This window comes from Microvirga guangxiensis (genome assembly GCF_900102135.1).
Classification (GTDB): domain Bacteria; phylum Pseudomonadota; class Alphaproteobacteria; order Rhizobiales; family Beijerinckiaceae; genus Microvirga; species Microvirga guangxiensis.
This window is the reverse complement of record NZ_FMVJ01000007.1, coordinates 1-56532: the sequence shown is the minus strand read 5'-3', so window position 1 is coordinate 56532 and position 56532 is coordinate 1. Positions and strand designations below refer to the sequence as shown.

The window sequence follows — 56532 nt, the reverse complement described above, 5'->3', positions numbered from 1 at the left end:
ATCGCTCGGCGGCGCCGTGGAGCGCACCATGCAATCCATCGAGCCCTTCATCGTGCAGGCGAAGATCGGAGCGCGACGGTGATGCGCGCGCCGGGCTTCTGGTGGCAGAAACATTCTTCTCTTCTGGCCCACGCTCTGCGCCCTGTCAGCTCGATCTACGGCACCATCGCCGGTCGTCGGATGCGGCAGGCCGGAGAGCGCGCCGCTCTTCCCATCATCTGCATCGGCAATTTCACGGCAGGAGGCGCAGGCAAGACTCCTACGGCACTCGCCGTTGCGGAGATCCTGGACGAGGCCGGCGAGAGCCCCGCCTTTCTGTCGCGCGGCTACGGCGGCACCCTACGCGGTCCCATACAGGTGCAGACGCAGCACAAGGCACTCGAAGTCGGCGATGAGCCCATGCTCCTGGCCGCCATGGCTCCCGCGATCATATCCGTAGACCGCCCGGCTGGCGCGCGTCTGGCCCATGAAATCGGCGCCACTGTGCTGATCATGGACGACGGCCTACAGAATCCGTCCCTCAGGAAAGACTGCGCGATTGCCGTCGTCGATGGAGCAATCGGCATCGGAAACGGATTGCCCCTGCCTGCAGGCCCATTGCGCGCGCCTATGGACGCGCAATGGCCTGCGGTCGATGCTGTTCTCATCATTGGTCAGGGTGAGGCGGGAGAAGCCGTCGCACGGCAGGCAGAACGCTGGGGCAAGCGTATTCTCAAGGGCAGGCTTGCTCCAGACCAGATGCTGACCGAGAAGCTGCAGGGCCAGAGGGTTCTCGCCTTCGCAGGCATCGGACGACCGGAAAAGTTCTTCAACACTTTGCGTGCCTGCGGCGCCATCGTCGAAGAGACACGCGCATTTCCCGATCATCACCCCTACAATCGAAGCGATCTCGATAAGCTCCGCAAGATCGCGGAGGCGCGGGGCCTTCAGGCGGTCACAACGGAAAAAGATTTCGTTCGCATCGCCAGCATGAACGGCCCGGGCGTCTGGGGAGATCTGATGGTTCTGCCCGTCCGTCTTGAACTGGACGACGAGATGGCTTTGCGCAACTTCATTCTGCGCAAGATCAGCGACAGACGCTTGCGGCGTCCTTAGACCGGCGTTTCTATTGATCGACGCCGGAAGGCTTCGCGCCGTTGATGCGCATCATCACTGCCTCCGGCGAGGCATAAGCCTCCTGCAGCTCCACGCTCCAATACTTCAACTCGTCGAGCGGGATCTCCGCGCCCGTGACAGCGCAGCGCACGTAAGCACCGGGTTTGAGGACCCGAAGGTTGCTGTCGAGATATTGCACGACGGCTTCGCCGCCGCTGCGCTCAAGCTTGTTCATCATGCAGGCCAACAGAGTACTGGATGCACCTTATAAGGGTGCAGGCGGCGGCTTTTTCAATGCGAGATCAGAATAATGCGCCCTGCTCTTCCACCACGACGAGCTTGGGCTTTACGGGCTTCGGCCGGGAGCCGATGCGTCCGCCGGTGGCATCGACCTTGCCGTCCGCGAACTCGAGCACGAGCGGCTGGCCGTCGAGCACGGCATCCGCCGAGCGCAGGGGCAGGCCATCCGCATCGCGTACGAGGGCGAAACCGCGCTTGAGCACCGACTTGTAGTTCAGGCTGTCGAAGAGTTTCGACACGGCCTCGAGTCGATCCGCCTTGCGTGCAAGCTGCCCCTTCAACGCCGGAACCAGGCGCTCGGCCACGCGCTGCGTGAGTTCGGTCGATTGCGCAAGGCGCGTGCGCTCCGCGCGCAAAAGCGTCTCGCGGGATACCACGAGACGACGATCGAGCTGCTTCAGCGTCTCTTCACGCAGTGTCACCAAGCGGCACACCGCGTTGTAGGGCCGCGAGCCCACCGCATCGAGCTTGGCGCGCATCCGTGCCACGTTTGCCACCGGCGAGACATGCGCGAGCTGGCGAGCGACCTTGAGCAGGCGCTCCTCATGCCCGCGCGCATTGCGCGCCAGTGCCGGATAGAGCCTCGTCGCAGCAAGATCGAGCCGTTGCCGCTTGGGCGAGAACAATGCCTCCGGCGTCGGCAGCGCACGGGCCGTGGCGCGCAGGTCCGAGCGGCGGCGCTCGATGAGGCGCAGCATCGTCTCCGTATGACGCCGGGAGAGATCGTTGACGCCGGCCATCAACTCGACACGGACCGGCACCACCATCTCGGCAGCGCCCGTCGGCGTCGGCGCGCGCATGTCGGCGGCGTAGTCGATGAGCGTGGTATCGGTTTCGTGTCCCACCGCCGAGACGAGAGGAATGTCGCTCTCGGCGGCCGCGCGCACCACGACCTCTTCGTTGAATCCCCACAGATCCTCGATGGAGCCGCCGCCGCGAGCGACGATGAGCACATCGGGACGGGGTATCTTTCCACCAGGCTGAAGAGCATTGAAGCCCCTGATGGCGGCCGCGACTTCCGCCGCGCTGGTTTCGCCCTGCACGCGCACCGGCCAGACCAGCACGTGGCGGGGGAAGCGGTCCTCAAGCCGGTGAAGGATATCGCGGATCACGGCACCCGTGGGCGAAGTGACGACGCCGACCACGCCCGGCAGGAACGGCAGGCGGCGCTTGCGCTCGGCCGCGAACAGGCCCTCGGCCGTGAGCTTGCGGCGTCGCTCCTCGAGGAGCGCCATGAGCGCGCCGATGCCGGCCGGCTCCAGGCTGTCGACGACGATCTGGTATTTGGACGAACCCGGAAAGGTGGTGATGCGCCCGGTGGCGATGACCTCCATCCCCTCCTCGGGGCGGATCTTGAGTTTGGCGAAGGCCCCCTTCCAGATCACTGCATCGATGCGGGCGTTCTGGTCCTTGATGCAGAAATAGGCATGGCCCGAGGAATGGGGCCCGCGGTAGCCCGACACCTCGCCCCGGAGGCGCACGAAACCGAAGGCATCCTCAAGGGTGCGCTTGAGAGCGCCCGCGAGATCCGAGACCGACCATTCGTGGGCGTTGGAGGGAGCTTTTTCTGCGAACATGAGGAGAACCTAATCGCTCCGCCCCCTCCCTGCCAAGGCCGGAGCGTGGAACCGGAGTGGGCAATCCGCAGCGAAATTTTCTTTGTCCACTGCCTGAACGCCGCAGGAGCCCGAACGCCCCAAGCTAGTCCGCTTCCTGGGCCAGCTTCATCTCCCGCGAGAGCCAGGAGGCAACCCGCCTTTCGGGCGCGGGCAGTTCCGCCGCGCTGACGAGGTAATAGGCAAACCGCACCGGCATGGCAGCGCCTTGGCCGATGCGAACCAGCCTGCCGCTCGCAAGATCATCGGCTGCGAGGATTCGAGGAGCGAGAGCGATGCCGTGCCCTTCCACGGCAGCCTGCAAGGCCAGATGGGCGTAGTTGAAGGCGGCCGCAGAGCGACCGTGCCATGCGAAGCCATGATGAGAGAACCAATCCGCCCATCCGCATCCGCTGCCGTCCCTCTCGGCGACTGTGTCGACGAGCAAGGGAAGCCGGCCCCACTCCCCGGCTCGTTCAGGATCGCCGAAACTGCGAGCCGCTGAATGCGCTGCCAGAAAGCCCGGGCTGCAAACCGGGAATGCCGCCTCCTCGCTCAGGAGCATGCTTTTCAGGCCAGGATAACGCCCGCTGCCGAAACGAAGGCCAAGATCGGCCTCGGTGCCGAGTTCCAGCATTCGGTCATCGACGAGAAGCATGATGGGGACGGAACCGCTTTCCTCGGTCATCCGCTCTAGCCGAGGCAGCAGCCAGCAGGTCGCAAGGGAGTTCGTGACTGTCAGGCGAAGGACGGACTGGTCTCCCTGCCTGTCGTGCTCGAGCTGCTCGAAGCCTCTCTCGAACTCCTCCAAGCCCCGGCTGACGGCACGCGCCAGAATTTCTCCCTGATGCGTCAGAGCGAGAGTGCGGGGCAGCCGGCGGAAGAGAGCCGTATTCAGCTTGGCCTCGAGATTCTGGATTCTCTGGCTCACGGCCCCTTGCGTGAGCCCCAGCTCCGTGGCCGCCATGGTGAAGCTCAGGTTCCTCGCGGCGGCTTCAAAGATACGGAGGCTTTCCAGGGGGATATTACGGCGCATGGGGCGACCCTATTAGGGCCGCTAATGGTTCGCAACGAAATCTAGGTTGAAAGAGCTTCCCTAAAGGAATTTGAAAGAAGGGCGAGCTGATCGGCTCGACCTCGGACGCTCCACAACCTAGGCCTGCATATGTTGAACGGAACCTATAGCTTTTTTGTCCTGATCCTGGCGACGATGGGGATAATGAGCGCCTTCGGCTATTCTCTGGGCCTCAGGCTTCTCCATGCCAAGCAACCGGCGCGGCCTCGCAAGAAGCAGCAGGCGGACCCCTTAGACTGGCGTAGGAAGATTCTTGCCGAGATTTGACAGAGCTCCTTGGACAGCTTCCCTGAAGCCCTATCAGAAACCGTCCTGCGCATTTTCGGGGTAGGCGAAAGTTCCCTGAGCGGCTAAGAGCCCGAACGTTCTCACGAAGGGCTCACAACCATGAATATCCTTCTCATCGGTTCGGGCGGCCGCGAGCATGCCCTGGCGCGCTCCCTGTCAGCCAGCCCCCTCTGCCAGCGCCTTTTCATTGCTCCAGGCAATCCGGGCACGGCGCAGCATGGCACCAATGTGGCCCTGAACGTAGCCGATCATCAGGCCGTGATCGATTTCTGCCGGGTGATGACCATCGGCTTTGTCGTCGTTGGCCCTGAAGCGCCCCTCGTGGCCGGTCTCGTGGACGATCTGACGGCGGCTGGCATCAAGGCCTTCGGCCCCAGCAAGGCCGCTGCCCAGCTCGAAGGCTCGAAGGCCTTCACCAAGGACCTCTGCGCCGAGTTCAATATTCCAACCGCAGCCTACCGGCGCTTTACGGATGCGGAGACTGCAAAGACTTATGTGCGGAATTACGGCGTTCCCATCGTGGTGAAGGCGGACGGCCTTGCCGCCGGCAAGGGTGTCGTGGTCGCCATGTCCTTCGAGGAGGCAGAAGCCGCCATCGACATGATGATCGGCGGCGGGTTGGGCGCCGCCGGAGCCGAAGTCGTGATCGAGGCTTTTCTCGAAGGAGAGGAAGCGAGCTTCTTCGCGTTGTGCGACGGTGCCAATGCAATCCCCTTCGGCACGGCGCAGGACCACAAGCGCGTTTTCGATGGCGACCAGGGCCCCAATACCGGCGGCATGGGCGCTTATTCCCCGGCAGCAATTCTCACACCGCAATTGCAGGCGCGTGTGATGCTCGAGATCATCGAGCCCACGTTGAAGGGAATGGCCGCGCGCGGCACGCCCTACAAGGGCATTCTCTATGCCGGCCTCATGCTCACCAAGGCCGGACCGCAACTGATCGAATACAACGCCCGTCTCGGCGACCCCGAAACGCAGGTGCTGTTGCCGCGCCTGAATTCCGATCTCGTCGAAGCGCTGCTTGCAGCCGCTGAGGGCAAACTGAACAGCGTTTCGCTCAGCTGGTCCGACAAGGCCGCTCTCACTGTCGTCATGGCAGCAAAAGGTTATCCTGGGTCGGTTGAAAAAGGCTCCGAGATCCGCGGCATTGAAAAGGCGGAAGCTCTCGATGACGTTATCGTCTTTCAGGCGGGCACCAAGCAGGATTCCGACAAGATCGTCGCCAATGGTGGACGTGTGCTGAACGTCACTGCGCTCGGCCAATCGATCACGAATGCGCAGGCGAAGGCCTATGAGGCCGTCGCCAGGATCGACTGGCCGGACGGTTTCTGCCGCAGCGATATCGGATGGCGCGCAGTGGAGCGTGAGCGGGGCTGACAAATGCCGCAAATCCCCTAGGTTCAGAAGTACTCTTCCTGCAACCACTAAGCGGCCCCTCCATGAGCAGCGACCTCTTTCCCGGATTCGAAAGCCACTGGATCGATACGGATATCGGGCGCATCTTCGCGCGCTCGAAGGGCGACGGTCCGCCATTGGTGCTGCTGCACGGATTTCCGCAAACCCATGCCATGTGGCACCGCTTGGCACCGACGCTCGCAGAGACGCACAAGGTCGTTTGCATGGATCTGCGAGGCTATGGGTGGTCCACAGCGCCGAAGGGCGATGCCAAGCACGAAACGTATTCGAAACGCGCCATGGGCCAGGACGTCATCCGCGTGATGGAGGCTCTCGGCCACGTGCGCTTTGCGGTGGTAGGCCATGACCGCGGCGCACGCGTAGGCTATCGCCTTGCCCTCGATCATCCAGGCCGCGTCGAGCGCCTTGCCCTGCTCGACATCCTGCCGACCTATCACGTGTGGGAGCAGATGCGCTCAGGCAATATTCCCGAAGCGCATTGGGGGTATCTCTCGCAACCTGCGCCGAAACCGGAAGAGGAAATCGTCCGAGATCCCATTCGCTATTTCGAGGGACTGATGAAAGCCTGGTCTGCAGCAGGCGACCTCGAGGCCTTCGATCCCCGCGCTCTCGAGGCCTACTGGCAGAGCTGCAACGAGCCGACGCGCATCCATGCCTTCTGCGAGGATTACCGGGCTGGAGCAACGCGCGACATCGAAGCCGATGAGGCGGATCTGGCCGCTGGCAAGACGATCCAATGCCCGACTTACCTGATCTGGAGCGACTTCGAATTCGTCAGCGGCCCTGTCGGAGACCGCAAGCAGCCCCTGGAGATCTGGCACAAGAGTTTTGCGCCCAAGGCGCGCGGCACTGGTGTGACCTCAGGCCATTTCGTGGCGGAAGAAAACCCGAGCGCGACGCTGGAAGCCCTGCAAGCATTTCTGGGATAAAGCCATTCGTAGCGCTTTAGCCAATCATCCCTGACTTGCCGCAGCGCGCGGACTGCTCCCTCGCTTCCTGCGCTGCCATTATCTCTTGCGCTCGAGGAAACCCGCACTCAACCGGCACGTTCACAAGTGCAGCCGGGGTTCCTCTTCATGCCTAACTCTCCTTCAGACACGTCATCGGCTCCAGACGACGCTTCCACTGAGAACATTCCTCTCATTGCGGAAGAACTTCACTTGGACAAGCGCATGGTCACGACTGGAAAAGTTCGTGTCCGCACCGTTGTCGATGTCGTGGAAGAATTTGCCAAGGCCTCGCTTGACGAAGAAACCGTCGAGATAACCCGTGTGCCCATCGATCGTGTCGTCGATCGCGCCCCGGACATCCGTACGGAAGCCGACGTGACAATCGTTCCGATCCTCGAAGAAGTCCTCGTGGTGGAGAAACGACTTGTCCTGAAGGAGGAATTGCACATTCGCAAGCGCACCAGCACTGAAGAGGTCGAGCTTCCAGTTCAGCGACGCAAACAACGCGCCGTTGTTGAGCGCGTTCCCGCGGACGAAGCCGAAAAGAGCAGAAAGACCTGAATTCCATCGAATGCCCGGCTGGGGCGGAACGAAGCCGTCAAGCAGCAATTGGTACGGCGTGAGTCTGTTGCCAGACAGTCCTTTCAGAAGCGTGGCAACAGTTTTGTTTCTAGACGAGTGAAACATCTGACGACCGCGCCATCACGTATGGGCGGTTTGGAGATTCAACAATGGCCAAGACTGTGACCTGCCTTTTCGAAAGCGAAGCTCAAGCCTCTTCCATTGTCCGCCAGCTGGAAGAAGCCGGTGTCTCCCAGGGCAGCATCTGCCTCTTCAGCAACACCGGAAGCAACCGCTTCTGGGAAGGAGCAGGCCGCTTTGACGAAAATCGGGACGCCTCGGACAATGATCGGGTCGAGCATTATCTGAGAGACAACGGAGTGCCGAGCGATGACGCCTACGCCTATGCTGAAGGTGTGCGCCGTGGCCATGCACTGGTCGCCGTCCGTTGCGAGGACGATGAAGTCGATCGCGTGGTCGACATTCTGGACAACGACAATGTCCTCGATATCGATGAGCGGCAGGATGCCTGGAGATCTGAAGGCTGGAGCGGATACGGTTCTGGCGTTGCGGATCTCGGCGCCAGCCCCACGACCTCGGCAGGCATGCTAGGCAGAGCCGGTCTGACGGGCGACGGCAGCATGCGCGCACGCGACAGCCTGCAAACCGACAGCGAACTGTCCTCATCGGACCGCATGTATGCCGATGATGACCTGCAGGCCTCTCGTCGGCAGACCGGTGACGAAGTGATCCCGGTCGCAGAGGAAGAGTTGCACGTCGGCAAGCGCGAAGTTGGCCACGGCCGCGTTCGCATTCGGTCTCATGTTGTCGAGCGCCCGGTGCAGGAGCAGGTCACCCTCCGCGAGGAGCATGTCCAAGTCGAGCGCCGCCCGGTCGAAGGCAGCATGCGTGCCGGAACTGTCGGTGACAGCAACGATCTCTTCCGCGAACGCACCATCGAGATGGAGGAGCGCGCCGAAGAGGCTGTGGTCAACAAGGAAGCCCGCGTCGTCGAGGAAGTCGTCGTGCGCAAGGACGTCGACCAGCGGACCGAGACGGTCTCCGATACGGTGCGCAAGACCGAAGTCGAAGTAGATGACGAGCGCAGGACCCCCATCTCCAAAACGGGCACGACCGACACCGAGCGCTAAAATCTCGCCATCTGAGTGCAGCCTGCCCGGAGCGATCTGCTCCGGGCAGCTCATGCAATGTTCTCAACGCTTGCCTTCGAAGAAGTCCTTCAGCAGGGCCGCCGCTTCGCTCTCACGGATGCCGCCATAGACCTCCGGCGCATGGTGGCAGGTGGGCTGATCGAAGAAGCGCACTCCATTGTCCACTGCCCCGCCCTTCGGATCGTGGGCGGCATAATAAACCCGCCTGATGCGGGCAAACGAGATCGCGCCCGCGCACATGGTGCAGGGCTCGAGCGTCACATAGAGGTCGCAGCCGGGGAGCCGCTCGTCGTCCAGCGCCTCGCAGGCGCGGCGGATGGCCAGCATTTCCGCATGGGCAGATGGGTCGCGGAACTCCCGGGGGCGGTTGCCGGCGCTGGCGACGATGCGGCCATCCTTCACGATCACGGCCCCGACCGGCACCTCCCCCCGCGCCGCTGCGGCACGGGCTTCCTCGAAGGCCACGCTCATGGGATCCAGATTGGGATCCACCTTAGCCGGATCGGATGGATTGTGGTCGGCGTTGTTCATGTCACTCGCTTCTGTTCCCTTCCTCTGCTATCAGGCTCCTATGACCGACAGCAACGACGATAATCGCAAGGGCCGTTCCTCGGGACGCTCCGACCGTGGCCGCACCTCCGGTGACCGGCCCTTCCGCAAATCCCGCGAAGGCGGCGAGCGCCCCTTCCGCGCCCGGGGAGATGACGACCGCCCCCGCAAGCCGCGCGCCGCGGGTGACAAGCCTTTCCGCAGCCGGGACAACGATGAGCGTCCCCGCCGCCCCAGGCCCGAGGGTGACAAGCCGTTCCGTGCCCGCCGCGAGGATGGGGACCGCCCCTTCCGTGAGCGTTCCGAACGAGGCGACAAGCCGTTCCGCCCGCGTCGCGAGGACGGTGACAGGCCGTTCCGTGGCCGCGGCGGCGATGAGCGGCCCCGCCGCCTCGACCGTTCCGCCGAGGACCGTTCGCGCGAGGAGCGCCCCGAGGCCGCCGTTGTAACTCCTCAGGAGCCGACGGAGGAGCGCATTGCCAAGGTCATCGCCCGCGCGGGCGTCGCTTCCCGTCGCGATGTGGAGGCGATGATCGCGGAAGGCCGTGTGACCCTCAACGGCAAGGTTCTCGAGAGCCCCGCCATCAACGTGACGGCTGCCGACAGCATTGCGGTGGATGGCGAACCTCTGCCTACCAAGGAGCGTACGCGCCTGTGGCTTTACCACAAGCCGCGCGGTCTCGTGACCACGGCCCGCGATCCGGAAGGCCGCCCGACGGTATTCGAGAACCTGCCCGAGGATCTGCCCCGTGTGGTGGCGGTGGGCCGGCTCGACATCAACACGGAAGGCCTGCTGCTGCTTACCAATGACGGCGGCCTCGCACGCGTGATCGCCCATCCCGATACGGGCTGGCTGCGGCGCTACAAGGTCCGCGCGCATGGCGACATCACGCAGGCCGATCTCGACGGGCTTCGCAACGGCATCACCATCGACGGCATCGAATACGGTCCCGTCGAAGCCCGGCTCGACCGGGTGCAGGGCGACAACGTGTGGATCACGATGGGCCTGCGCGAAGGCAAGAACCGCGAGATCAAGCGCATTCTCGAACATCTCGGCATGCAGGTGAACCGCCTGATCCGCATGTCCTTCGGCCCGTTCCAGCTCGGCGATCTCGAGCAGGGCCTCGCCGAGGAAGTGAAGACGAAGATCCTGAAGGATCAGCTTGGCGCAGCCCTGGCTTCCGAAGCGGGCGTCGACTTCGAGAGCCCCGTGCGCGAGCCCATCGCGCCTTTCGGCTCGTCGAAGAAGGATCGTGACGATCGCGAGGAGCGCCCTGCCCGCTTCAGCCGTGATCGCGATGAGCGTCCGCGCTCGCGCGGCGGCGACGACAAGCCGTTTCGTGCGCGGGGCCAGGAACGTTTCGGCAAGGATCGTTTCGAGCGCGATGAGGAAGAGCCGAAGAAGCGTCCTTCGCGTCTCGACGTGAAGAAGAGCGTGTGGCGCGCAGGTGAAACCGACGAGGATGCTCCGCGCAAGAAAGTTCCGCGTCGTGGTGCAGACCCGCGCGAGGCGCGCGCTGCAACTGCCGAGCGCAAACGCGAGCGCATCGGCGCAATCTCTTCGTCTGAAGGCCGCAAGGTCGTGGTGGAGCGCCTCGTGCGCCAGCCGCAAGAGGAAGAGGCTCCTGCGCCGCGCAGGGGACGTGGCTTCGGCGATGATCGTCCGCGCCGCCGCGACGACCGCGATGCAGCGCCCGCCCGTCGTGGCCGTGAAGGCGGCGAAGGCCGCCCCCGTCGTGACGAAGGCGAGCGTCCGCGCCGCCCGGCAGGCGACCGGCCCTTCCGTTCGCGCGAAGGCGGAGAGGACCGCCCGCGCGCTCGCCAAGGAGATCGTCCCTTCCGCGCTCGCAGCGAGGGGGGCGATGAGCGTCCGCGCCGTGGTCCCCCGCGGGGCGACGGACCTTCGCGCGGCGGGCCGCGTGGTGGCGGCGGTGGCTTCAAGGGAGGCCCCCGCGGTGGATCTAAGGGCGGCTTCAAAGGCGGTTCGAAGGGCGGCTCCAAAGGCGGCCCGCGCGGCCGCCGTTGATGAGGACTAAACGATGAGAATTGTGGGCGGGCGCTGGCGCGGCCGCTCGCTCAAGGGGCCGAACTCGGACGCCATCCGCCCGACATCGGACCGCCTGCGCGAGACGCTCTTCAACATTCTGCAACACGGCTACGACGATCCCATTGAGGGCGCGCGCGTGCTCGACCTGTTCGCCGGGACCGGCGCGCTTGGCCTCGAAGCATTGTCGCGCGGCGCCGCCTTCGCGCTCTTCGTCGACGACGGCGCGCAGGCGCGCGGCATCATCCGCGAGAACGTGGAAGCCCTTGGCGCAGGCGGCGCCACCCGCCTCTTCCGCCGCGACGCCACCAAGATGGGCGAAGCCGCCCCCAACGCCCCCTTCTCCGTCGTGTTCTGCGATCCACCCTACGGCAAGGACCTCGCGCCTAAGGCCCTGCGCTCCTGCGCGGCAGGCGGCTGGCTCACGCCCGATGCGCTCGTGATCGTTGAGGAAGCGCAGGGCGTAGAAGTGACGCTGCCGGAAGGTTTCGAAGAGATCGAGCGGCGGGATTACGGAGAGACGAAGGTGGTGTTCGGGCGCTATAGGGCATAACCATTCGCGGCAAACCTAATTCCTATCAAAGCCGCATTTGCCCCAGCGTCACCCTCCCGCTATACCGCCCTTTCCTGTTCCCTCCTGCATGAAAGGCCCGTCATGAAAGCCGTTCTCTTCGAGCAATTCGGTCAGCCGCCTCGCGTGCAGAACGTGCCGGATCCGACGCCGTCCACGGATGGTGTAGTGATCAAGGTGGAGGCGACGGGATTGTGCCGGAGCGATTGGCACGGATGGATGGGGCATGATCCGGATGTGGTGCTGCCGCATGTGCCGGGACATGAATTGGCAGGCACTGTTCTTGCTACCGGCAAACAAGTCACACGTTGGAAGAAGGGCGACCGAGTCACGGTGCCTTTCGTCGGCGGATGTGGGCATTGCCATGAGTGCAATTCCGGCAATCATCAGGTCTGTGAGCAGCAGTTCCAGCCGGGCTTCACGGCCTGGGGCTCGTTCGCGGAATACGTGGCTGTCGATTACGCGGACACGAATCTCGTCGCGCTCCCTGAGAGCCTCGATTTCGAGACGGCTGCGAGCCTCGGCTGCCGCTTTGTCACGTCGTTCCGCGCCATCGTCGATCAGGGACGCGTGGGGCCTGGAGACTGGGTGGCCGTGCATGGCTGCGGCGGCGTCGGATTGTCGGCCATCATGATTGCTGCATCCATGGGCGCGAATGTTGTCGCCATTGATCTCACGGAGGAGAAGCTGGCCTTCGCCAGGCAGATGGGCGCGGTGGCCACGATCAATGCGCGCGAGGTCGCGGATGTGGTCGAGGCTGTGCGCGAGATCACGAAGGGCGGCGCGCATGTGTCCATCGATGCGCTCGGAAGCCCTGTCACCTGCTTCAATTCGATTGCAAACCTTCGCCGCCGCGGACGTCACGTACAGGTCGGCCTTATGCTCGGCGATCACTCGAGGCCGCAGATCCCGATGGATCGGGTGATCGGATGGGAGCTCGAAATTCTCGGCAGCCACGGCATGCAGGCGTTCCGCTATCAGGCCATGATGAACATGATTGAGACCGGAAAGCTTACGCCCGAGAAGCTCGTCGGCAAGAGGATCAGCCTTGAGGACGCTCCCGCCGCCCTCATGAACATGGACAGTTTCGAGAGCCTCGGCATCAGCGTGATCACGCAATTCTGAAACCATGCCGGCGTGGTTCAGCGAGAGCCGCGCCGGCATGCTCTAGGCTATCGTCTCGGCAGCACGTAGGCGATCACGTAATCGCCCGTCTTCGTGCCAAGCGAGCCATGTCCCCCTGCCACGACGAGCAGATATTGTCTCCCGTCCTCGCCCGTATAGGTCATCGGCGTTGATTGGCCGCCTGCGGGGAGCCGGTCCTCCCATAGCTGCTGGCCATTCGTCACGTCATAGGCGCGCACATAGTAATCTATCGTGCTGGAGAGGAAGGCGACGCCGCCAGCGGTCATGATCGGCCCGCCGAGATTGGGCACGCCGAGAGGCAGGGGCAGTGGAACGGGCGATGCATCGCGTGTCGTGCCGTTCTTGTGCTGCCAGATGGTTTTGCCTGTGGTGAGATCTGCGGCGGCCACATAGCCCCAGGGCGGAGCCTGGCATGGAATGCCGATTGGAGACGTGAAGGCATAGAGCTTCACGGCGAAAGGCGCACCGAAGTTCTCGTTGAGCGCAGGCAGGCTGCCCTCGGGCCGCTCTTCGCCCTGCACATAAAGCGTCTTGTCATCCTGGCGCGGAATGAGCTGGGAGACGAAGGCGAGATAAGTCGGTGTCGTGAATGCGATCTGACGCTGCGGATCGACTGCGATGCTTCCCCAGTTGAAGACACCGAAATTGCCGGGATAGACCAGCGTGCCCTGTAAGGATGGCGGCGTATAGCGCCCCTCATAACGCAACTGCTTGAACATGATGCGGCAGGCGAGCTGATCGAGCAGCGTCGCGCCCCACATGTCGCTCTCTTTCAGTGGCGGGGGATCGTAAGACAGGGCGGAAACCGGCTGTGTCGGCGTTACCCTGTCTCCCGGCGCGGCACCCTGCGGCACAGGCTTTTCGGTGACAGGCAGTACGGGCTGACCGGTGCGCCGGTCGAGCACGTAAATCTCGCCCTGCTTCGTCGGCTGCACGAGCGCGGGAACATCCTGTCCATTGACAGTCAGGTTGATCAGGCTCGGCTGCGAGGGAACGTCGTAATCCCATAGATCATGGTGCACAGTCTGGAAGACCCAGCGCAGCTGCCCCGTTGCAATGTCGAGCGCAACGACGGACGACGAGAAGCGGTCCACGTTCTCGCTGCGGTTGCCACCCCACTGATCGGGCGGCTGATTGCCGAGCGGAATATAAATCATGCCGAGTTCTTCATCGACGCTGGAAATGGACCAGCTGTTCGGCGAGTTCGGCACATAGGTTTCATTCGGCGCAATCGGCGTGGTGACATCGGGCCTTCCGGAATCCCAGTTCCACACGAGCGCACCGGTGTTCACGTCAAAGGCACGGATGACGCCCGATTGCTCACTGGTCGAGACATTGTCGAGCACCGTTCCCCCGACGATGATGAGACCGCGCGCGACGACAGGCGGCGACGTGGAGTAGTAAGCGCCGGGGTTCACGTTCGGCATGTTGCGCCACAGGTTGATCTGTCCTGTGCCGCCGCCGAAATTCGCGCACACGGCACCGTTGTCAGGATTGATGGCGATCAGGCGTCCATCGGCCGTAGGCATGAAGAGTTTCGCGTTGCATTCCGGCACCGTCTGCGCGCTCGATGCGGCGGCCACAGGCAGGTCGGGAACAGGCTGAGCCTGCGCCTCTTGGGGAGCCGTTGGGGTGGCCGGCGCGGTGGCGCCGTTTCCAGGATAATAGGAAACGCCACGGCAGGTCAGATGCTGGAGCGCAAGTTCTCCGCGCACTTTCGGCTCGTAGCGCCAGATCTGCTGTCCGGTGGTGGCATCGAGCGCGATCACATTCTGATAAGGTGTGCAGAGGAAAAGCCGGTTGCCAATCTTCAGCGGCGTGACTTGGAAGGTCGTCTCCACCGGGTCGCTTGGCTTCGATCTGGGAATGTCGCCGGTGCGGTAGGTCCAGGCGACTTCGAGATTGGCTACATTGGCCGGCGTGATCTGGTTCAACGGTGAATAGCGTTGGCCGTAACCTGTTCGCCCATATGCGTGCCATTCATCGGGAGGAACGCCGAGTGCATCGGAGGGAACCTGCGCACGCGCATCGGGTGCGGTGCCCTCGATCGTGCGAGGGTCCGTAAACCAAGACGCAATCGCCACTACGAGCGAGACGCCGAGGATTGAGCTCAAGGGCAACCCTGCACCGCTAAAAGCGGAGATGCGCGGCGGAATGGAGCGCTCGGCGGCATTTTGAGGCCCTGCTCTCAATGCGCGCCTGACCCAGGGCAACAGGAGAAAAAAGCCGATCAGGAACACCAAGCCGCCTCTCGCGCCGAGAGGCCACCAGTCGAGGCCGACCTCCCACAGCGCCCAGATCAGGGTGCTTGCGACGACAATTGCATAGACCCAAAGGGCAGCAGGCTGCGCGGTGACAAGCAAATAGGCTGTTAGCAGGAAGCCCAAGCCTGCGAGGAGATAGTACCAGGAGCCGCCCAAGGTGATCAGCCAAAGGCCGCCCGCTCCCAATGCCAGCCCCAGGAGTGCGATAATAATACCCGTTCCAAGCAGAACAGGGCTCCACGACAACTTGTGCATGACGGTCCTCCGACAGGCCTATCGGGTCTCCGCTAACGCTGGCTCATAGGAATTGTTCACTTGTAGCCAAGCTTATCTTCAAGATCTGAGCCGTCCTCGGACCTGGATTTGGTTCTGCCTCGACACAGCTATGTCCCGTGTGCCAGCCTGCCGTGCAGTGCATTCCCGGAGAACGCCATGGCCTATCAGCCCGCCCCTCATCGTTATGACGAGATGATCTACAACCGCTGTGGACGAAGCGGGTTGAAGCTGCCTGCGATCTCCATGGGGCTTTGGCACAATTTCGGCGAGGATAAATCGGCGGCCACCGCGCGCGAGATCTGCCGCACGGCCTTCGACCTGGGCATCACGCATTTCGATCTCGCCAACAATTACGGCCCTCCTCCCGGCTCGGCGGAAACCTTGTTCGGCGAGATCCTGCGTTCCGAGTTTCATGGACTACGCGATGAACTCGTGATCTCTACCAAGGCGGGCTATCGCATGTGGCCCGGACCTTATGGCGAATGGGGCAGCCGCAAGTATCTTCTGTCGAGCCTCGACCAGAGTCTCAAGCGCATGGGCGTCGATTATGTCGACATCTTCTATTCACATCGCTTCGATCCGGAGACGCCGCTGGAAGAGACCATGATGGCGCTCGATTCCGCCGTGCGTCAGGGCAAGGCGCTGTATGTCGGCCTCTCCTCCTACAACAGCCGTCGCACGCGCGAAGCACTTGCCATTCTGCGCGAGCTCAAGACACCCTGCATCATCCACCAGCCGAGCTATTCCATGCTCAATCGCTGGGTCGAGGAGGATGGCCTGCTGGATACGCTCGACGATCTAGGCTTGGGCTCCATCGTGTTCTCGCCATTGGCGCAGGGCATGCTGACCACGAAGTATCTCAACGGCATTCCCGAAGAGAGCCGTGCAGCTGCCAGCAAGTCTCTCAGAACGAGCTTCCTGAACGACGAGAACCTCTCACGCATCCGCAACCTCAATGCGATCGCGGAGCGGCGCGGGCAGACGCTCGCGCAGATGGCACTGGCCTGGGTGCTGCGCGGCGGGCGCGTGACGTCGGCCCTCATTGGCGCCAGCAGACCCGAGCAGGTCGTGGATTGCGTCGGCGCTCTCAAGAACCTCTCGTTCACCGCAGAGGAACTTGCCGAGATCGACAGTTATGCAATGGAAGGCAACCTGAACATCTGGGCTCAATCGGCAGAACGGGAAGGCCCGTCACGCGGGAAATAGCTCTACAGGCGAGATGCGACGCTGACAGGTATGCCGCGAGCAATCGAGTTGCTCACGGTCGAGGTTTCCTTCGCTTTTCTGATGAGTTCGTCGAGCCTCGCCTCCTTGTCGGCGGATTCGACTGCGATCTCGACTGTGGCGTCTGTCGCGCGAAGGGGATCGCCGTCAAAGGTCACTCTGACGTCCACAGCGACATGGGTCAGCGCGATGCCCATCTCGTGCGCCACATAATAGAGATCGTTGCAGAAGCAGCCGCCGATCGCCAATCCCAGCAACTGGCCGCCGTTGAAGCCGAGCCCCATGCCCCCGGCCTTGCCTTCAGGGCGATCGACGACGACGGAATGGCCACCCGCCCATCCGATGGAAGCCTCCGTGTCCGGTATGCCGCGTAGTCTGATGGCCATCGTCGTCATGAAAAACCTCCCGGGAAGACTACTTATCCTCAGCCATCTTCCCACATCTCTTCTGGATTAGCCGTTCGTAGTACTTGAGCGCATAGTTAACGTAAGGTTAAGACGCGAGTGCGGCGTTAATCATCAGTGGGTCAGGTCCATGAGTTCTTGCGACCAGATTGCCAATCGTAGGCAAGCCAAGCGCTTTCGTACCCAGCATCTGGCCAAGATCGTGCTCGGTCCCGATTCCATGATCTCCTGCAGAATCGAGGATATATCGGCAGGCGGCGCAAGGATCGCTCTAGAACACCAGATGACCGTGCCTGAGAGCTTCGAGCTTTTCATCGCAGCCCACGAGCTGCAGGTCCATCGCGCACATATGTGCTGGCGCCAACAGGGTTCCCTCGGCGTCTCGTTCACCCGTTCAACGGAGAACCCAGGACAAACGCGTGCTCTCCTGAACCGCATCGATCAGGATCGCACTTCGTTTCAGGACGAATATGAAAAATTGCGGGTCGAACTGGAGCGCGATGAGAAGCCGGATTCGCGCATTCTCGTTCTGAAAGGCTCGGCCTGAGGCAGTCGGCTTATCGCCGCCCGAATAGGCGCTCGATGTCGCTGAGCTTCAGCTCCACGTAAGTGGGGCGCCCATGGTTGCATTGACCGGAAAGAGGCGTTGCCTCCATCTCGCGCAGCAGCGCATTCATCTCTTCCGGGCGCATGCGGCGTCCAGCACGGATGGAACCGTGGCAGGACATGCGTGAGAGAACGGCGTCGAGGCGTTCCTCCAGCGGATTGGCGGCACCCTGCCCCCATTCGGCAAGAGCATCGGCCACATCCTGCACGAGCGCCTTGATGCTCCCTCCGGCCAGCGCGGATGGCACTTCGCGCACCAGCAGCGCACCATGACCGAAAGGCTCCACGGCAAGCCCAAGTCCTTCCAGTGTTGAAGCCTCAGCGAGCACGCGGTCCGCATCCACAGGATCGAGATCGACCACCTCGGGGATCAGCAGCAATTGACGAGCGATGCCCGAGGATGCGCGCTCGCGTTTCAGGCGCTCATAGACCAGGCGCTCATGCGCGGCATGCTGATCGACGATGACGATGCCGTCCTGCGTCTGCGCCACGATGTAGGTGCCATGCACTTGCGCACGCGCAGCGCCGAGAGGCGAGGCCTCCATCTCCGGCTCAATCTCGGTCAACGTGGCGCGGCTGTCGGCGGACGGCGCTGCAAGATCATGCAGACTGACCTGTGCTTCGGACAAACCGGATGCATAGCCTTGCGAAGGAGGATCGAGCGGTGCCTGCCAATTGGCGAAACCGCTCGCCGGACGAACGATGGAAGGACGGTGATGTCCGTAAGCGGGACGCGACGGCAGCGCCCCCTGCGGACGCAGGCTCTCCAGTGTGCGCGCGCCCACTGTCGAGGAGGCGCGCATGCCGAAGCGATTGATCGCTTCCTTGATTGCGGCGACTACGAAGCCGCGCACGAAGGCGGGGTCGCGGAAGCGTACTTCGGTCTTTGCCGGATGAACGTTCACGTCCACCGCGCGCGGATCGAGATCGATCATCATCGCCAGAACAGGATGGCGGTCCGAAGCCATCACATCGGCGTAAGCGCCGCGCACCGCACCGAGCAGCAGCTTGTCGCGCACAGGCCTTCCGTTCACCACGAAATGGATCGCCGTAGAGGTGCCGCGATGATAGGTCGGCAAGCTCGCAAAGCCGGTCAGCCGAACGTTCTCGCGCTCGACGCCGATGGACATGGCATTCTCATGAAAGTCGGAGCCGAGCACGCAGGACAGGCGACGCAGGAATCCATGTTTGCCGGGCTCCTCCGGCGGATAGGTGAAGGACGTGATGTGCTCACCCGAGAGGGTGAAGCGCACAGTCGGATGCGCAATGGCGAGGCGTTTGACAATCTCCGCCACGGCCTGCGCCTCGGAGCGGTCGCTCTTCAGGAACTTCAGGCGTGCGGGCGTGGCGGCGAAGAGATCCGTCACTTCCACGCGCGTGCCTTTCGGCGCTGAAGCGGGACGCACGGGATGCTTCACGCCAGCTTCCACCACGATCATGGAGCCCGTCTCGGCATCCTTGATCCGTGTCGTAATGGCAAGGCGCGCCACCGCACCGATGGAGGGCAGCGCCTCGCCCCGAAAGCCCAGAGTATTGATAGAGAACAGATCACCGTCGGGGATTTTGGAGGTGGCATGGCGCTCGACGGCGAGTTCCAAGTCCTCGGGGGTCATCCCCTGTCCATCGTCGACGATGCGGATAAGACGGCGGCCGCCAGCCTCTACAGTGATCTCGACCGAGCCAGCACCTGCATCGATGGCGTTTTCAACCAGCTCCTTCACGGCCGCCGCAGGACGCTCGACAACCTCGCCCGCAGCGATGCGGTCGACGAGGATGGGATCGAGGCGGCGAACGAACATGAGACGCTTCTGGTCTAGGGATTCGGAAGCAAGAAGATAGGGATTGAACGCCGCCGATGCCAGAAGCCGCGACGTTATTCCCCTGCCGATTCGCAAGGTGAGAACATGATGTTCCTGATCATGGCCGGGCATGTCCCGGCCATGCAGGTCTTACGGCGCTGAAGGCCGTGCCCCCCGCAGCAGGCCCGGGGAGGAAGGCGGGGATGTTCTTACCCCTGCGCCAGATATTGCTTGGCGAGGATCTTGCCCTCCTCCACGGCGGGCTGATCGAACGGATCGACGCCGAGCGCGTAGCCGGTCAGGATCGTCTCCAGCATGAAATGCATCAGCAACTCGCCCACGGCGCGCTCGTCGAGCTTTTCGATGTGGATGCGCCGCGTCGGACGGCTGTTCTTGGCCAAGGTATCGGCCGTGGCGCGCCCTTGGGCCGCCACAAGATCGCCGATGCGCTTGCCGCCGAAGCCCGGCTCGCCCGCACGCTTGGAGAGCTTTTCGTCCATCAGCGGGCCCTGTCCGGCCACGCCGGTCGTCATGACGGTAAACAGTTTGTCGTTCGGCCCGGCGAGATAGAGCTGGAGCTGGCTGTGCTGGTCGACCGGACCAATCGCGGCCACAGGCTGGGTGCCGTTGCCGTCCTTGCCGATGCTTTCAGCCCAGAGCTGCACCCACCAGCGGGTGAAGCGCTCAAGACGGTCGGCATAGGCCATGGTGACGGCAATGCCCTTGCCTTCCTTTGCAGCCGCTACATTGAGCGCAGCGCCAAGCGCCGCCGGCGCATCCTTGGCGGCACTGCCATTGCGGAACGGCTCATAGGCTTCAGCCGCGCCCTGGCGGATGGCGGAGACGTCGAGCCCCAGCACGGCAGCGGGCAGCAGCCCCACATTGGTCAGCACGGAATAGCGCCCGCCGATCCCCGTGTGGTGCTCCAAGAAGCGCACGCCCTCGGGTTCCAGAAGATCGCGCAGAGCGTTCTTGCCACCCTCCTTGCGCGGCTCCGACAGGCCGAGGAACATGTCCTTCGGCATGGCTTTCAAGCCCGCCTTCTCGAGGGCGGAGAGCACCGCGATGGTCTGCATCAGAGTCTCGCCTGTGCCGCCGGATTTCGAGATCGCTACGAAACGCGTCGAGGACAGCGGCAGCTTGTGCAGCAGATGATCGAAGGTGATGGGGTCGAGATTGTCGAGGAAGTGAACGCGCGGGCTTTCGGTGAAGCGGCCGACGCCCGGCACAGCATAATCCTTCAGCTGGGCCAGCGTCTGACCGCCCAGGCTCGATCCGCCGGTGCCGAGGAACACCACATCCGTCGCATCCATCCGGAGCCAGGCGGCAGCTTCCTTCACCGCAGCGAGATCGTCGCTCGTACGCGGCATGTGCAGCAGCGGCAGCCGTCCCGAAGCATCATCCTGCGCCAGTCGCTCCATGGCCTTGCCCACAGCCTCGAGGGCCACCTCGAACGCACCTTGCGAAAGACCGCCCTCCCCAATGGTGGTCTCCAGGGCCAGATCGATCGATTGCTGCAGGGCCATGCGGGTACTCCGACTTGTTCTCGTTCAAGAAAGGGAAGCGGAACTTTAGGGCAGAGATAGGGTGGCGGCTAGGGGATGCCGATAAGTGACTGACACTTATCAAAAAATGATAAGAAAAAGGGGGCCTTCGCCCCCTTTCGCCGTTCAAGTCTGAGTTCGCAGGCTCAGAGCCCCGTCGGACGCCCTGCGATCACGGTGAGCATCTTGCCGTCACCGAAGATGCGCTCGGCGGCCTTGCGGATATCAGCCTGCGTAACGGATGCGACCAGGGCATTGCGGCGGCCGATATAGTCGATGCCGAGCCCTTCGAAGGCAATCTGCGCGAGGGTGTGGGCGATCTTGGTCGAGGTGTCGAAGCCAAGCGCATAGGAGCCGGTGAGGTAATCCTTCGCCTTCTGCAGCTCCTCGTCGGAGGGCCCCTCTTCCTTGAGGCGCATCATCTCACTCGCGATCACATCGAGGCATTCCACCACGCGCTCATTCTTGGTGGCGGTGTAACCCCAGGTCATCGAAGCCGCGCGATAGCTTACGAGCGATGTTCCCACGCTGTAGGCCAGGCCGCGCTTCTCGCGCACTTCCTGGAAAAGGCGCGAGGTGAAGGAGCCGCCGCCATAGATGTGGTTGAGCACATAGGCCGGGATGAAGCCGGGGTCGCGCCATGCGATACCCGGCGTGCCGAAGCGGATGACCGATTGCGGCACGTCGAGATCGACGACGATGCGCGAGCCGATCTTCTGCAAACCGGTCGGCTCTATGACGGAGAGCGCCTTCGCTTCGGGAAGCGAGCCGAAAACCTTATCGAGCAGCACCGACAGATTTTCGGAAGAGATCGCGCCGACGACTGCGATTTTCACACGGCCACGCGCGATCATCGCGCGATGCATGGCGATGAGATCGTCGCGCGTGATCGCGGCGACGCTTTCCGGCGTGCCCGAAGTCGGAAGGCCATAAGCATGCCCGGCAAACCCTTCCTCGAAGAAGCGACGCGTGGCCATCACGCCCGGATCGTTCTGCTGATAGCGCAATCCCGCAATGGTCTGCGCACGCACGCGCTCGATGGCATCCTGATCGAAGCGCGGCTCGACGAGCGCCAGGCGTAGCAGGTCGAAGGCCTCATCCGCATGCTTGACGAGCGTCTTCAGCGAACCGCCGATTGCATCGTTGCCTGCATTGAAGGACAGTTCGATGGCACGTCCGGCCAGACGCTCCTGGAAGGCATCGGAATCATATTCGCCTGCACCCTCGTCGAGCAGGCGCGCCAGCATCTGCGCGACGCCGGGCTTGTCCGCAGGATCATGCGCCGATCCGCCTTCAAAAATGAAGGAGACCGCGATCAGCGGCACCACATCGGATTCAACATGCCATGCCTCGACACCGCTCGCGGAGGTCAGAGCCTTCACGGTGGTCGGGGATGAGGACAGGGTTTCTACGGAAGCGGTCATCTTTACCTCAGATTCCATGCAGGCGGTCAGGATGCCGACTTCTGCAGATAGCCCGTCACGGAGCGGCGGGCGACGAGATAGCACTCGGCGGCGGAGGCGAGATCCTCCTTGAGCACAGTCTCGATTTCCACCGGCCAGCGGCGCACGTCTTCGATCGTCTCGCCGATGGCGAGAGCGGAACCGTAGATACGAGCGAGCGACGATTGGCTGTCGGTGGAATAAATCGTCTCAGCTACGAGGCGCGTCTTGGCGCGCTCAATGGATTCGAGATCGAGCGCCTCGGCCGGAATTGTCTTGAGCACCTGATCCACGGCCTCTTCGAGCGCGGACAATGAGACGCCCTCGGCCGGAACCGCATAGACGCAGAAGCGCGTGTCTTCCATGGCGGACGACATGTACCACGCGCCGGCATTCACCGCGATGCCGCGCTCCATCACGAGCTTACGATAGAGATACGATGTCGGGCCGCCGCCGATCACTTCGGCAAGAAGCTCGAGCGCATAGCAGTCGCGCTCGGAAGCTGTGCGGCAAGACGGCACGAGATAGAGCCGCTGCATCGTCGGTTGCTCGACCTTCGGATCGGCCACCGTGATATGGCGCGCAGCCACAGGCTCGGGCTCACGCGGACGCACGCGCAACGGGCGCTTGCCCTGCGGGGCGATCCGGCCATAGGTCGTGTCGGCCAGACGGCGCACCTCGTCGGCGGTCACGTCGCCTGCGACGACGAGGATGCCGTTCTCAGGGGTGTAGAAACGCTTGTAGTAATCAAGCGCATGATCGCGGTTGAGAGTCTCGATCTCATGCATCCAGCCGATGATCGGAATGCCATAGGGATGATGCACGAAGAGAGACGCGGCCATGGCTTCGGAAAGCTGAGCGGAAGGATCGGTTTCCACACGCATGCGGCGCTCTTCGAGCACAACATCGCGCTCAGGAGCGATGACGGATTCTTCCAGCAGAAGATTGGTCATGCGGTCCGCTTCGAACTCCATCATGACCTTCAGGTTCTCGCGCGTCACGCGCTGAAAGTAAGCCGTATAGTCGAAGGACGTGAAGGCATTCTCCTGACCGCCAAGCCCGGACACGACTTTTGAGAATTCGCCAGCCGGATGTTTCTCCGTGCCCTTGAACATCAGATGCTCGAGAAAATGCGCGATGCCGGACTGGCCGATCGGATCATCAGCCGAGCCGTTGCGATACCACACCATGTGCGTGACGACGGGAGCGCGATGATCGGGGATCACCACAACATCGAGACCGTTGTCGAGAGTAAACGAGGACAAGTTCGGACCGCTGCCTTCCGTGTGCCCGAAGGATGAGGCATCGGCTCTGAGAATGGGCTTGGAGGCAGTCTTCATGTCGGTTCAACCTTAAACGCATCAAATCGTTTCGTAGGATAATCCCTACGGGAATAGTCCAATCGGGGGAGCAAGCAAGCGAGGCAGGATGCCTTCGAGGTGCGACATGGTTTGCGCCTGAAGGGGTGAACAGGCTTGGCTTTGCGAGGCCCCAGAACGTTTTCAGGCGAAGCGGGGGTGCCCGTTCGCCTGAAGGAGGAAGGATTTGGCAGTGCTTTATCGCCTGCGGTTCTGCTGTGCGATAAAGGCCTGCGGGCTGTCGGGATCGCCCATAGGAACAGGATCGGCAGAGGCCTTGAGAGCAGCACCGGGAGCTGCCTTCAGGAGATTTTGCGGCGGATCGCTCAAGTAGCGGCGCTCGATTCCGTCACCGGACAGCTCAGCCTTCTTCTCTGTGGAGAAGGAGCGCAGCTCGTCCGGGGTCATGCGGCTGTTCTCGTTCGACCAGCCGCCCGAAGGCTCCGGAAGACCGGCACGCTGGTTCGGATTGCGGCCAGCCCGGATCTCCTCGATCGAGAGACGCTTGCCTTCGCTGTTCTTGTAGAAATCGGTAGCTGTAACAGGCGTCCGAGCCTCGGCGGCAGCCTTGCGGCGCGCGGCTAGGTCAGGGTCCTTGGGCCAGTTGGTGTTATTCGCCTCAGCACCGTTGGGGGCTGCCGGAGCCGGGAGATCCATCTTCGGCGGCAGCACCAGGGGTGCGCGCTCGTTATAGATGATCGGCTCTTTGTCTTTGGGAATAATACCAATATTGCCAAGCAGGTTCTTAAAGAGTTCGCCTTCCTGGGCCGAGGCAGCCGAGGCGCCGAGCGCGAGCGCGAAAGCACCCGCAAGGCCAAAGATCTTCATTCCCTTCATGGCACACCCACCATTGTTTCTCATTATGCCTGGAACGCCTGATCGCTCTTTAGGGCGAACATAAGGCAGCTTGAGGATTAGCGGCCTCGCCGCGGCTCCAGGACAAAGGAGTCATAAAGCAATCCAACCACACCCGCAACGATGGCGGCATCCGCCACGTTGAACACGTACCAGGACCAGTCTCCCACCTGGAACTGGATGAAATCGAATACAGCCCCATAGGCCAGCCGGTCGATGACATTGCCGATGGCCCCGCCCACGATCAGCCCCAAGGACAAGGCAAGGAGCTTGGCCCTAGTCCGGCGGATCCAAATGGATAATCCGATCGCCGCCAGGATGGAGACGATGATGAGCACCCATCGCCCTAGATCCCCGTCCTGCTGGAAGAGGCCATAGGAAATGCCCCGGTTCCAGACCACGATCAGGTTGATGAAGGGGGCGAACTCTACCGGCTCCTTCAGGGGCAGATCGTACACGAACAGGGTATAGATCTTGGTCGCCTGATCGAGGATCAGGGTGATCAAGGCCGCCGAGAAGCCAAGGATCGCAGCAACGGAAAGGCTTCCTTGAGCCGCCTTTGCCTTCCTCGCGCCACGGGGCTTGCCCGCAGCGCGGGAGCGCTGCGGAGCGGTGTTCGGGACATTCGCGTCGGGAACCGGCGCCTGGGAGCCTTCGCCTTTGATCATTCCGCAGCCGCCTTCAACCTGTCCCATTCACGCAGAGCCGCCGCATCGCGGGGCGTCACATCCGGATATTCCGGATCGCTGCCCACGTCAGGCGTGACCTTCCAGGAGCGGGCACATTTGCGGCCCTTAGCCAGTTGCGGCACTACGGCGACGCCCTTCACATCTTCGAGACGGAAGGCATTCTCAGCCCCCTCGCCCTTCACGACCTGAATGGCGGAGGTGATGCAGATCTCGGCCATGTCGAGGCCCTGAACGGCCTGGAAGAGTCCCTCGTCGGCAATGTGCACGACGGGCGCCGCCTCGAGGCTTGCACCGATGCGCTTCTGCGCACGCTCGATCTCCAGCGCGCCCGTGACGACGCGGCGAACGCGGCGCACCTTGGCCCAACGCTCGGCCAGCGCATCGTTACGCCACTCGCTGGGCACCTTGGGGAAGGTTTCGAGATGCACCGATTCCGCATTCGGATAGCGCTCGAGCCAGGCTTCCTCGGCGGTGAAGGCCAGGATCGGCGCGATCCAGGTCGCCACGCAGCGGAACGTCTGATCGATCACGGTCAGCGCGCTCTTGCGGGCAACGCTCGAGATCGGATCGCAATAAAGCGTGTCCTTGCGAATGTCGAAATAGAACGCGGACAGGTCCGTGGTCATGAACGAGTTCAGCAGGGCTACCACACGCTTGTAGTCGTAAGTGCTGTAGGCCTCGCGCATCTCACCGTCGAGTTCGACGAGGCGGTGCAGCACGAAGCGCTCCAGCTCCGGCATCGCGCTGACTTCGACCTTGTCGGTGTCACGGAAATGCGCAAGCGAGCCCAGCATCCAGCGGATCGTGTTACGCAGCTTGCGATAGGTTTCCGCCGTGGTCTTGATGATTTCGGGACCGATGCGCTGATCGTCCCAGTAATCGACGGAAGCCGTCCACAGACGCAGGATGTCCGCACCATATTCCTTGATGACGGATTGCGGCGCGACCGTGTTGCCGAGGGACTTCGACATCTTGCGGCCCTGCTCATCGAGCGTGAAACCGTGCGTGACGACGATGTCGTAGGGCGCGCGTCCGCGCGTGCCGCAGCTCTCCAGCAGCGAGGAATGGAACCAGCCGCGGTGCTGGTCCGAGCCCTCGAGATACATGACCTGATCGGGACCGCCGTCCACTTTACGCTTTACCTGCAGGTCGGGACGCTTCTCGAGCGCGAAGGCGTGCGTGCATCCGGAATCGAACCACACGTCGAGAATGTCGTTCACCTTCTCGTAGTCGTTCAGGTCATAGCCGCCGGCTTTGAGGAAGCGCGAACCGTCATCCGCATACCATGCGTCCGCGCCTTCCTTCTCGAAAGCGTCGGCGATGGCCTCGTTGACCTTCTCGTCCTTGAGGATCTCGTTGGTGCCCTTCTTCACGAAGACGGCAATCGGCACGCCCCAGGCGCGCTGACGCGAGACGACCCAGTCGGGACGGTTGGCGATCATGCCGTTGATGCGGTTCTCGCCGGATTCAGGCACCCACTCCGTCTTCTCGATGGCGTTGAGCGCGCGCTGACGCAGCGTGTCGCCCTTGCCGTCGAGCGGCTTGTCCATCGAGATGAACCATTGCGGCGTGTTGCGGAAGATGAGCGGCCCCTTCGAGCGCCAGGAATGCGGATACTGGTGCTTCAGACGACCGCGCGCGATCAGCGCGCCGACTTCGACGAGCTTCTTGATCACCGCTTCGTTGGCACCCGCATCCTTGCCCTTGTCGTCGTAGATGCGCTCGCCCGCGAAGAACGGAACATCGGGGAAATAGGACGAGTCTGGAGACACCGTGTGCGGCACCTCCTTCGTGCCGCAGGCGGCGAACACGTCGCGATGCTTCACGTAGGTGTTGTAGTCGTCCGCACCGTGGCCGGGCGCAGTGTGCACGAAGCCCGTACCGGCATCGTCGGTGACGTAATCGGCGACCAGCATCGGCACCGCGAAGTCCCAATAGCCATTCGCGCCTTCAAGTCCGCGGAACGGATGCGCGCAGCGCTCGATCATCACCGGCAGCACATCCTTCACACGTTCGTAACCGGCAACGCGCGAAGCCTTGAATACGTCCTCCGCGAGCTTGTCGGCGAGCACGAGGCGGTCGCCGACCTTTGCCCAGTTGTCCTCGGCGGCATCGGTGACCTTGTAGAGGCCATAGGCGATGTTCTCGCCATAGGCGATGGCGCGGTTTGCAGGAATCGTCCAGGGAGTCGTCGTCCAGATCACCACCGATGCGCCGTCAAGGTCACCATCCAGGGTGTTGGTGATCCTGAACTTCACCCAGATCGTGGTGGAGGTCTTCTCGTGATACTCGACTTCCGCTTCAGCAAGAGCGGTCTTCTCGACGGAAGACCACATCACCGGCTTCGAGCCGCGATAGAGCTGGTCGCTCACCGCGAACTTGATGATCTCGCGGGCGATCTGTGCTTCCGCGTCGTAGCTCATGGTAAGATAAGGGTTCGACCAGTCGCCGCCGACACCGAGGCGCTTGAACTCCTCGCGCTGCACGTCGATCCACTTCTCCGCGAAGGCACGGCACTCGCGGCGGAACTCGACGATCGGCACCTCGTCCTTGTTCTTGCCCTTGGCGCGATACTCCTCCTCGATCTTCCACTCGATGGGAAGGCCGTGGCAGTCCCAGCCCGGCACGTAGTTGGAGTCGAAGCCCAGCATGCCCTGCGAGCGGACGATGAGATCCTTCAGGATCTTATTGAGGGCATGGCCGATATGGATGTTGCCGTTGGCATAGGGAGGGCCGTCGTGCAGCACGAAGCGGTCGCGTCCCTTCTGAACCTCGCGAAGACGCTCGTAGAGCTTCATCTCGTTCCAGCGCTGCAGGAATTGCGGCTCGCGCTGAGGCAGGCCAGCCCGCATGGGGAATTCGGTCTGCGGCAGAAACAGGGTTTCGGAATAGTCGCGAGCGGCGCTCTCGGGCTTATCGGTCATGACGGTCAATCGTTCCAAGCGGCCCCTGGCTGCGGGGCTTAGAAATCAGGCTTCATTTTAGGGCGAACGGCAGCAATCCCGGACCTTCGCGGCTTACGCAAAGGCCGGGCCGATAATTCGCGCCGCGCGGATGCGGGCCGCGGCTGGAGCCTGAAAAACCATGGGCATGGGAGCCTTTTAGCAGCGCCGAGCCGGATAATAAAGCAGGGACGCGAAAGGCTTGCCCGGTTCGGAACAATTGCTGCGGTTCCGCTTTGCCTCCGGTCGCCCTCAAGGACAAAATTCAACGGAGCCTCTCGTGTCTCAAGGCCGCCCCACGCCTCCCGCCTCTCTGATCCCCTACGCCCCCTCCGTCGAGACGCCGCATCCCGATGAGGCGGAGATCGCGGCTCAGATCCTCGATTCCATGCGCAAGATTCGGGAACAGACGTTCGAGGATTACGGCCGTGCGGTGCGCAGCGTCCATGCCAAGAGTCATGGGGTCCTGAAGGGGGAGTTGCGGGTTCTGCCGGATCTGCCTCGCAGCCTGGCTCAAGGCCTTTTCGCGAAAGCGGCCACCTATCCGGTGGTCATGAGGCTTTCCACCACGCCGGGCGACATCCTCGACGACAGCGTGTCCACCCCGCGCGGCCTGTCGATCAAGGTCGCAGAAGTCGATGGCGAGCGGTTGCCGGGATCGGAGGGCGGCAGAACGCAGGACTTCGTATTGGTGAACGGTCCGGCATTCCAAGCCACGCCGAAGCTCTTTGCCCAGAACCTCAAGCTCCTGGAAAAGACCACCGACCGGCTGGATCGGACCAAAAAGGTCGTGTCGGCCTTTTCCCGCGGGTTGGAAAACGTGATCGAGGCTTTCGGCGGTGAGAGCGTCGCCCTCAAGTCGCTCGGCGGCCACCCGATGACGCATATCCTGGGCGAAACGTTTTATTCGCAGGCTCCGCTCCGCTACGGCGACTACATCGCCAAGATCTCCGTCGCGCCGGTCAGCCCCGAGCTGAAAGCTCTCAAGGACGCCCCTCTCGACCTGACGGGAAAGCCCGATGGCCTGCGCGAGGCCGTAGTGGATTTCTTCCGCACCCACAGAGGCGAGTGGGAGTTGCGGGTGCAGCTCTGCACCGATCTCGAACGGATGCCGGTCGAGGACGCCTCCGTCTTGTGGCCAGAGGAGGAGTCTCCCTATATTCCCGTTGGTCGCATCACGGTTGCTCCCCAGGAGGCCTGGAGCGACGCCAAGGCCACCGCCATCGATGAAGGCCTGTCCTTCAGCCCCTGGCACGGACTTGCCGCCCATCAGCCCCTCGGCATCATCATGCGCCTCCGCCGGAAAGCCTACCAAGCCTCTGCCGCCTTCAGGGCAGAGCATAACGGACATCCCATCAAGGAGCCCGAGAACCTGGACGACGTCCCGGCCTAGGGGCTTCCAACTCTCGAAGAGGGGAAAGCACAATGGATCATCCTTCCGCCACCGAACAGAAGCGCTCCCGCGCCGGCTTCGACCTGACGCCGCCCTCTGCCGAGCAGCTCCATGCCTTGGTGAACAACCTCGATGACGAGGAGCGCCGCGTCCTGCTGGAACATGGCACGGAACGGCCCTTCTGCGGCATCTTCAACGACGCTAAGGAGAAGGGTACCTATTGCTGCCGCCTGTGCGGCCTGCCCCTGTTCCATGCCGGCACCAAGTTCGAATCGGGAACCGGCTGGCCGAGCTTCTTCGACCCCATCGACCGCGATCACATCGCCTTCGTGCGGGACACCAGCTACGGCATGATCCGCACCGAGATCCGCTGCGCCCGCTGCGAAGGCCATCTCGGCCATGTCTTCCCGGACGGCCCTCCCCCGACCGGCGAGCGCTACTGCATGAACTCGGTTTCCATGCGCTTCGTGGCGGAAGGCGACCCCCTGCCGGATGAACTGGGACGCGGTGCGCCCGAAGGTGAAGTGGCGGGCTAAGCGATCATCGACGGGGTGCGGTCGGCCTTCAACATCAGCTTGGCCTCATCCGAATCCCGATCCATCTGCGCAATGAGCGTCTCGATCCCATCGAAGCGCTCTTCGCCGCGGATCCAGCCGACGAACTCCACATCGAGCGTCTTGCCGTAGAGGTCGCCTTTGAAATCGAACAGGTGCGTCTCCAGAAGCGGCGCGCCGTTGTCGAAGGTCGGGCGGCGGCCGAAGCTCGCGACGCCATCGACGGGGATGCCGTCAACCGCAGCGCGTACTGCATAGATGCCGTGCCGCAGGCGGCAATCGTCGGGCAGACGCATATTGGCGGTGGGATAACCAAGTTCGCGCCCGCGCTTGTCGCCGTGGCGCACTTCTGCGCGGACGAACCAGCGATAGCCGAGCAGTTTATTGGCGGCTGCGATGTCTCCCGCCTCGAGGGCCACGCGGATGGCGCTTGATGAGATGGGCTCGGCGCCTTCGACCACAGCCGGGGCGATAAGACACTTGAGACCGAACCTGTCACACAATTCGCGCATGCGTTCCGGATTGCCCTCGCGCCCGCGCCCGAAATGGAAATCGTGACCGATCACGACGCCGGAGAGTTCGAGGTCCTTCGCGAGAAGGCCGACGAAGGCTTCTGCGTCGAGAGCGGCCAGCGTTCGATCGAAACACCGCACGAAAGTGCCCGCAAGACCGAGGCGGGCAAATATCTCAAGCTTCACCGGCTCGGGCGTGATGCGGAACAGTGGCTTGTCCGGCTGGAAGAAACTGCGCGGGTGCGGCTCGAAGGTCAGAACGGCGGCGGGCTTGCCGGATTTGAGCGCCATGTCGATGAGATGGCGATGACCGCGATGGACGCCGTCGAAATTGCCGATGGCCGCAACTGCCCCCTTCATGTTCCCAGGCACAGGCTCACCGTCGCGGCAAACCGCGAACGATGACGGGACCTTGGGAAAGGGCTTGTCGGAGGGCATGAGCGGGTCTCTACCTCAACCGGCCGTAGGGTCAAGAGAGGCGGGTTACGCCTCCCAGGACAGCACGTCGGCAATGGCGGTCGGTGTCACGGGCTGGCGGTCGACCCAATCCTGCACATGATCGGAGACGAGATCGCCTTTATGCAGGCCAAGCTCTTCCGCGTGGATGCCGCGCGCGATCATGAGAGCATCGATTCCGAACCCGACTGCGCCTGCGATATCCGTGCGGATCGCGTCCCCCACCGCCAGCACCCGCTCCTTGGGGATGGTGTGGCCTACCAGCTCAGCCGCAACAGCGAGCGCCTTCTCATAGACCGGCACATGAGGCTTGCCCGCATAGAACACCTTGCCGCCCATTTCCTCGTAAGCGAGGGCAATCGTGCCCGCACAGGGCAGGATCATGTGGCCGCGCTCCACGATGAGATCGGGGTTGGCGCAGACCATCAGCAGGTCGCGGCGGCGCATGGCCTCCAGGCGTTCGCGATAGTTCTCGACAGTCTCGCGCTCATCGTCGTCGAAGCCCGAGCAGACCACGTAATCCGCCTCCTCGATGGAGCCGAAGCGCACATCGAGACCGTTATAGATGGGCATGTCCCGCGGCGGGCCGATATGGTTCACTACCTTGTCGATCCGCTCCTCGATGGCAAGCCGGGTCAGGTCGCCGGAGGTAACGATGGCGTCGTAGGCTGTGCGGGGAACCTTGAAGCCGTCGAGCTGCGTGCCTACCGAGGAGCCGGGGCGCGGCGCGTTGGACACGAGGACGACCCGCCCTCCCTTTTCGCGAAAGCGCGTCAGCGCATCGCCCGCCGCTTCATAAGCCTTCACACCGTTGTGCAGCACGCCCCAGACATCGCAAAGGATGAGGTCGTAGTTCTCGGCAAGCGGTTTCAGGCCCTCGACGAGAGCGGGACGGGAGGAGGCTGTCATAGGATCTCGCTAGAGCATTTTCGGCAAAGTGGATCCGGCTCGCCGCCCAAACATGCGGCAACCATCTCCGAGTATGGAACCGGGCGGGTAGGCCCTTGCGGTCCTTAAGTCAACCGGCCCGTTCAGCCAGCACGCCGCAGGAGAGGCTGAGCGTTCTTGGACGGAGCCTGAGGAGGCGCCGTTCCCAGCACCTCGGCTTTGACGGCGCGAGGCGCCGCAAAGACGAAGCCTTGCGCCAGGGGCACGCCGATTTCGGACAGAACCGGCACCGTCTCCTCGCGCTCCACATGCTCGGCCACGAGCCTGATGCCTTCGCGACGCAGGGCAGAGGCGAAATCGCGCACGCCCAGTTCCGGGCTCAGGTGGTGATGCTCGTCCTGCTCGGCAGCCACAAGAAGCTCGGCCGGCAGCTTCACGAAGCGCACGCCCAGATTGGCCAGCTCCCGGGCATCGAAGCGCAGGTCGATCGCCGTATCGAGGGAGAGCGGCACGCCCTTGTCGCGCAGGACGGACAAGGCTTCCTTTCCGTCAGCGTCGAGTTCGCGCCAGCATTCCTGCGGAAATTCGAGCACGACCTTTCCGAGCGTCTCGGGCGCGGCGTCCACAAGCCCCGTGAGCGACCAAAGGAAGCCAGGCTCGCGAACGGAATGGGGGGTCAGGTTCACGCCGACAATGGCCTCGCTGCCCTTGGTAATGAGGTGATAGGCCACCGCCATGGCGCGGTTGAGCACCCGTCGGTCGAATTCCGGCGCGCGGCCCAGACGCTCCAGTGCTCCGAGGAATTCCGATGGCCCGAGCAAGGTGCCATCCGCAAGGCGCAGGCGGGCCAGGGCCTCGTAGAAGCGGATCTTACGCTGAGGCAGGGAAACAATGGGCTGCAGATGCAGCTCGATGCTGTCGGACTCGAAGGCCTGCATGATCAAGCGCATGCGGCGGATTTCCTCCTCCGCCTTGCGGGGCGCAGGCTGCGGAGCGGGCCGGCTGGCACTGACAGCAGTCTGCGGCAGCATGACGGGAGCGACTTTTTCAGGCAAGGCATCGTCGGATTTCAGACGGCCTTTCAGCTCGGCCACGTCCCGGTTCTGGGTGGCGACGTTCTTCGCGAGCTCGCGCACGACGCCTCCCAGCAATCCAACCGTTCCCGTGACCTCGGCCATGGTGGTGCGCAGGGCGGGCGTAGTGGTCGGATTGGCCTGCAGAAGCTGCTCGAGCGCGACGAGCCGCTCGTTCACGGCGACCAGTTCATCCATCGCCAGCTGAGCGTTGGAGGATGCCTCGTCGGCCTTCCTCCAAGCCAGCACGAGACCTGCGGAGGCCGCAATGCCGAGGAAGATCACCAGGGGCATCACAGCGTCAGCCGGCAGAAAGCCGACGGCTGCGCCCGTCATGGCAAGGCTTGCAAGCGCAAGAGCGAACAATTTCGCCCTCAGTTCCTTATCGATGTGAACCCTATCGGTCACCATGGGTGCCCCCGCTCCCCTGGCTCGGCCAAATTAAGCGAATCAGTAATGTAATCTTGTTTTACAGACAGAGCCTCGGCCCACAAGCGCTGCGTTGCAACAATGGATAACTTTGCCCGCTCTCTGTTGCGGGAAATGCACAACATTGAAAGGACCTCTCGATGGAAGAACCCCGCAAGGACCTGCTGATGCAGGTGGACGGCATGACCTGCCAGGGCTGCGTGAACGCGGTCACCAAGGCGATTCAACGTCTTGACCCCAGCGCCCAGGTTGATGTCGATCTGGAACATGGCCGTGTCCACGTGGTCACCAAAGCGCAGAGCGTCGAAGTTGCCCGCGCTCTTGATGCGGCAGGCTATGAAGCTCATGGCATGACAGGCTGATGCGTGGCTTGCGCCACGCTCATGCCTACCGTCCAAAGTTCCTTTGCGGCATTCGAAAACGGCTGATAGGCTCCGCCCCGCCAAGTTTTCACCGGGGAATAAAATGACCGCTCAGTCTCGGGCCGCCAACGACATTTCATCACCGAACGATCTGGAAGCCTGGTGGCTTCCGTTCACGGCCAATCGCTCGTTCAAGCAACGGCCCCGCATGATCGCCCGCGCCAAGGGCATGTACTATTACACCCCCGACGGTAAGGAAGTGATCGACGGCGCGGCTGGCCTCTGGTGCTGTAATGCCGGCCACAATCGCGACGAGATCACGGCCGCCATCCAGGCGCAGGCTCAGGAACTCGATTACTCTCCCGCCTTCCAGTTCGGTCATGCCGGCGGTTTCGCCATTGCCTCGCGGCTTGCCCAGCTCGCGCCGGGCGACCTGAACCACGTGTTTTTCTGCAACTCCGGTTCCGAGGCGGTCGATACGGCTCTGAAGGTAGCCCTCGCCTATTGGAATGTGCGCGGTCAGGGCAGCAAGACCCGCCTGATCGGCCGCGAGCGCGGCTACCATGGTGTCGGCTTCGGCGGCATCTCGGTGGGCGGCATCGTGAAGAACCGCCAGTTCTTCGGCTCGCTTCTCGCGGGCGTCGATCACCTGCCCCATACCTATAACCGCGAGCAGCAGGCCTTCACCAAGGGCGAGCCTGAATGGGGCGCGCATCTGGCCGACGAGCTCGAGCGCATCGTGGCGTTGCACGACGCGTCCACCATCGCGGCGGTGATCGTCGAGCCGATGCCAGGCTCCACCGGCGTTCTGCCCGCGCCGAAGGGCTATCTCAAGCGCCTGCGCGAGATCTGCGACAAGCACAGCATCCTGCTCATTTTCGACGAGGTCATCACTGGTTTCGGCCGCCTCGGCACGGCGTTTGCAGCCGAGCGATACGGCGTCATCCCGGACATGATCACCTTCGCCAAGGGCGTGAACTCCGGCACGGTTCCCATGGGCGGTGTGCTCGTGCGCCAGGGCATCTACGATGCCTTCATGAATGGCCCGGAGAACATGATCGAGCTGTTCCACGGCTACACCTATTCCGGCCACCCGCTCGCCTGCGCCGCCGCTCTTGCCGCTCAGGACATCTACCGCGACGAGAAGCTGTTCGAGCGTGCCAAGACGCTCGAGCCGGTCTGGGCCGATGCGATCCACTCGCTGAAAGGCCTGCCGAACGTGCTCGATATCCGCAGCATCGGCCTCGTGGGCGCCATCGACCTCGCCTCGCGTCCGGACGCCGTCGGCGCCCGCGCCTTCGAGGCCATGGACCGCGCCTTCCACGACTTCGGGCTGATGATGCGCATTACCGGCGACACCATTGCCCTCTCCCCGCCCCTCGTCGTCACCGAAGACCAGATCGGCGAGATCGTTGACAAGCTCGGCAAGGTGATCAAGGCAGTCGCTTAAATCCCTATACTGCACACGTCATCCCGGGGCCGCGCAGCGGAACCCGGGATCGCGCTCAGGATAAGGCGCTATTCTCGTCGCACGATCCCGGATCTACGCTCCGCTTCGTCCGGGACGACGGCTGAATGTTGCCTATATGGCAACAACCCTTGCCCCTCTGGCGCGCACGGAGTAGGACCGCAGCACGCTTTTCTCACTTAAAACGGCTGCTTTTACACCATGTCCAAGGCCGACAAGATCAAAGCCCGCGCGCCGCGCGGCTTTGCCGACCGCAATCCCGCCGATCTCGCCGCTACCGAGCGCATGCTCGCGGCGATCCGCGAATCCTATGAACTTTACGGCTTTGAAGGCGTCGAGACGCCCTTCGTCGAGTACACCGACGCGCTCGGCAAGTTCCTACCCGATCAGGACCGTCCCAACGAGGGCGTTTTCTCGTTTCAGGACGACGACGAGCAGTGGCTGTCGCTGCGCTACGACCTGACCGCGCCGCTTGCCCGCTACGTAGCCGAGAACTTCGACGCGCTCCCCAAGCCCTATCGTAGCTATCGCGTAGGCTGGGTGTTCCGCAATGAGAAGCCGGGCCCGGGCCGTTTCCGCCAGTTCATGCAGTTCGACGCCGACACGGTGGGCGCTGCCTCCGTCGCGGCGGATGCGGAAATCTGCATGATGGCCGCCGACACGCTGGAGAAGCTCGGCCTCAAGCGCGGCGAGTTCATCATCAAGATCAACAACCGCAAGGTTCTCGACGGCGTGCTGGAGGCTATCGGTCTCGGCGGCGACGACAAGGCCGGCCAGCGCCTCACGGTGCTGCGCGCCATCGACAAACTCGACCGCCTCGGCCCTGAAGGCGTGAGCCAGCTGCTCGGTACGGGCCGCAAGGATGAGAGCGGCGACTTCACGAAAGGCGCGGATCTGTCACCCGAAGCCATTGAGCGTGTGCTTGCCTTCACGGCTGCCAAGGGCGCGGACAATGCGTCAACCGTCGAGAACCTGCGCAAGGTCGTCGGTTCCTCTGAGCGCGGCCTTGAGGGAGCAACCGAGCTGGCGGAGATCGCTTCTCTCGTCGCCGCTTCAGGGTATGAGGATCGAGTGATCATCGACCCGTCCGTCGTGCGCGGCCTCGAATACTACACCGGCCCAGTCTACGAAGCCGAGCTGACCTTCCAGGTTCAGGACGAGGACGGACGCCCCGTGCGCTTCGGCTCCGTCGGTGGCGGCGGGCGCTATGACGGCCTCGTGGGCCGCTTCCGCTCCGAGCCCGTGCCGGCCACCGGCTTCTCCATCGGCGTCTCGCGCCTGCTGTCGGCCCTGCAGATGGTGAAGAGCCCTATCGTGTCCGGCTCCCAGACACCCGGCCCGGTGGTGGTCCTGGTCATGGACAAGGACCAGATCGCCGCCTACCAGCGCATGGTCTCCACGCTCCGTCAGGCCGGTATCCGCTCTGAGCTTTATCTCGGCTCATCGGGGATGAAGGCTCAGATGAAGTATGCGGACCGCCGCCAGAGCCCCTGCGTGATCATCCAGGGCTCCAACGAGCGCGAGCGCGGCGAAGTCGAGATCAAGGACCTGATCGAAGGTGCGAAAGCCGCCGCCGCCATTTCCTCCAATGAGGAATGGAAAGCCGCCCGCCCCGCTCAGTTCTCCGTGGCCGAGGACAAGATCGTGGAGGCCGTCCGCGAGGTTCTGGCGCGGCATTTCGGCTGAGCCTCGAGCCCGCTGGAACCCCGGCGCTTTTCTCTGGGTTGTCTCCTGAAGCTTGACTATCAGGAGACAACTATGGCGAAGGCCAAGGACAAACAGAAGAAGAGCGACAAGAAGAGCACAGGCACGAAACTGGCGAAGAGCGCCAAGAAATCGGGCCTGATGGACCTCATCAACACGGATCTCGGCCGCGAAATTCTGGCAGACGCCTTGATCGCTGCCGCAGGCGCCGCTGCTGCTGCCCTCACCAGGACCCGCACCGCCAAGAAGGCCGGCGCCGCCGTGGCCGATGCCGGTTCGCAGGGTGTGGACCTGACCCAGACCGCCGCTGGCGCCGTTGCCGGCGTGGTGACGGAAGCTGCCCGCCACTTCCTGCCAGCCAGCCTCACCGGCGGAGCAAGCGAGGACGATGGGGCCGGCAAGAGCGAGGGCAAGAAGGTGAAATACGTTCACCGCTCCAGCGACCACAGCAAGCGCAAGACCTCCAAGGCCAAGGGCGATACCGCCCAGAAGAGATGAGCCTTTCCTACCTCGTCATCCCGGACGGCAGAGCCGATCCGGGAGCGTCGTCAGCATGAAGCGCCCTAGTCCTCGTGCGATCCCGGGTTCCGCTGAAGCGGCCCCGGGATGACCGCCTTCTTCCGCCAGCCTCTCCTCCGTTCACCCTTCCCGCTGAAAACGTTCGCCTTCCTGGCTTGGCATTGCTAGAGAGCATGCCGAACACAAGGATTTGGGCGAGGCCAGTGACGGAGACGGATGCTATTGTTGCGCTGATCGGGCTCTTCGAGCGCGAGGGCTATGCGCGTGTCGAACCGCAGGTTCTGCAGCCGGCGGACGTGTTCATCGACCTTTCGGGCGAGGACATCCGGCGGCGCATGTTCGTGACGCAGGATGCCTCAGGTACGGAATTGTGCCTGCGGCCCGAATACACCATTCCCGTCTGCCTTCAGCATCTGAGCTCTCACGGCGCCCGCCCCTCGGGCTATACCTATGGCGGCCCTGTCTTCCGCATGCGCCCTGGCGAGAGCGGCGAATTTCTCCAGGCGGGCCTTGAATCCATCGGCAGGACGGATGCCGCCGCAGCCGACGCGGAAATTCTTGGCCTTGCTCTCGAAGGCCTGCAGGCGATTGGCAGCCCTGCCACGAGCGTGAAGCTCGGCGACATGGGGCTCCTTCATGCCCTCATCGATGGCCTGGGCGTCGCTCCCGCAGCCAAGCGCCGCGTCATCCGCGCCATCGTCTCCGGCCAGGGACTTGTCAGCCTCTCCGAGACGGACGGTCCCGGGGCCCAGGAACATGCAGGCCTTCTCGCAGCCATCGAAGGTCAGGCGCCACAGGCGGCAAAAGCCTTCGTGGAAGACATTCTCTCGATTGCAGGCATCGCGACCGTGGGCGGCCGCAGCGCCGGCGAGATCGCCGAGCGCTTCCTCGCGCGCGCCGCCAACCGGACCGGCCTTTCCGACGAGGCCCGGCAGGTTCTGGAGCGCTATCTCACCATTTCCGGCGACCCTGACCAGGCGGCGGATGCCGTTCGCCTGCTTGCCAGGGATGCGGGGCTCGACCTTAGCGCGGCCATCGGCCTGTTCGAGGAGCGCACCGGCTTCATGGCGGCGTGCGGGCTCGATGTGAGCGCGTTCTCGTTTGCCGCCACCTTCGCCCGCAATCTCGACTATTATACGGGCTTCATCTTCGAGGTGCAGGACCCGCGCCGCAGCGATGGCAAGCCCATCGTGGGCGGCGGTCGCTATGACCGATTGCTGGAGCACCTGGGAGCCGAAAGCCCGATCCCGGCGGTGGGCTGCTCCTTCTGGCTCGACCGCATCGTGGGGAGACCCTGATGACCGATTCCCCTCTCATCCTGGCGGTGCCCTCCAAGGGCCGCCTGCAGGAGAACGCGGCCGCTTTCTTCGCCCGCGCCGGTCTCGTCTTCTCCCAATCGCGCGGCGCGCGCGATTATCGCGGCACTCTGAAAGGTGTGCCCGATGTGGAGGTGGCGTTTCTGTCGGCTTCCGAAATCGTGAACCAGCTCGCCACGGGCGCGGCGCATCTCGGCATCACCGGCGAGGACCTGATCCGCGAGCAGATCGCCGATGCGGACCAGGCGGTTGAAATCCTCACCCCGCTCGGCTTCGGCAACGCCAATGTGGTGGTCGCCGTGCCCCAGGCCTGGATCGACGTGCGCAATATGGCCGATCTCGATGAGGTCGCCGCCGATCTTCGCGCCCGGCATGGCCGCAAGATGCGCGTCGCCACGAAATACGTGAACCTCACCCGCCGCTTCTTTGCCGAGAAAGGCATCGCCGATTATCGCATCGTCGAGAGCCTGGGCGCGACAGAAGGCGCGCCGGGAGCGGGCTCGGCAGAGCTGATCGTGGACATCACCACAACCGGTGCCACCCTCGCCGCCAATGCTCTGAAGATCCTCGATGACGGCGTGATGCTGCGCTCAGAGGCCAATCTCGTGGCTTCGGCCCGCGCGCCGTGGTCCGAGCGGGCCCGCGCGGCTGCAACCGCCGTTCTGACCCGCATCGCAGCGGAGGAAGAAGCGCGGGAAAGCCGCGAGATCCGGGCCTCCCTCGATCCGGCCAAGGGACAGGCCCTCACTGCCCTTGCCCGGGATTTCGGCGCTGTCCAGCCCTTCGGCAATGCACTCGGCCGGGAGGTGGTGCTCCATTGCCCGGCCTCCGCGATGTTCGATATCGTGGCCGCCCTGCAGGGGATCGGCGCGCAGGACATCACCGTGCGCACCTTCGATTACCTGTTCCGTCCGACCAATGCCCTCACTGAGAGGCTTCTGAAGCGGATCGGGTGAGCCCTGCAGGCAAACCCTCCCAGGAACACAGAGTGCCGAAGCGGACACCCACAACAGCACAGCAACTGATGCAACAACTCGCCGCCGATCCCGAGTGGGTCGCCCGCCATGCCCAAATGGAGCAACTGCGGGCCGCGACTAGCGAGGATCTACGCCATGATGAGGCCCCGCTGATCGCAGCCCTGCATAAAGCCGGTGTGAACGTGAATTCGGTATGGGACTTGGTGAATATGCCTGCTCCCTACCCATTTGCGCTTCCTGTGCTTGCCGCCCACCTGGATCGCCCATACGCACCCCGCAATCTCGAAGGCATCGCCCGCGCGCTCGCCGTTAAAGAGGCTCGGGCCTTTGCATGGGAGAAGGTTTGGGAACTTGTAACCAACCGGTGGCCCGAACTGGCCGAAGACTTTCGAGCTGGGTTGATGACTGCGCTCAGCGGCATGGCGACGGCGGACGATCTGCCAAAGATGATTTCTCTTATCACTGATCGCCGATACGGCCCCTCGCGCGTCTTGATCGTCAGCAATCTCACGCGCTCCCGCCGAAAGGAGGCACGGCAAGCCCTCCTCGATCTAAAGACCGACCCCGATCTTCAGAAGGAAATTGCCTACCGGTTGAAAACTTCTATATAGCTTCTTCTGTCTCGGTTGCTCACTTTAAGGTGATTATAGACCGCTGTCGGGACTAAAATCACGCGGGCGTTGCTTCCTCAGTCAAGGCCTCTTATGTTTCCGGCGTTTCTACGATGAAGAGGTTTCGATGAGCGCCTTTCGACTTGCAGCACTTCTGGCGGCCTTCGCTACCACCGCTTCCGTGGCCTATGCCCAATCGGCGGCAACTTACGGCCGGCCTGCCGGCCCGACCCGACAGGTGGACACCAAGGTTCCCCAGCCGGGCGCGCAGGGCAAGATCTTCCCTCTCGGGTCGTCCTGGGTGGCGGTGAGCCTGAACGGCAAGCCCTTCGGCGGCATCGAGCGCCCGAGCTTCAAGCTCGACGACCAGCTCCGCGCAACCGGCTTCTCCGGCTGCAACACCTATTCCACCACGGCCTACCCGCTTCGTGAGCAGGGCCTCGCGGTCGCTCCCTTCGCCTTGACGAAGAAGACCTGCGACAAGGCCACCATGGCGACAGAGCAGGCCTTCCTGATGGCGCTGCGCACCTCCGGCAAGTGGGATATCCAGGGCCGCAACCTGATCATCAAGAGCCAGAACGGCGAGCTTCTCTTCGAGCGCTCGCTGTAAGAGTGGACTTGCTCATGCAAAAGGCCGGCATCGCTGCCGGCCTTTTTGTTTTTGCTGCATCGTCATCCCGGACGGCCTCAGCCGATCCGGGATCGTTCGCAGAATAGAGCCTCACTCTCGACATGCGGTCCCCGGGATGACGCAGTGGTTACTGGTTACTCAGCCGGTTGCGGCTGCATCATGTCCACAGGGGTCGAGAGACCGTTCTCGGCGCGCTTCAGGTCGATGCGCCGGTCGTGATAGCCGATCAGCGTCGAACGGTGACCGATGGAGACCACGGTCGTCTGGGGCAGCTCCCGCTTGATCACTTCGTAGATCTCGGCCTCGGTCGGCTCATCGAGGGCCGCCGTCGCCTCGTCCAGGAACAGCCAATCGGGCTTGGCGAGAAGCGCGCGCGCAACGGCGAGACGCTGCTGCTCGCCGAGCGATAGAGTCTGGCCCCAGGCACGCTCCTCATCGAGCCTATCGGCAATCTGCGGGAGCTTTGCGGCGCGCAGGGCAGCGGCCAGCTCGGCATCGCTATAGGTGTCGCCGTGGGAGGGATAAGCCACGGCCTCGCGCAGGGTGCCGATGGGGATGTAGGGCCTTTGCGGCAGCAGCATCATGCTCTGGCCCTGCGGCACCAGCACCTCGCCCTCGCCGAACGGCCAGATTCCCGCGATGGCCCGGAACAGGGTCGACTTGCCGGAGCCTGAGGGGCCGGTCATCAGCGTGCGTTCGCCCGGGCGGAAGGCAAGTCCGTCCGCATGCATGAGCGTGCGGCCATCCGGCAGGCCGACATTGAGATTCTTGAGGCGCAGTTCACGGCTGGCGGACTGCGTGATCGCCAGCTTGCTCTCACCGCCCACGCGCTGCGCGGAAGCAATGGCCCCCTCGAAGGTCGTGAGACGGTCGAGCACCGCCTTATAGTCGGCAAGCGTGGTGTAGATCTGAATGAAGTAGGTGAGCGCCGATTCCACCCGGGAGAATGCACCTACGACCTGCTGCATCTGTCCAAGGGTGATCTTGCCGATGAAGTAGTAGGGAGCGGTGAGGATGTAGGGCACCACCACGTTGGCCTGGAAGTAGGCGGCGGTGAAGCTGTTGAGCTTGATGAGTCGGACCACGATCCGCATGTAGTTGTCGACGATCTGGCCGAAGCGGCGGGACAATCCCTCCTTCTCGGCTGTCTCGCCAGAGAGAAGCGCCACCTGCTCCGTATATTCACGCAAGCGCGCCAGCGAGAAGCGGTAGTTCGCCTCCACTCTCTCCTGCTCGAAGTTGAGCGGGATCAAGGGACGCCCGATGAGATGCGTAACCCATGTGCCGAGAATGGCATAGCCTGCGCAGACCCAGACCAGGAGGCCCGGCACTTCATAGCTCGTTCCCGGGAATGTGAAACCCGCCGAGATGGTCCAGAGGATCGCGACGAAGGACACGAGCGTCGCAGCCTGGTTCATCAAGCCGATGGAGAGGGAATAGGTGCTCTCCACGAACTTGCGCAGATCTTCCGAGATACGCTGGTCGGGGTTGTCGGCTCCGCGGCCCATGAGCTGCATCCGGTAATGCGCCCCATTGTCCAGCCATTCGCCGACATAATACGTGTTGAGGAACGCGCGCCAGCGAATGGTCAGCACGTTCTGGAGCAGCACTTCCGTCAATGCGATGGCGACGAACACACCTGCAAGCGGCGTGAAGATGACGAAGAGCTGATACCAGAAGGCCGCCGCATCCTTGGCTTCGAGCGCATTGAACATGTCGCGAGAGAAGAAGCTGAGGCGAACGTTGAGGGCCACCTGCGCAAGATTGATCGCGATGAGGACAGCGATCATCCACGTGCCGATGGTTCCCTCACGTGCCCGCACGAGACCGATGAACGGAATGCGGATGACGCTGTCGGCTTGAGAGTCGAGGTAGCGATCCGTGATGCGGCACACGGTTTGGATAACGCGCACATGGGACAAGCCGTAGATGAGGGCGCCGAAAGCCGTTGCGCCAAGAGCGGCGGAAGGCGGTGGAACATAACCCGTGTAATCGCCGGTGATCGCCCCCAGGACAGCTCCGAGAATGAGCAGGACCAGAACCACATGCGTCGCAGCCAGCATCACCAGAAAGATGCGCAGGAACTTCGGAATGTCCCTGCCGATCACCAGGATTCCAGCCAAGGCCAGGGTTGAGAGCGGCAGGTAGAACGGAACCTCGAGCGCTCCCGAAAGAGACGCGGCCAAAACGCCCAAACCGATGAGTGCCAGCGCAATGCTCGCCTTGATCATTCTTGTCTCCTGACGGGGAACCCCTCTAGGGCTCCATAGGAACATAGAGCAGCCCGATCAACTGTGCTCATGGCGAAAGCAAGGAGAAATGTCCGGCAGCTGAAGGCAATCCCCGGTTCGTGATGTCGCGGCAGACAGGCGGAAGGAAGTATTCCACACCCAAGGATGTTCTTCAGAACACACAATCCTTTTTAAAGAACAATTCAGTTGACATAGAGAACGCGATCCCCCATGTGTGATATCCACTCATGAGACGACCTCAAAGCGACCCTATGAACGCCCCTCTCGGATATTTTGGCGACCAGCCGACCCAGCGCCTCATCCCGGCTGAGCCGATCGTGCGCCTGGAAAAGATCTCCAAGACTTTTCCAGGCCGGGACGGCCAGCCCGTCACAGCTCTGCAGGAGATCGACCTTGCCGTACCGCAAGGCTCCATCCTCGGCGTAATCGGCCGTTCGGGCGCTGGCAAGTCCACCCTGATTCGCCTCGTGAATGGGTTGGAGAAGCCCTCCTCCGGCAAGGTGATCGTGGATGGCGCGAACATCGCGGCCCTGCCTGAATCGGCCTTGCGCCATGCCCGCCGCTCCATCGGCATGATCTTCCAGCATTTCAACCTGCTCTCCTCCCGCACGGCGGCGGAGAACATTGCCCTGCCGCTCGAGGTCGCCGGCTACGACAAGGCTGAGATCAAGGCGCGGGTTGAGGAACTCCTCGCTCTCGTCGGCCTGACCGACAAGCGCAACCGTTATCCGTCCGAGCTGTCCGGCGGTCAGAAGCAGCGTGTCGGCATTGCCCGCGCGCTTGCGACCAAGCCGAAAGTGCTCCTATCGGATGAGGCGACCTCGGCGCTCGATCCCGAAACGACCCGTTCCATTCTCGACCTCCTCTCCAAGATCAACGACGAGCTTGGCCTCACGATCCTGCTCATCACCCATGAGATGGCGGTGATCCGCAACATTGCCCGTGAAGTCGCTGTGATCGAAGGCGGGCGCATCGTCGAGCAAGGTGACGTGTTCGAGGTGTTCACGCGCCCGCACCATGAAGTGACGCGCTCGTTCCTCGGCGACGAAGCGGGCCGCGTTCTGCCGCCTTACGTGCAGAGCCGATTGACGCATGAGCCCTCGCCGAACAGCCAGACGGTGATCCGCATCGGCTTTCGCGGGCCGCATGCAACGGACCCGGTTCTCGCGAAGCTAGCGCGCGAGCAAGGGATCGAGGCCAACATCCTCTCAGGTGCGGTGGATGAGATCGCAGGTCGTCCCTTCGGCACGCTCGTCGTGAGCGTGCCGGAAAACGCATCGCTGAAAACCCTCGACTTCCTGAATAAACACGGTCTCGACACGGAGGTCCTCGGCCATGTCGCCTGAGATGATCCGCCTCATCGCCAATTCCACTGGCGAGACGCTCTACATGGTCGCCGTCTCGGCGCTCATCGCCACTCTGTTCGGTCTTCCGCTCGGCGTGTTCCTCGCCACCAGCGGCAAGGGCGAGCTGTTCGCGGCACCATGGGTGAACCGCATTCTCGGCGTGGTCGTCAATGCCACGCGCTCGACGCCGTTCATCATTCTCGTCGTCGCGATCATTCCCTTCACCCGCCTGATCGCGGGCACGTCCATCGGCACCAACGCGGCCATCGTGCCGCTGACGATTGCGGCGGCTCCTTTCATTGCGCGCCTCATCGAGGGCGCTATCCGCGAGGTGGATCAGGGTCTCGTGGAAGCAGCGCGCGCTTTCGGCGCAACGCCGCTTCAGATCGTGCTGAAGGTTCTGATCCCCGAGGCCCTGCCCGGCATCGTGCTGGGGCTCACGCTCGCCATCGTGTCTCTGCTCGGCTTCTCGGCCATGGTGGGCGCGGTCGGCGGCGGCGGTCTGGGCGATCTCGGCATCCGCTACGGATACCAGCGCTTCATGCCTGAAATGATGCTTGCCGTCGTCGTGGTGCTCATCGTGCTCGTGCAGGCCGTGCAGAGCATCGGCGACCGCCTTGCCCGACATCTCAACAAGCGCATCCGTCACGGTTGATCTCGCCTCTCAGGACCCCGCACAAGGAGCCCCCGCATGTCCCTGAAGAAACTGGGCCTCATCGCCCTTCTTTCCCTCGCTACCCTGCCCGCCGCTGCACAGACACAGGTTGTCCGCATCGGCGCCACGCCGGGTCCGCATGCGCAAATCCTTGAAGCTGTGAAGCCCATCGCAGCCAAGAAAGGACTCGACATCAAGATCATCGAGTTCTCCGACTACGTGGTTCCGAATGCAGCCCTCGCATCGGGCGATATCGAGGCAAACTCATTCCAGAACCAGCCCTACCTCGACAATCAGGTGGCCGATCGTGGCTTCAAGATTGAAAGCGTCGGCCTCACCGTGAACTTCCCGATCGGGGTCTATTCCAAGAAGCACAAGAGCCTCGAGGCCCTGCCGAACGGTGCGACGATCTCGATTCCGAACGATCCCACCAATGGTGGCCGCGCGCTTCTGCTGCTCCAGGACAAGGGCCTGATCAAGCTGAAGGACAATGTCGGCTTCAAGCCCACTCCCATCGACGTCACGGACAACCCGAAGAAGATCAAGTTCGTCGAGATCGAGGCCGCTCAAGGACCGCGCGTGCTCGATGACGTGGATGCAGGGATCATCAACACCAACTATGCAACGGCAGGCGGCCTCGACCCGGTAAAGGGCCCTATCGCTCGCGAAAATCCGAAGGGGCCTTATGTAAACCTCATCGCCGTGCGCTCCGAGGACAAGGACAAGCCGTGGGTCAAGGCGCTTCTCGAATCCTACCACTCGCCGGAAGTAAAGAAGTTCGTGGAAGAGCAGTTCAAGGGCTCTGTTCTCACGAGCTGGTAAAGCACGTCTTTTCTCTCAGATAGTGCCGGGCCTCGCGCCCGGCATTTTGCACTCTCACAGGATGCATCCCCGGATCCATCCAAGTCGTTCAGAACCTTATGTAAGGAGTCTCTCATGTCCCTGAAGAACCTGGGCCTCGCGGCCCTCCTCGCGCTCGCAGCCCTGCCCGCTGCCGCGCAGACGCAAACGATCCGCATCGGCGTGACGCCTGGCCCGCACGCACAGATCCTCGAAGCGGTGAAGCCGATCGCGGCTCAAAAGGGCCTTGATCTGAAGATCGTCGAATTCTCCGATTACGTGGTGCCGAACGAGGCTCTTTCCTCGGGAGAGCTGGAGGCCAATTCCTTCCAGCATCAGCCTTACCTGGACAACCAGAAGGAAGCCCGCGGCTACAAGATCGACACCGTCGCGCAGACCGTGAACTTCCCGATCGGCGTCTACTCCAAGAAGCACAAGGCGTTCGACGCGCTGCCGAACGGCGCGAGCGTCGCGATCCCGAACGATCCGACCAATGGAGGCCGTGCGCTTCTGCTGCTCCAGGACAAGGGTCTGCTGAAGCTGAAGGACGGCGTGGGCTTCAAGCCGACGATCCTCGACATCACGGCGAACACCAAGAACCTGAAGTTCACCGAGATCGACGCAGCCCAGGCTCCGCGCGTGCTCGACGACGTCGATGCCGCCGTCATCAACACCAACTACGCCACGCAGGCTGGCCTCGACCCAGTGAAGGATGCGCTGACCCGCGAGAACCCCAAGGGGCCCTACGTGAACATCCTCGCCGTGCGTACCGCCGACAAGGACAAGCCGTGGGTGAAGGCCCTCGTCGAATCCTACCACACGCCCGAGGTGAAGAAGTTCGTGGAAGAAAAGTTCAAAGGCGCCGTGCTGACGAGCTGGTAAGCCACCTGAAGACTTTTTGGAAAGGCCGGGCCATGTGCCCGGCCTTTTTCGTTGAGCTGTGAACAGGGTGCAAGCAAAGCCACCTTGACAAGGAAGCCGGCTAAGCTCCCTCATGTCGCTGTCACCATCAACAAGCCGGACCGAGAGATGTTCGGCACGATAGGAGGAAAGCCCCATGCGCCATTTGCTAGCTGGCGTCGCTCTCGCCGCCACGCTCTGCGCCGCACCTCTCGCGGCTCAGGCTCAGGAACAGCTCACGGTTTATTGCTCGATCTTGGAAGAGCAGTGCCGCGTCGGCGTCGCAGCCTTCGAGAAGTCATCCGGTATCAAGGTTACGATGGTGCGCAAGAGCACCGGCGAAACCCTGGCGCAGATCCGCGCCGAAGCCTCCAACCCGCGTGCCGACGTGTGGTGGGGCGGCCCCGGCGATTCCCACATTCAAGCTGCGGAGGAAGGGCTCACAGTCGCCTACAAATCGCCCATGCTGCCGGAGCTGTATGATTGGGCGCAGCGCTTCTCCGAGCAATCGGGGAACCGGGCCACCGGCACCTATCTCGGCGCGCTGGGCATCGGATACAACACAGAGGTTCTCAAGAGCCGGGGCTTGGCGGAGCCGAAATGCTGGGCCGATCTGCTCGATCCCAAATACAAGGACGAAGTGCAGGTCTCCGACCCGAACTCCTCGGGTACGGCTTATGTCTTCCTGGCATCGCTCGTACAGTTGATGGGAGAGGACAAGGCCTTCGACTACATGAAGGCGCTGCACAAGAACATCAATCAATACACCAAGTCGGGCGCAGCACCCGTGAAGGCGACCGCCCTGGGTGAAACCGCCATCGGCATCGCCTTCATGCACGACATGGTGACCATGATCGCCGACGGCGCTCCCGTGAAGACCGTCGCACCCTGCGAGGGCACAGGCTACGAGACAGGCTCCGTCTCCGTCGTCAACGGGAAGAACCAGGATGCAGCGAAGAAGTTCGTCGACTGGGCTCTCACGGCGGAAGCGCAGAAGCTGGTGGGCGCGGACCTGAAGATCTATTCGATCCCGTCCAACAAGAACGCTCCGATCTCGCCCAGCGCACCGAAGCTCTCCGAGATGAAGCTGATCAACTACGACACGGTGAAGTACGGCTCGGTTGCAGAGCGTACACGCCTGCTGAAGAAATGGGACACCGAGGTAAAATCCGCGCCGAAATAAGAAGTCCGGACGATTTCCGTCTCATTCGAAGGCCGGGTGCATGCCCGGCCTTTTCGCTGAACCCGTCTCCATCGTGGCGCCGCAATCTGCCGCTTATTTCTGGCGGGGCTCCTTCAGCCGGTTACCGGCCTCCGCCCAATGACCTGCCCTCTTCGACGTGACCGCATCGAGCAACGTCCAGGCGGCATTGCGTACCTCGTCCTGCACGCTGAGATCGCGGTCCAACTCCTCATGGCTGGTGGCATAGGGTTTCCAGTAGCCGATATAGCGGTCGAGTTCGGCGAGGTTGCCGGCGGGAGCGAGATCCATCGCTCGCAGCCAGTCCGACAGGCTGCGCCGCACGCCGTCGGCTCCCTCTGCATCGCCATGCACGATCACCGAGAACAGGCGGCCAGAGAGGTGCTTGGGATAATCCCACCCCTTCAGCTCAAGCTCCTTGGCTTCCTCCACCGTCTTGCCATGGGTCGATGTGGGATCGGGATTGCCGCCATCGGCACAGACAAGGCGGTCCATCATTAACTTCAGGGGAGACGAGACCTGATACCAGTTCACGGGCGTGACGATCATGACACCGTGCGCCTCCACCCATTTGGGATAGATCTCGTTCATCCAATCATGCGTCTGCCCGAGGGAATAATTCGGATAACAGGAGCACGGCCAATGGCAGAGCGCAGCCGCTGTCGAGAAACAGGACTTACATGGATGGATATGACGTCCGTATTCCGACGTCAGCCGGCTGAGCTCCAGGATCTCAACCTGTGTATTCTCTCCGCTGGCGAGAACCTGGCTTGCAATCTCGATGAGACGATAGCTCTTGGACATCTCGCCGGGACATGTGTGCTCACTGCGGGATGAGGCTGCAATCAACAGAAAACGCGCGGGACCATTGGCATCCTCATGCCGCTTTTGCGCCTGATCGATTGCTTCTCTGGCTGCGATCCACTCGACCGAAAGATCGTAGCTCGGATCGGCAAAGCCTGGCCCCGCCTTGCGGGTCTTCGGGCTCTTGCGATGGTGACTATAGGCGTCCCAGGCCGCATCCGCGACGCGCTGCAGTTCCTGGGCCAATGGCTCGAAAGCAGGATCCTCGAACTGCTGTAGAAAGCGGCGGCGAAACTCGCCCTCATCGAGGGTCGGATCGGGTGTGCCGGTTCTGGCTTCCGGAATGGACAAAGGGCACTCCCGTTCTTACATCATGCCGATGCTAAGCTAGGGAACGCGGCCTCCGATGCACCGGTTCCGGCGTGCATCCCTGTAATGGTTTGTCTATCCGACCGCCCACCCTACCTCTGTCTCGCAGCCTTTCATCCCTTTTCAGGAGCTATTTGATGCCAAGCGTCCCTTCCTTTCGCCTGAACGATGGAAACTCGATGCCCCAACTCGGCTATGGAGTCTGGCGCGTGTCGAACGAGGAAGCCGTCTCCTGCGTGACCGAAGCCCTCCAGGCAGGTTACCGCTCCATCGATACGGCAGCGATCTATGAAAACGAGGAAGGTGTCGGTCAGGCGATTGCCGCATCCAATGTGCCGCGCAGCGAGCTCTTCATCACCACCAAGCTCTGGAACGACAAGCGCAGCTACGATGGAGCGCTGGTGGCTTTCGACGAAAGCCTGAAGCGGCTGCAGCTCGATTATGTCGACCTCTATCTCATCCACTGGCCCGGAACCAGCGGAGAAGGGTATGTCGATGCGTGGCGCGCGCTGGCTCGCCTGAAGGAAGAGGGACGCGTGAAATCCATCGGCGTTTCGAACTTCATGGTTCCGCATCTTCAGCGCCTGATCGACACGACGGGAGTCGTTCCTGTCCTGAACCAGATCGAACTGCATCCGCGCTTCCAGCAGACGGAACTGCGTCGGTTCCATGCGCAGCATGACATCGCAACGGAGTGCTGGGGCCCACTCGGCCAGGGCAGCCTCGTCACGGATGAGACGCTCGCCGCCATCGGACGGAAATATGGAAAGACCCCTGCCCAGGTGATCCTGCGCTGGCACCTCGACAGCGGCTTTATCGTCATTCCGAAATCGATCAATCCAACGCGCATCCGCGAAAACATCGACGTGTTCGATTTCACCTTGGACGCGGACGACATGCGCATCATCGAAACGATGAACGACAAGAGCGGCCGCGTCGGCCCCGACCCTTCTGTCTTCGGCTGACAAAATGCAACGATTACAAGCGGCCCTTCACCGGGCCGCTTGCCGTCTGAAACTGATGATAGATCGCCTCTGCGATCGGCAAAAGTTGGGTGCGGTCGGCTCTGGCCGAGACGACGTAGGACAACCCGTTGTCAATCCATGAAAAGGCCGAGATGCCGTCCTGCATCTCGAAGCGAAATGCGGTCTCCTTCTCCTCCAAACTGGACCGAGCGAAAAGCGTGAGGCGGTTGCCGCCTTCGTTCTCGTACATGAAGAGCGCAGCCGCCTCGCTGCCGGACGGGAGAAGCCTTCCTCCGATAAGACGATAGCCCTGCGCATTGAGATCGGGGGCCTTCAACGGCTTCCCGACACGTCGTGACAGCCATTGCACGAGATGAGCCTCTTGCTCGCCCGGCACTTCGACAGGATGCAGCCGCTCGCTCACATAAAGCCGGTGAGCCGTAATGGCGCTGTCGGCAACGGCCATTTGCGAGGAGGAGCGCTCACTCCACCAGGCACCGCCCGCCGCGCCAAGAATGCCTCCCAGCACCAGCCACGCCAGTGCCGCAGCAACGCCCTTCATTTTAAAGAGCGCCGGACGCTTCCGGGCAGAGATGAGATTGGCAACGCGCAAGCGCGCCGGAATCGGCTCCTGCATCTTGAAGGCGAGACGCGCGCGCAAGGCTTCACGTTGCGCCATCTCTCGCTCGACCCGTTGCGCCACTCCCGGATTGGAAGAGAGATAGTCTTTGACGGTCTCAAGACGTGCCGCTTCAAGCCGGCCATCGGCATAAGCCTGCAGGTCATCCTCACCGATGGGTCTCGCACCCGTCACTTCACACTCCTCAAAACGGCAGTGCGGCCGTTTTCCATGAACTCCCTCAAGCGTCCGCGCGCACGACTGAGGCGGGACATCACCGTGCCGAGCGGAACATCCAGGACCTGTGCAGCCTGCTCATAGGACAGATCCTCGACCCCGATCAGAAGAAGCACCGAGCGTTGCTCCTCCGGCAAGGAATCGAGCCCAGCCAGGATATCGCGCAAGCCCGCGCGACTCTCCGGATTATCCGCGTTGGACGAATTCTCCAGCGCTTCGACTCCGACCTGAACGCCATGGGTTTTGCGCTTTCTCAAGGCGTTCAGAAACAGGTTGCGCTGGATGGCGAAGAGCCATGCCCTCAGATCGCCGTCGCGGTGGCGCTGGCTCCAATGGCGGATCGCCCGCTCCAGCGTGTCCTGGACGAGATCGTCCGCGGCCTCATCATCGCGCAACAGCGCCCAGGCATAGCGTCGCAAGCCTGGGATCTGCGGCTCGAGAAGGGAAGCGATCTCGTCCAATGTCAAACTCTCACAACCTCGTCCCCATCAAAGATGAGGCGCATGAGCGTGGCAATGACTATGGAGTGGCAATGTGCCAGACATTGTTGACACCGTCGCCCGTCACCTCACCGGGCTTGGTGTCCTTGACCCAGAGATAAAGCGGCTTGCCTTTATACGCCCACTGCTTCGAGCCATCGTCACGGGTGACAATCGTCCAATCGCCGGAAGCGGAAGCTCCTGCTGCTGCGATGAGCGGCGGCCAGTTCTGAGCGCATTGGCCATTGCAGTTGGACTTGCCCGCTGCATCACGGTCGAAGGTGTAGAGCACCATGCCCTTGGCATCGACAAGGGCCTTGCCCTTGCTGGTGTCGGCCACCTTTGCAGGAGTTGCCGTCTGAGCGAGCGCTCCTGTGGCAGCCAGAAGAACGCCGGCGAGAAGAGCGGAACCGAAAAACAGCTTCATGTGTGTCCTCCTGAAAGGTCGTGATGACCTATTCTTCAAGACACTCCCAGCCATGGATTATTCCGTGAGCCCGGATGTTTTCTCACCGGCCTGTGGGGTTGAACCCGCCACTCTCGTCGATGGGTTCACGCAGCTCGATCCTGTGACGGCCATTGTCGCGGATCTGCGCCGTGCGGTATCGCCCATCGAGTTCATCCTGCGGTTCCTGGAGCACCTCCACGCCTGTCTTGCGAAGGCGCTCGATCTCGGCGTCCACATCGCTCACGAACAGGCTGACGACCGGATGCCGCGTGGCTTCCATACGGCTCGTGGCAGGAGGTTCGCCAGCCGCCGGCAGGGTACGATCGACCTCCTCCAGTTCGAGGAGAAAACCGCCCTGCTCCAGAACCGCCGTGCGCCCCTGAACGAAATTCTGCTCGGCTATCAACCGGAACCCCAGCTTGTCCTGATACCAGCGAACGCTCTCGTCGAAATCGGGCGTTCGGATCGCGGTGGAGCTTGGTTGTGTGGCTTCTGCAGATTGGGCGGCGGCGAAGGAGCAGCCCGCGAGCAAAGCGGCCGGGGCGAGCAGGATGGCAGAACCGACCAGGATGCCGAACCGCAGTTTCAAGAGCGATGAGGGGCATTCTCTCACGGGCTATCCTTGTCGTCCGCCGGAACTTAGCCGTCTTATCTCATGAACGTTTAGCAGCCCGGATCGTTCTTGGGTCTTCTGAGCTTCAGCAGCAGAGCAGCCAATTGCTCAGCCTCCTTCTCGGATAGCTTGCCGCCGATATGGCGATTGATGGCAGGGCCGTAGACTCCCCACATGCGCCGCTGGAGCAAGCGCCCTTCCTCCGTGATCTCGACCAGCTGCCGCCGCTTGTCTCCAGGAAAGGGAATGCGTTTGACGAGCCCCTCTCCCTCCATACGGTCGAGAAGGCGCGAGAGATTGTATTGCTCAAAAAGCGCTGCGTTCTCGATTTCCCGAGGAGACGAACGCCCATCGGGCTGCTTCTTCAGGTGCAGAAGCACATCGTACCAAGGCAGGGACGGAAAGCCGGACGCCTTCAGCTCTGCCTCGATCCCACCCGCGACTTCCTTTCCGGCCTGGATCAGACAGACCCAGGCATCGGTGACCGCCTCCGATGGTTCCTGCACATTTTGCGCCACGGCAAAGCCTTCCCTGTTTCTATGCAATTGCATCATATTTGACATTTCCATGCAAGTGCATATTCATATTAATGCATCTGCATGGAGTTTTCCGATGTCACAGACTTCCTCAACCGCCCATGGCGTCTTCCTGCTTCGCGTCTCGCTCGGCGTCATGTTCATCGCTCACAGCTTGGTCCTGAAGCTCATGACCTTTACCCTTGCGGGCACGGCGCAATACTTCGAGTCTCTCGGCCTGCCGGCCTTCCTCGCTTACGCCACGTTCTTCGCCGAGCTCATCGGCGGCATCATGCTGGTTCTCGGCGTCCAGAGCCGTTGGGTCGCGCTGGCCCTCCTGCCGGTGCTGGCCGGGGCTGCCTGGGTCCACATCGGCAATGGCTGGCTCTTCTCCGCCCCCGGGGGCGGCTGGGAATACCCGTTGTACCTGATCGTCCTTTCTGTGGCACAAGCCCTTCTCGGCGATGGCGCTTACGCGCTCAAGCCGTCATCCCGCCTTCCGCTTCTCTCCGCTCCGGCCTCGCTGAAGCCCGCAGCCTAAATCTCGACAAAAAGGATCAGACCCATGAAGCTCTACTATACCCCAGGCGCTTGCTCGCTCGCTCCCCACATCGTCGCCCGCGAGGCAGGCCTCAGCCTCGACCTCGTGAAGGTCGACCTCTCGAAGCACCTCACGGAGGCTGGCGAGAACTTCCGCTCCATCAACCCGAAGGGCTACGTGCCTGCCGTGGCCCTGAACGATGGCTCGCTGCTTACGGAAGCCGCTGCGATCATCCAGTACCTCGCGGACCAGAAAGCCGATGCCGGCCTCGCGCCCGCCAACGGCACCATGGAGCGCTATCGCCTGATCGAATGGATCACGTTCATCAGCTCCGAGATTCACAAAGGCTTCGCTCCGCTCTGGAACCCTACGACGCCCGACAGCGTGAAGGCTGCCACGAAGGAGCGCCTCGCCAGCCGCTTCGCTTATCTCGATGAGACGCTGGCCAAGCAGCCCTTCCTGATGGGCGAGACCTTTACGATCGCTGACGCCTATCTCTTCACGGTCGTGAACTGGACCAACTTCCACGCCATCGACATCTCGTCCTTCAAGAACCTCACCGCCTTCCAGGCCCGCGTAGCCGCACGCCCGAAGGTGCAGGAAGCGCTTGCAGCAGAGGGCCTGCTGAAGCAGGCGGCGTAAACGTTCATTGCTGCAAAACGAAAAAGGCCCCGGAGAAATCCGGGGCCTTCTTTATTGGTCGCTTGAGCGGAGGACTTAGAAGTCCATGCCGCCCATGCCGCCCATGCCGCCGCCGGGCATGGCCGGAGCGCCGTTGTCGCGCTTCGGAGCGTCGGCGACCATGGCTTCCGTCGTGACGAGGAGACCGGCCACGGAGGCTGCGTCCTGCAGAGCGGTGCGGACGACCTTTGCGGGGTCGACGATACCGGCCTGGAGCATGTCCACGAACTCTTCGGTCTGAGCGTTGAAGCCGAAGGTGTCGGACTTGTTCTCCGAGATCTTGCCGACAACGATCGAGCCTTCCACGCCGGCGTTCTCGGCGATCTGGCGGATCGGAGCCTCGAGAGCGCGAAGGACGATGTTGATACCGGCCTTCACGTCAGCGTTGTCGCTAGAGAGCTTGGCAACCGCAGCCTTGGCGCGGAGCAGAGCCGTGCCGCCGCCGGGGACGATGCCTTCTTCCACCGCAGCGCGGGTGGCGTTCAGAGCGTCGTCGACGCGGTCCTTCTTCTCCTTCACCTCGACTTCGGTCGCGCCGCCGACGCGGATCACCGCGACGCCGCCTGCGAGCTTGGCGAGACGCTCCTGGAGCTTCTCACGGTCGTAGTCCGAGGTGGTCTCCTCGATCTGCGCCTTGATCTGGCTAACGCGAGCCTCGATGTCTTCCTTCTTGCCAGCGCCGTCGATGATCGTGGTGTTCTCCTTGTCGATGCGGACGCGCTTGGCGCGGCCGAGCATCGGGAGCGACACGTTCTCGAGCTTGATGCCGAGGTCTTCGGAGATCGTCTGGCCGGCGGTGAGGACGGCGATGTCCTCGAGCATGGCCTTGCGGCGGTCGCCGAAGCCCGGAGCCTTCACGGCGGCGATCTTCAAGCCGCCACGCAGCTTGTTGACGACGAGGGTGGCGAGTGCCTCACCTTCCACGTCCTCGGCGATGATGAGCAGCGGCTTGCCGGTCTGCACAACGGCCTCAAGGATCGGCAGCATGGTTTGCAGCGAGGAGAGCTTCTTCTCGTGGATGAGGATGTAGGGATCCTCGAGCTCGGCAACCATCTTCTCGGCATTCGTGATGAAGTACGGCGAGAGATAGCCGCGGTCGAACTGCATGCCTTCCACGACGTCGAGCTCGGTTTCGGCGGTCTTGGCTTCCTCGACGGTGATAACACCCTCGTTGCCGACCTTCTGCATGGCATGGGCGATCATCTCGCCGATGTCCTTGTCGCCGTTGGCGGAAATCGTGCCGACCTGGGCGACCTCATCCGACGACTTCACCTTCTTGGCGCGAGCCTGGATGTCCTTGATGGCCTCGGAGGTAGCGAGGTCGATGCCGCGCTTCAGGTCCATCGGGTTCATGCCGGCGGCAACAGCCTTGGCGCCCTCGCGGACGATGGACTGGGCAAGGACGGTTGCCGTCGTGGTGCCGTCACCGGCGATGTCGTTGGTCTTCGAGGCCACTTCGCGCACCATCTGGGCGCCCATGTTCTCGAAACGGTCAGCGAGTTCGATTTCCTTCGCAACCGACACACCGTCCTTCGTGATGCGCGGAGCGCCGAAGGACTTTTCGATCACGACGTTGCGGCCCTTGGGGCCGAGGGTCACCTTCACCGCATCGGCGAGGATATCGACGCCGCGCAGCATCTTATCGCGGGCTTCGGTAGAAAACTTAACGTCTTTGGCAGCCATAGGCTTAGCCTCCAGTTAAATTGGAAATCTGTGATGGGTCGAAGGCTTGATTAGCCGACGATGCCCATGATGTCGGATTCCTTCATGATCAGGAGATCCTGACCGTCGATACGCACCTCGGTGCCGGACCACTTGCCGAACAGGACGCGGTCGCCGGCCTTCACATCGAGAGCAACGACCTTGCCGCTCTCATCGCGGGCGCCAGCGCCGACGGCGACGACTTCGCCCTCTTGCGGCTTTTCCTTGGCGGTATCCGGGATGATGATGCCGCCGGCCGTCTTCTCTTCGGCCTCGATGCGGCGGACGACGACGCGGTCGTGCAGCGG

54 protein-coding genes (1 of these 54 only partly in view) are annotated in these 56532 nt (G+C 62.6%); 29 read left to right on the top strand and 25 right to left on the bottom strand.

Annotated elements, in window-relative coordinates; translation table 11 throughout:
• A protein-coding gene (locus tag BLP10_RS13180; RefSeq protein WP_091135217.1) for a 3-deoxy-D-manno-octulosonic acid transferase crosses the window boundary here: on the top strand, positions 1-82 show its final stretch. Its footprint begins 1208 nt before the window's first position; 82 of the gene's 1290 nt are visible here — the last part of the coding sequence; its start codon lies off the left edge, out of view; its stop codon occupies positions 80-82.
• Positions 82-1095, top strand: a complete 1014-nt coding sequence (gene lpxK / locus BLP10_RS13175; protein ID WP_091135214.1) for a tetraacyldisaccharide 4'-kinase — start codon at positions 82-84, stop codon at positions 1093-1095. The genes BLP10_RS13180 and lpxK overlap by 1 nt, the downstream gene beginning before the upstream one ends.
• A 10-nt stretch (positions 1096-1105) precedes the next feature.
• On the opposite strand, the gene BLP10_RS13170 is transcribed toward lpxK, so the two are convergent.
• The 3 genes from BLP10_RS13170 to BLP10_RS13160 form a co-directional block, all read right to left on the bottom strand.
• On the bottom strand, positions 1106-1333 hold the full coding sequence (locus tag BLP10_RS13170) for a DUF2093 domain-containing protein (RefSeq protein WP_091135212.1): 228 nt from the start codon (positions 1331-1333) through the stop codon (positions 1106-1108).
• A gap of 64 nt (positions 1334-1397) precedes the next feature.
• Positions 1398-2972 (bottom strand): exodeoxyribonuclease VII large subunit, encoded by a 1575-nt coding sequence (gene xseA, locus BLP10_RS13165; protein ID WP_091135210.1) that lies wholly within the window; start codon positions 2970-2972, stop codon positions 1398-1400.
• A gap of 124 nt (positions 2973-3096) precedes the next feature.
• Positions 3097-4026 (bottom strand): LysR substrate-binding domain-containing protein, encoded by a 930-nt coding sequence (locus tag BLP10_RS13160; RefSeq protein ID WP_091135208.1) that lies wholly within the window; start codon positions 4024-4026, stop codon positions 3097-3099.
• Between the two features lie 426 nt (positions 4027-4452).
• Here BLP10_RS13160 and purD point away from each other — a divergent pair, with 426 nt between their 5' ends.
• The 4 genes from purD to BLP10_RS13140 all read left to right on the top strand — a co-directional run bounded on the left by purD (position 4453) and on the right by BLP10_RS13140 (position 8431).
• Positions 4453-5730, top strand: a complete 1278-nt coding sequence (gene purD / locus BLP10_RS13155) for a phosphoribosylamine--glycine ligase (protein ID WP_091135205.1) — start codon at positions 4453-4455, stop codon at positions 5728-5730.
• Between the two features lie 62 nt (positions 5731-5792).
• A complete protein-coding gene (locus BLP10_RS13150) occupies positions 5793-6698 on the top strand; it encodes an alpha/beta fold hydrolase (RefSeq protein ID WP_091135202.1) in 906 nt (301 codons plus the stop codon).
• Positions 6699-6845: 147 nt separating this feature from the next.
• Positions 6846-7280 carry a YsnF/AvaK domain-containing protein gene (locus BLP10_RS13145; protein WP_091135543.1) on the top strand — a complete coding sequence of 145 codons (435 nt, stop codon included), beginning with the start codon at positions 6846-6848 and terminating at the stop codon, positions 7278-7280.
• Between the two features lie 170 nt (positions 7281-7450).
• Positions 7451-8431 carry a YsnF/AvaK domain-containing protein gene (locus BLP10_RS13140; RefSeq protein ID WP_091135200.1) on the top strand — a complete coding sequence of 327 codons (981 nt, stop codon included), beginning with the start codon at positions 7451-7453 and terminating at the stop codon, positions 8429-8431.
• A 63-nt stretch (positions 8432-8494) separates the two neighbouring features.
• Here the strand turns inward: BLP10_RS13140 and BLP10_RS13135 are convergent, their stop codons facing one another.
• Positions 8495-8983: a nucleoside deaminase gene (locus tag BLP10_RS13135; RefSeq protein ID WP_091135198.1), complete on the bottom strand. Its 489-nt coding sequence runs from the start codon at positions 8981-8983 to the stop codon at positions 8495-8497.
• A 40-nt stretch (positions 8984-9023) separates the two neighbouring features.
• Here BLP10_RS13135 and BLP10_RS13130 point away from each other — a divergent pair, with 40 nt between their 5' ends.
• The 3 genes from BLP10_RS13130 (at position 9024) to BLP10_RS13120 (ending at position 12741) form a co-directional block, all read left to right on the top strand.
• Positions 9024-11027, top strand: a complete 2004-nt coding sequence (locus BLP10_RS13130) for a pseudouridine synthase (protein WP_091135195.1) — start codon at positions 9024-9026, stop codon at positions 11025-11027.
• A gap of 13 nt (positions 11028-11040) precedes the next feature.
• On the top strand, positions 11041-11598 hold the full coding sequence (gene rsmD, locus BLP10_RS13125; protein ID WP_091135193.1) for a 16S rRNA (guanine(966)-N(2))-methyltransferase RsmD: 558 nt from the start codon (positions 11041-11043) through the stop codon (positions 11596-11598).
• 102 nt (positions 11599-11700) lie between these two features.
• Positions 11701-12741: a zinc-dependent alcohol dehydrogenase family protein gene (locus BLP10_RS13120; protein WP_091135191.1), complete on the top strand. Its 1041-nt coding sequence runs from the start codon at positions 11701-11703 to the stop codon at positions 12739-12741.
• Between the two features lie 47 nt (positions 12742-12788).
• On the opposite strand, the gene BLP10_RS13115 is transcribed toward BLP10_RS13120, so the two are convergent.
• Positions 12789-15281 carry a glucose/quinate/shikimate family membrane-bound PQQ-dependent dehydrogenase gene (locus BLP10_RS13115; RefSeq protein WP_091135189.1) on the bottom strand — a complete coding sequence of 831 codons (2493 nt, stop codon included), beginning with the start codon at positions 15279-15281 and terminating at the stop codon, positions 12789-12791.
• Positions 15282-15458: 177 nt separating this feature from the next.
• On the opposite strand from BLP10_RS13115, the gene mgrA reads away from it, so the two are divergent.
• On the top strand, positions 15459-16508 hold the full coding sequence (mgrA, locus tag BLP10_RS13110) for an L-glyceraldehyde 3-phosphate reductase (protein ID WP_091135187.1): 1050 nt from the start codon (positions 15459-15461) through the stop codon (positions 16506-16508).
• A gap of 2 nt (positions 16509-16510) precedes the next feature.
• Here the strand turns inward: mgrA and BLP10_RS13105 are convergent, their stop codons facing one another.
• A complete protein-coding gene (locus BLP10_RS13105) occupies positions 16511-16921 on the bottom strand; it encodes an OsmC family protein (protein ID WP_091135185.1) in 411 nt (136 codons plus the stop codon).
• 139 nt (positions 16922-17060) lie between these two features.
• Here BLP10_RS13105 and BLP10_RS13100 point away from each other — a divergent pair, with 139 nt between their 5' ends.
• Entirely contained in the window at positions 17061-17477 is a 417-nt protein-coding gene (locus BLP10_RS13100; protein ID WP_091135183.1) for a PilZ domain-containing protein, read from the top strand.
• Between the two features lie 10 nt (positions 17478-17487).
• Here BLP10_RS13100 and mutL read toward each other — a convergent pair whose 3' ends face one another.
• The 7 genes from mutL to ileS all read right to left on the bottom strand — a co-directional run bounded on the left by mutL (position 17488) and on the right by ileS (position 28147).
• Positions 17488-19335 (bottom strand): DNA mismatch repair endonuclease MutL, encoded by a 1848-nt coding sequence (mutL, locus tag BLP10_RS13095; RefSeq protein ID WP_091135540.1) that lies wholly within the window; start codon positions 19333-19335, stop codon positions 17488-17490.
• 209 nt (positions 19336-19544) lie between these two features.
• Positions 19545-20861, bottom strand: a complete 1317-nt coding sequence (locus BLP10_RS13090) for a glucose-6-phosphate isomerase (RefSeq protein WP_091135181.1) — start codon at positions 20859-20861, stop codon at positions 19545-19547.
• A gap of 164 nt (positions 20862-21025) precedes the next feature.
• A complete protein-coding gene (locus tag BLP10_RS13085) occupies positions 21026-22303 on the bottom strand; it encodes a M16 family metallopeptidase (protein ID WP_091135538.1) in 1278 nt (425 codons plus the stop codon).
• Positions 22304-22329: 26 nt separating this feature from the next.
• Positions 22330-23661: a M16 family metallopeptidase gene (locus tag BLP10_RS13080; RefSeq protein WP_091135179.1), complete on the bottom strand. Its 1332-nt coding sequence runs from the start codon at positions 23659-23661 to the stop codon at positions 22330-22332.
• A gap of 216 nt (positions 23662-23877) precedes the next feature.
• Positions 23878-24516 (bottom strand): hypothetical protein, encoded by a 639-nt coding sequence (locus tag BLP10_RS13075; RefSeq protein ID WP_091135177.1) that lies wholly within the window; start codon positions 24514-24516, stop codon positions 23878-23880.
• A 77-nt stretch (positions 24517-24593) separates the two neighbouring features.
• Positions 24594-25061: a signal peptidase II gene (gene lspA / locus BLP10_RS13070; protein ID WP_244510534.1), complete on the bottom strand. Its 468-nt coding sequence runs from the start codon at positions 25059-25061 to the stop codon at positions 24594-24596.
• Positions 25062-25198: 137 nt separating this feature from the next.
• Entirely contained in the window at positions 25199-28147 is a 2949-nt protein-coding gene (gene ileS, locus BLP10_RS13065; protein ID WP_091135174.1) for an isoleucine--tRNA ligase, read from the bottom strand.
• 298 nt (positions 28148-28445) lie between these two features.
• On the opposite strand from ileS, the gene BLP10_RS13060 reads away from it, so the two are divergent.
• A complete protein-coding gene (locus BLP10_RS13060) occupies positions 28446-29558 on the top strand; it encodes a catalase family protein (protein ID WP_091135535.1) in 1113 nt (370 codons plus the stop codon).
• Positions 29559-29590: 32 nt separating this feature from the next.
• Positions 29591-30094: a peptide-methionine (R)-S-oxide reductase MsrB gene (gene msrB, locus BLP10_RS13055; RefSeq protein WP_091135172.1), complete on the top strand. Its 504-nt coding sequence runs from the start codon at positions 29591-29593 to the stop codon at positions 30092-30094.
• On the opposite strand, the gene BLP10_RS13050 is transcribed toward msrB, so the two are convergent.
• From BLP10_RS13050 to BLP10_RS13040, 3 genes are all read right to left on the bottom strand, one after another.
• A complete protein-coding gene (locus BLP10_RS13050) occupies positions 30091-31062 on the bottom strand; it encodes a bifunctional riboflavin kinase/FAD synthetase (RefSeq protein ID WP_091135170.1) in 972 nt (323 codons plus the stop codon). The genes msrB and BLP10_RS13050 overlap by 4 nt on opposite strands.
• Before the next feature lie 45 nt (positions 31063-31107).
• Positions 31108-31989 carry a TIGR01459 family HAD-type hydrolase gene (locus BLP10_RS13045; protein ID WP_091135168.1) on the bottom strand — a complete coding sequence of 294 codons (882 nt, stop codon included), beginning with the start codon at positions 31987-31989 and terminating at the stop codon, positions 31108-31110.
• Positions 31990-32111: 122 nt separating this feature from the next.
• Positions 32112-33452 carry an EAL domain-containing protein gene (locus tag BLP10_RS13040; protein ID WP_091135166.1) on the bottom strand — a complete coding sequence of 447 codons (1341 nt, stop codon included), beginning with the start codon at positions 33450-33452 and terminating at the stop codon, positions 32112-32114.
• A gap of 158 nt (positions 33453-33610) precedes the next feature.
• Here BLP10_RS13040 and BLP10_RS13035 point away from each other — a divergent pair, with 158 nt between their 5' ends.
• The 8 genes from BLP10_RS13035 (at position 33611) to BLP10_RS13000 (ending at position 41037) form a co-directional block, all read left to right on the top strand.
• On the top strand, positions 33611-33832 hold the full coding sequence (locus tag BLP10_RS13035; RefSeq protein WP_091135164.1) for a heavy-metal-associated domain-containing protein: 222 nt from the start codon (positions 33611-33613) through the stop codon (positions 33830-33832).
• Positions 33833-33935: 103 nt separating this feature from the next.
• Positions 33936-35282, top strand: coding sequence for an omega-aminotransferase AptA (gene aptA, locus BLP10_RS13030; protein WP_091135162.1), 1347 nt, complete (start codon positions 33936-33938; stop codon positions 35280-35282).
• Between the two features lie 219 nt (positions 35283-35501).
• On the top strand, positions 35502-36986 hold the full coding sequence (gene hisS / locus BLP10_RS13025) for a histidine--tRNA ligase (RefSeq protein ID WP_091135159.1): 1485 nt from the start codon (positions 35502-35504) through the stop codon (positions 36984-36986).
• 72 nt (positions 36987-37058) lie between these two features.
• Positions 37059-37502 (top strand): hypothetical protein, encoded by a 444-nt coding sequence (locus BLP10_RS13020; protein ID WP_091135157.1) that lies wholly within the window; start codon positions 37059-37061, stop codon positions 37500-37502.
• Positions 37503-37696: 194 nt separating this feature from the next.
• The gene (locus BLP10_RS13015) at positions 37697-38821 is read left to right on the top strand and encodes an ATP phosphoribosyltransferase regulatory subunit (RefSeq protein WP_091135155.1); all 1125 of its coding nucleotides are present in this window, start codon (positions 37697-37699) and stop codon (positions 38819-38821) included.
• Positions 38821-39795, top strand: coding sequence for an ATP phosphoribosyltransferase (hisG, locus tag BLP10_RS13010; protein ID WP_091135153.1), 975 nt, complete (start codon positions 38821-38823; stop codon positions 39793-39795). Before BLP10_RS13015 ends, hisG begins: the two co-directional genes overlap by 1 nt.
• A gap of 68 nt (positions 39796-39863) precedes the next feature.
• Entirely contained in the window at positions 39864-40427 is a 564-nt protein-coding gene (locus BLP10_RS13005; protein WP_091135151.1) for a hypothetical protein, read from the top strand.
• 127 nt (positions 40428-40554) lie between these two features.
• Positions 40555-41037, top strand: a complete 483-nt coding sequence (locus BLP10_RS13000) for an META domain-containing protein (protein ID WP_091135149.1) — start codon at positions 40555-40557, stop codon at positions 41035-41037.
• Positions 41038-41192: 155 nt separating this feature from the next.
• On the opposite strand, the gene BLP10_RS12995 is transcribed toward BLP10_RS13000, so the two are convergent.
• A complete protein-coding gene (locus BLP10_RS12995; RefSeq protein WP_091135147.1) occupies positions 41193-43289 on the bottom strand; it encodes an ABC transporter ATP-binding protein/permease in 2097 nt (698 codons plus the stop codon).
• A gap of 272 nt (positions 43290-43561) precedes the next feature.
• Here BLP10_RS12995 and BLP10_RS12990 point away from each other — a divergent pair, with 272 nt between their 5' ends.
• From BLP10_RS12990 to BLP10_RS12970, 5 genes are all read left to right on the top strand, one after another.
• Positions 43562-44656 carry a methionine ABC transporter ATP-binding protein gene (locus BLP10_RS12990; RefSeq protein ID WP_091135145.1) on the top strand — a complete coding sequence of 365 codons (1095 nt, stop codon included), beginning with the start codon at positions 43562-43564 and terminating at the stop codon, positions 44654-44656.
• Positions 44646-45311, top strand: coding sequence for a methionine ABC transporter permease (locus tag BLP10_RS12985; RefSeq protein ID WP_091135143.1), 666 nt, complete (start codon positions 44646-44648; stop codon positions 45309-45311). Before BLP10_RS12990 ends, BLP10_RS12985 begins: the two co-directional genes overlap by 11 nt.
• 36 nt (positions 45312-45347) lie before the next feature.
• Positions 45348-46133 carry a MetQ/NlpA family ABC transporter substrate-binding protein gene (locus tag BLP10_RS12980; RefSeq protein ID WP_091135141.1) on the top strand — a complete coding sequence of 262 codons (786 nt, stop codon included), beginning with the start codon at positions 45348-45350 and terminating at the stop codon, positions 46131-46133.
• Positions 46134-46247: 114 nt separating this feature from the next.
• Positions 46248-47033 (top strand): MetQ/NlpA family ABC transporter substrate-binding protein, encoded by a 786-nt coding sequence (locus BLP10_RS12975; RefSeq protein ID WP_091135139.1) that lies wholly within the window; start codon positions 46248-46250, stop codon positions 47031-47033.
• 175 nt (positions 47034-47208) lie between these two features.
• Positions 47209-48234 (top strand): ABC transporter substrate-binding protein, encoded by a 1026-nt coding sequence (locus BLP10_RS12970; protein WP_091135137.1) that lies wholly within the window; start codon positions 47209-47211, stop codon positions 48232-48234.
• A gap of 93 nt (positions 48235-48327) precedes the next feature.
• Here the strand turns inward: BLP10_RS12970 and BLP10_RS12965 are convergent, their stop codons facing one another.
• Positions 48328-49407 carry a flavodoxin family protein gene (locus BLP10_RS12965; protein ID WP_091135135.1) on the bottom strand — a complete coding sequence of 360 codons (1080 nt, stop codon included), beginning with the start codon at positions 49405-49407 and terminating at the stop codon, positions 48328-48330.
• A gap of 155 nt (positions 49408-49562) precedes the next feature.
• On the opposite strand from BLP10_RS12965, the gene BLP10_RS12960 reads away from it, so the two are divergent.
• Positions 49563-50390: an aldo/keto reductase gene (locus BLP10_RS12960; protein WP_091135133.1), complete on the top strand. Its 828-nt coding sequence runs from the start codon at positions 49563-49565 to the stop codon at positions 50388-50390.
• A 13-nt stretch (positions 50391-50403) separates the two neighbouring features.
• Here the strand turns inward: BLP10_RS12960 and BLP10_RS12955 are convergent, their stop codons facing one another.
• The 5 genes from BLP10_RS12955 to BLP10_RS12935 form a co-directional block, all read right to left on the bottom strand.
• A complete protein-coding gene (locus BLP10_RS12955; RefSeq protein ID WP_091135130.1) occupies positions 50404-51204 on the bottom strand; it encodes an anti-sigma factor family protein in 801 nt (266 codons plus the stop codon).
• A complete protein-coding gene (locus BLP10_RS12950; RefSeq protein ID WP_091135128.1) occupies positions 51201-51707 on the bottom strand; it encodes an RNA polymerase sigma factor in 507 nt (168 codons plus the stop codon). Before BLP10_RS12950 ends, BLP10_RS12955 begins: the two co-directional genes overlap by 4 nt.
• 58 nt (positions 51708-51765) lie before the next feature.
• Positions 51766-52152 carry a COG4315 family predicted lipoprotein gene (locus BLP10_RS12945; protein ID WP_091135126.1) on the bottom strand — a complete coding sequence of 129 codons (387 nt, stop codon included), beginning with the start codon at positions 52150-52152 and terminating at the stop codon, positions 51766-51768.
• 82 nt (positions 52153-52234) lie between these two features.
• On the bottom strand, positions 52235-52786 hold the full coding sequence (locus tag BLP10_RS12940; protein ID WP_091135125.1) for a VOC family protein: 552 nt from the start codon (positions 52784-52786) through the stop codon (positions 52235-52237).
• A gap of 50 nt (positions 52787-52836) precedes the next feature.
• Positions 52837-53340, bottom strand: a complete 504-nt coding sequence (locus BLP10_RS12935) for a MarR family winged helix-turn-helix transcriptional regulator (protein WP_425286955.1) — start codon at positions 53338-53340, stop codon at positions 52837-52839.
• A gap of 58 nt (positions 53341-53398) precedes the next feature.
• On the opposite strand from BLP10_RS12935, the gene BLP10_RS12930 reads away from it, so the two are divergent.
• Both BLP10_RS12930 and gstA read left to right on the top strand, forming a co-directional pair.
• The gene (locus BLP10_RS12930) at positions 53399-53842 is read left to right on the top strand and encodes a DoxX family protein (protein WP_091135120.1); all 444 of its coding nucleotides are present in this window, start codon (positions 53399-53401) and stop codon (positions 53840-53842) included.
• Positions 53843-53866: 24 nt separating this feature from the next.
• Positions 53867-54484 (top strand): glutathione transferase GstA, encoded by a 618-nt coding sequence (gene gstA, locus BLP10_RS12925; protein WP_091135118.1) that lies wholly within the window; start codon positions 53867-53869, stop codon positions 54482-54484.
• A 75-nt stretch (positions 54485-54559) separates the two neighbouring features.
• Here the strand turns inward: gstA and groL are convergent, their stop codons facing one another.
• Both groL and groES read right to left on the bottom strand, forming a co-directional pair.
• Entirely contained in the window at positions 54560-56206 is a 1647-nt protein-coding gene (groL, locus tag BLP10_RS12920; RefSeq protein WP_091135115.1) for a chaperonin GroEL, read from the bottom strand.
• A 50-nt stretch (positions 56207-56256) separates the two neighbouring features.
• On the bottom strand, positions 56257-56532 hold a 276-nt coding region (gene groES / locus BLP10_RS12915; RefSeq protein ID WP_139165495.1), incomplete at its 5' end, for a co-chaperone GroES.

Excerpts from the sequence above, each read along its gene's own strand:
- BLP10_RS12995 (WP_091135147.1), bottom strand. The coding sequence starts at position 43,289 with ATGATCAAGGCGAGCATTGCGCTGGCACTCATCGGTTTGGGCGTTTTG.
- ileS (WP_091135174.1), bottom strand. The coding sequence starts at position 28,147 with ATGACCGATAAGCCCGAGAGCGCCGCTCGCGACTATTCCGAAACCCTG.
- BLP10_RS12930 (WP_091135120.1), top strand. The coding sequence starts at position 53,399 with ATGTCACAGACTTCCTCAACCGCCCATGGCGTCTTCCTGCTTCGCGTC.
- mutL (WP_091135540.1), bottom strand. The coding sequence starts at position 19,335 with ATGTTCGTTCGCCGCCTCGATCCCATCCTCGTCGACCGCATCGCTGCG.
- hisS (WP_091135159.1), top strand. The coding sequence starts at position 35,502 with ATGTCCAAGGCCGACAAGATCAAAGCCCGCGCGCCGCGCGGCTTTGCC.
- purD (WP_091135205.1), top strand. The coding sequence starts at position 4,453 with ATGAATATCCTTCTCATCGGTTCGGGCGGCCGCGAGCATGCCCTGGCG.
- BLP10_RS13050 (WP_091135170.1), bottom strand. The coding sequence starts at position 31,062 with ATGCCCTCCGACAAGCCCTTTCCCAAGGTCCCGTCATCGTTCGCGGTT.
- BLP10_RS13075 (WP_091135177.1), bottom strand. The coding sequence starts at position 24,516 with ATGAAGGGAATGAAGATCTTTGGCCTTGCGGGTGCTTTCGCGCTCGCG.
- BLP10_RS13040 (WP_091135166.1), bottom strand. The coding sequence starts at position 33,452 with ATGGTGACCGATAGGGTTCACATCGATAAGGAACTGAGGGCGAAATTG.
- BLP10_RS13035 (WP_091135164.1), top strand. The coding sequence starts at position 33,611 with ATGGAAGAACCCCGCAAGGACCTGCTGATGCAGGTGGACGGCATGACC.
- BLP10_RS13135 (WP_091135198.1), bottom strand. The coding sequence starts at position 8,983 with ATGAACAACGCCGACCACAATCCATCCGATCCGGCTAAGGTGGATCCC.
- BLP10_RS13150 (WP_091135202.1), top strand. The coding sequence starts at position 5,793 with ATGAGCAGCGACCTCTTTCCCGGATTCGAAAGCCACTGGATCGATACG.
- BLP10_RS13120 (WP_091135191.1), top strand. The coding sequence starts at position 11,701 with ATGAAAGCCGTTCTCTTCGAGCAATTCGGTCAGCCGCCTCGCGTGCAG.
- BLP10_RS13130 (WP_091135195.1), top strand. The coding sequence starts at position 9,024 with ATGACCGACAGCAACGACGATAATCGCAAGGGCCGTTCCTCGGGACGC.
- xseA (WP_091135210.1), bottom strand. The coding sequence starts at position 2,972 with ATGTTCGCAGAAAAAGCTCCCTCCAACGCCCACGAATGGTCGGTCTCG.
- BLP10_RS12960 (WP_091135133.1), top strand. The coding sequence starts at position 49,563 with ATGCCAAGCGTCCCTTCCTTTCGCCTGAACGATGGAAACTCGATGCCC.
- BLP10_RS13000 (WP_091135149.1), top strand. The coding sequence starts at position 40,555 with ATGAGCGCCTTTCGACTTGCAGCACTTCTGGCGGCCTTCGCTACCACC.
- mgrA (WP_091135187.1), top strand. The coding sequence starts at position 15,459 with ATGGCCTATCAGCCCGCCCCTCATCGTTATGACGAGATGATCTACAAC.
- BLP10_RS12980 (WP_091135141.1), top strand. The coding sequence starts at position 45,348 with ATGTCCCTGAAGAAACTGGGCCTCATCGCCCTTCTTTCCCTCGCTACC.
- BLP10_RS12990 (WP_091135145.1), top strand. The coding sequence starts at position 43,562 with ATGAACGCCCCTCTCGGATATTTTGGCGACCAGCCGACCCAGCGCCTC.
- BLP10_RS13045 (WP_091135168.1), bottom strand. The coding sequence starts at position 31,989 with ATGACAGCCTCCTCCCGTCCCGCTCTCGTCGAGGGCCTGAAACCGCTT.
- msrB (WP_091135172.1), top strand. The coding sequence starts at position 29,591 with ATGGATCATCCTTCCGCCACCGAACAGAAGCGCTCCCGCGCCGGCTTC.
- BLP10_RS12945 (WP_091135126.1), bottom strand. The coding sequence starts at position 52,152 with ATGAAGCTGTTTTTCGGTTCCGCTCTTCTCGCCGGCGTTCTTCTGGCT.
- BLP10_RS13020 (WP_091135157.1), top strand. The coding sequence starts at position 37,059 with ATGGCGAAGGCCAAGGACAAACAGAAGAAGAGCGACAAGAAGAGCACA.
- BLP10_RS13080 (WP_091135179.1), bottom strand. The coding sequence starts at position 23,661 with ATGAAGACTGCCTCCAAGCCCATTCTCAGAGCCGATGCCTCATCCTTC.
- BLP10_RS12975 (WP_091135139.1), top strand. The coding sequence starts at position 46,248 with ATGTCCCTGAAGAACCTGGGCCTCGCGGCCCTCCTCGCGCTCGCAGCC.
- BLP10_RS13170 (WP_091135212.1), bottom strand. The coding sequence starts at position 1,333 with ATGATGAACAAGCTTGAGCGCAGCGGCGGCGAAGCCGTCGTGCAATAT.
- BLP10_RS13015 (WP_091135155.1), top strand. The coding sequence starts at position 37,697 with ATGCCGAACACAAGGATTTGGGCGAGGCCAGTGACGGAGACGGATGCT.
- BLP10_RS12970 (WP_091135137.1), top strand. The coding sequence starts at position 47,209 with ATGCGCCATTTGCTAGCTGGCGTCGCTCTCGCCGCCACGCTCTGCGCC.
- BLP10_RS13145 (WP_091135543.1), top strand. The coding sequence starts at position 6,846 with ATGCCTAACTCTCCTTCAGACACGTCATCGGCTCCAGACGACGCTTCC.
- gstA (WP_091135118.1), top strand. The coding sequence starts at position 53,867 with ATGAAGCTCTACTATACCCCAGGCGCTTGCTCGCTCGCTCCCCACATC.
- groL (WP_091135115.1), bottom strand. The coding sequence starts at position 56,206 with ATGGCTGCCAAAGACGTTAAGTTTTCTACCGAAGCCCGCGATAAGATG.
- BLP10_RS13115 (WP_091135189.1), bottom strand. The coding sequence starts at position 15,281 with ATGCACAAGTTGTCGTGGAGCCCTGTTCTGCTTGGAACGGGTATTATT.
- aptA (WP_091135162.1), top strand. The coding sequence starts at position 33,936 with ATGACCGCTCAGTCTCGGGCCGCCAACGACATTTCATCACCGAACGAT.
- BLP10_RS13105 (WP_091135185.1), bottom strand. The coding sequence starts at position 16,921 with ATGACGACGATGGCCATCAGACTACGCGGCATACCGGACACGGAGGCT.
- lpxK (WP_091135214.1), top strand. The coding sequence starts at position 82 with ATGCGCGCGCCGGGCTTCTGGTGGCAGAAACATTCTTCTCTTCTGGCC.
- BLP10_RS13100 (WP_091135183.1), top strand. The coding sequence starts at position 17,061 with ATGAGTTCTTGCGACCAGATTGCCAATCGTAGGCAAGCCAAGCGCTTT.
- rsmD (WP_091135193.1), top strand. The coding sequence starts at position 11,041 with ATGAGAATTGTGGGCGGGCGCTGGCGCGGCCGCTCGCTCAAGGGGCCG.
- hisG (WP_091135153.1), top strand. The coding sequence starts at position 38,821 with ATGACCGATTCCCCTCTCATCCTGGCGGTGCCCTCCAAGGGCCGCCTG.
- BLP10_RS13090 (WP_091135181.1), bottom strand. The coding sequence starts at position 20,861 with ATGGCCCTGCAGCAATCGATCGATCTGGCCCTGGAGACCACCATTGGG.
- BLP10_RS13140 (WP_091135200.1), top strand. The coding sequence starts at position 7,451 with ATGGCCAAGACTGTGACCTGCCTTTTCGAAAGCGAAGCTCAAGCCTCT.
- BLP10_RS13005 (WP_091135151.1), top strand. The coding sequence starts at position 39,864 with ATGCAACAACTCGCCGCCGATCCCGAGTGGGTCGCCCGCCATGCCCAA.
- BLP10_RS13085 (WP_091135538.1), bottom strand. The coding sequence starts at position 22,303 with ATGACCGCTTCCGTAGAAACCCTGTCCTCATCCCCGACCACCGTGAAG.
- BLP10_RS13160 (WP_091135208.1), bottom strand. The coding sequence starts at position 4,026 with ATGCGCCGTAATATCCCCCTGGAAAGCCTCCGTATCTTTGAAGCCGCC.
- BLP10_RS12985 (WP_091135143.1), top strand. The coding sequence starts at position 44,646 with ATGTCGCCTGAGATGATCCGCCTCATCGCCAATTCCACTGGCGAGACG.
- BLP10_RS12935 (WP_425286955.1), bottom strand. The coding sequence starts at position 53,340 with ATGATGCAATTGCATAGAAACAGGGAAGGCTTTGCCGTGGCGCAAAAT.